The sequence below is a fragment of the Pedobacter sp. PF22-3 genome (assembly GCF_026239555.1).
Lineage (GTDB): Bacteria > Bacteroidota > Bacteroidia > Sphingobacteriales > Sphingobacteriaceae > Pedobacter.
In genome coordinates this window covers 57672-115342 of sequence record NZ_JAPIVP010000017.1, presented here as the reverse complement: position 1 = coordinate 115342, position 57671 = coordinate 57672, and the positions used below count along the sequence as shown (strand labels likewise).

52 protein-coding genes and 1 tRNA gene (2 of these 53 cut by a window edge) are annotated in these 57671 nt (G+C 38.2%); 19 read left to right on the top strand and 34 right to left on the bottom strand.

Features of this window, described 5'->3' with window-relative positions; genetic code table 11:
- From OQX63_RS19180 to OQX63_RS19140, 9 genes are all read right to left on the bottom strand, one after another.
- Positions 1 to 10: the 5' portion of an iron chaperone gene (locus OQX63_RS19180; RefSeq protein ID WP_265852425.1), read on the bottom strand. 365 nt of this gene lie to the left of the window's left edge; only the first 10 of its 375 coding nucleotides appear in the window; the start codon lies at positions 8 to 10; the stop codon falls past the left edge of the window.
- Positions 11 to 43: 33 nt separating this feature from the next.
- Positions 44 to 616 (bottom strand): pentapeptide repeat-containing protein, encoded by a 573-nt coding sequence (locus OQX63_RS19175; protein WP_265852424.1) that lies wholly within the window; start codon positions 614 to 616, stop codon positions 44 to 46.
- Between the two features lie 392 nt (positions 617 to 1008).
- Positions 1009 to 1995: a pyruvate dehydrogenase complex E1 component subunit beta gene (locus tag OQX63_RS19170; RefSeq protein ID WP_265852423.1), complete on the bottom strand. Its 987-nt coding sequence runs from the start codon at positions 1993 to 1995 to the stop codon at positions 1009 to 1011.
- Positions 1996 to 2294: 299 nt separating this feature from the next.
- Positions 2295 to 2852 carry a GNAT family N-acetyltransferase gene (locus tag OQX63_RS19165; RefSeq protein ID WP_265852422.1) on the bottom strand — a complete coding sequence of 186 codons (558 nt, stop codon included), beginning with the start codon at positions 2850 to 2852 and terminating at the stop codon, positions 2295 to 2297.
- A gap of 220 nt (positions 2853 to 3072) precedes the next feature.
- Complete coding sequence (locus OQX63_RS19160; protein WP_265852421.1) at positions 3073 to 5928, bottom strand: PD-(D/E)XK nuclease family protein; 2856 nt, start codon at positions 5926 to 5928, stop codon at positions 3073 to 3075.
- 30 nt (positions 5929 to 5958) lie between these two features.
- The gene (locus tag OQX63_RS19155; RefSeq protein ID WP_265852420.1) at positions 5959 to 6339 is read right to left on the bottom strand and encodes a DUF1016 N-terminal domain-containing protein; all 381 of its coding nucleotides are present in this window, start codon (positions 6337 to 6339) and stop codon (positions 5959 to 5961) included.
- A gap of 1 nt (position 6340) precedes the next feature.
- Complete coding sequence (locus OQX63_RS19150) at positions 6341 to 9559, bottom strand: UvrD-helicase domain-containing protein (RefSeq protein WP_265852419.1); 3219 nt, start codon at positions 9557 to 9559, stop codon at positions 6341 to 6343.
- Positions 9560 to 9637: 78 nt separating this feature from the next.
- Entirely contained in the window at positions 9638 to 10429 is a 792-nt protein-coding gene (locus OQX63_RS19145) for a tRNA threonylcarbamoyladenosine dehydratase (RefSeq protein WP_265852418.1), read from the bottom strand.
- 46 nt (positions 10430 to 10475) lie between these two features.
- On the bottom strand, positions 10476 to 11132 hold the full coding sequence (locus OQX63_RS19140) for a TatD family hydrolase (RefSeq protein WP_265852417.1): 657 nt from the start codon (positions 11130 to 11132) through the stop codon (positions 10476 to 10478).
- Positions 11133 to 11344: 212 nt separating this feature from the next.
- Here OQX63_RS19140 and OQX63_RS19135 point away from each other — a divergent pair, with 212 nt between their 5' ends.
- Positions 11345 to 11878, top strand: a complete 534-nt coding sequence (locus OQX63_RS19135) for a thioredoxin family protein (RefSeq protein WP_265852416.1) — start codon at positions 11345 to 11347, stop codon at positions 11876 to 11878.
- Positions 11879 to 11969: 91 nt separating this feature from the next.
- Here OQX63_RS19135 and OQX63_RS19130 read toward each other — a convergent pair whose 3' ends face one another.
- The 8 genes from OQX63_RS19130 to OQX63_RS19095 all read right to left on the bottom strand — a co-directional run bounded on the left by OQX63_RS19130 (position 11970) and on the right by OQX63_RS19095 (position 17333).
- Positions 11970 to 12179: a hypothetical protein gene (locus tag OQX63_RS19130; RefSeq protein WP_187591990.1), complete on the bottom strand. Its 210-nt coding sequence runs from the start codon at positions 12177 to 12179 to the stop codon at positions 11970 to 11972.
- Positions 12180 to 12304: 125 nt separating this feature from the next.
- Positions 12305 to 14005, bottom strand: a complete 1701-nt coding sequence (locus OQX63_RS19125) for a glycoside hydrolase family 3 protein (protein WP_265852415.1) — start codon at positions 14003 to 14005, stop codon at positions 12305 to 12307.
- Between the two features lie 107 nt (positions 14006 to 14112).
- On the bottom strand, positions 14113 to 14688 hold the full coding sequence (gene nadD, locus OQX63_RS19120; RefSeq protein WP_265852414.1) for a nicotinate (nicotinamide) nucleotide adenylyltransferase: 576 nt from the start codon (positions 14686 to 14688) through the stop codon (positions 14113 to 14115).
- Between the two features lie 144 nt (positions 14689 to 14832).
- A complete protein-coding gene (locus tag OQX63_RS19115) occupies positions 14833 to 15216 on the bottom strand; it encodes a type II toxin-antitoxin system VapC family toxin (protein WP_265852413.1) in 384 nt (127 codons plus the stop codon).
- Complete coding sequence (locus OQX63_RS19110; RefSeq protein ID WP_265852412.1) at positions 15216 to 15419, bottom strand: DUF2281 domain-containing protein; 204 nt, start codon at positions 15417 to 15419, stop codon at positions 15216 to 15218. The genes OQX63_RS19115 and OQX63_RS19110 overlap by 1 nt, the downstream gene beginning before the upstream one ends.
- 36 nt (positions 15420 to 15455) lie before the next feature.
- On the bottom strand, positions 15456 to 16022 hold the full coding sequence (gene gmk / locus OQX63_RS19105) for a guanylate kinase (protein ID WP_265852411.1): 567 nt from the start codon (positions 16020 to 16022) through the stop codon (positions 15456 to 15458).
- 60 nt (positions 16023 to 16082) lie between these two features.
- Positions 16083 to 16946: a YicC/YloC family endoribonuclease gene (locus OQX63_RS19100; RefSeq protein WP_265852436.1), complete on the bottom strand. Its 864-nt coding sequence runs from the start codon at positions 16944 to 16946 to the stop codon at positions 16083 to 16085.
- 192 nt (positions 16947 to 17138) lie between these two features.
- A complete protein-coding gene (locus tag OQX63_RS19095) occupies positions 17139 to 17333 on the bottom strand; it encodes a hypothetical protein (RefSeq protein ID WP_265852410.1) in 195 nt (64 codons plus the stop codon).
- Between the two features lie 169 nt (positions 17334 to 17502).
- Between OQX63_RS19095 and OQX63_RS19090 the strand changes: the two genes are divergently transcribed.
- The 3 genes from OQX63_RS19090 to OQX63_RS19080 are packed head-to-tail and all read left to right on the top strand — an operon-like array spanning position 17503 to position 19654.
- A complete protein-coding gene (locus tag OQX63_RS19090; protein WP_265852409.1) occupies positions 17503 to 18216 on the top strand; it encodes a hypothetical protein in 714 nt (237 codons plus the stop codon).
- Between the two features lie 4 nt (positions 18217 to 18220).
- The gene (locus OQX63_RS19085) at positions 18221 to 18937 is read left to right on the top strand and encodes a hypothetical protein (protein ID WP_265852408.1); all 717 of its coding nucleotides are present in this window, start codon (positions 18221 to 18223) and stop codon (positions 18935 to 18937) included.
- 6 nt (positions 18938 to 18943) lie between these two features.
- Positions 18944 to 19654 (top strand): hypothetical protein, encoded by a 711-nt coding sequence (locus OQX63_RS19080; protein WP_265852407.1) that lies wholly within the window; start codon positions 18944 to 18946, stop codon positions 19652 to 19654.
- Between the two features lie 289 nt (positions 19655 to 19943).
- On the opposite strand, the gene rnc is transcribed toward OQX63_RS19080, so the two are convergent.
- The 3 genes from rnc to OQX63_RS19065 all read right to left on the bottom strand — a co-directional run bounded on the left by rnc (position 19944) and on the right by OQX63_RS19065 (position 22278).
- On the bottom strand, positions 19944 to 20672 hold the full coding sequence (gene rnc, locus OQX63_RS19075; RefSeq protein ID WP_265852406.1) for a ribonuclease III: 729 nt from the start codon (positions 20670 to 20672) through the stop codon (positions 19944 to 19946).
- Between the two features lie 94 nt (positions 20673 to 20766).
- The gene (fabF, locus tag OQX63_RS19070) at positions 20767 to 22020 is read right to left on the bottom strand and encodes a beta-ketoacyl-ACP synthase II (RefSeq protein WP_090498150.1); all 1254 of its coding nucleotides are present in this window, start codon (positions 22018 to 22020) and stop codon (positions 20767 to 20769) included.
- Positions 22021 to 22041: 21 nt separating this feature from the next.
- Positions 22042 to 22278, bottom strand: coding sequence for an acyl carrier protein (locus OQX63_RS19065; RefSeq protein ID WP_008508386.1), 237 nt, complete (start codon positions 22276 to 22278; stop codon positions 22042 to 22044).
- Between the two features lie 158 nt (positions 22279 to 22436).
- Here OQX63_RS19065 and OQX63_RS19060 point away from each other — a divergent pair, with 158 nt between their 5' ends.
- The 4 genes from OQX63_RS19060 (at position 22437) to OQX63_RS19045 (ending at position 26348) form a co-directional block, all read left to right on the top strand.
- The gene (locus OQX63_RS19060) at positions 22437 to 22856 is read left to right on the top strand and encodes an IPExxxVDY family protein (RefSeq protein WP_265852405.1); all 420 of its coding nucleotides are present in this window, start codon (positions 22437 to 22439) and stop codon (positions 22854 to 22856) included.
- 149 nt (positions 22857 to 23005) lie between these two features.
- On the top strand, positions 23006 to 24436 hold the full coding sequence (pyk, locus tag OQX63_RS19055) for a pyruvate kinase (RefSeq protein ID WP_265852404.1): 1431 nt from the start codon (positions 23006 to 23008) through the stop codon (positions 24434 to 24436).
- A gap of 189 nt (positions 24437 to 24625) precedes the next feature.
- Positions 24626 to 24710 (top strand) — tRNA-Ser (locus OQX63_RS19050).
- 267 nt (positions 24711 to 24977) lie between these two features.
- On the top strand, positions 24978 to 26348 hold the full coding sequence (locus OQX63_RS19045) for a hypothetical protein (protein WP_265852403.1): 1371 nt from the start codon (positions 24978 to 24980) through the stop codon (positions 26346 to 26348).
- A 164-nt stretch (positions 26349 to 26512) separates the two neighbouring features.
- Here the strand turns inward: OQX63_RS19045 and OQX63_RS19040 are convergent, their stop codons facing one another.
- Positions 26513 to 27646 carry an FAD-dependent oxidoreductase gene (locus OQX63_RS19040; protein WP_265852402.1) on the bottom strand — a complete coding sequence of 378 codons (1134 nt, stop codon included), beginning with the start codon at positions 27644 to 27646 and terminating at the stop codon, positions 26513 to 26515.
- Positions 27647 to 27699: 53 nt separating this feature from the next.
- Here OQX63_RS19040 and OQX63_RS19035 point away from each other — a divergent pair, with 53 nt between their 5' ends.
- Entirely contained in the window at positions 27700 to 28692 is a 993-nt protein-coding gene (locus OQX63_RS19035; RefSeq protein ID WP_265852401.1) for a helix-turn-helix transcriptional regulator, read from the top strand.
- A gap of 82 nt (positions 28693 to 28774) precedes the next feature.
- On the opposite strand, the gene OQX63_RS19030 is transcribed toward OQX63_RS19035, so the two are convergent.
- Complete coding sequence (locus tag OQX63_RS19030; RefSeq protein ID WP_265852400.1) at positions 28775 to 29662, bottom strand: helix-turn-helix domain-containing protein; 888 nt, start codon at positions 29660 to 29662, stop codon at positions 28775 to 28777.
- Between the two features lie 8 nt (positions 29663 to 29670).
- Positions 29671 to 30675: an aldo/keto reductase gene (locus OQX63_RS19025; RefSeq protein WP_265852399.1), complete on the bottom strand. Its 1005-nt coding sequence runs from the start codon at positions 30673 to 30675 to the stop codon at positions 29671 to 29673.
- A gap of 277 nt (positions 30676 to 30952) precedes the next feature.
- Between OQX63_RS19025 and OQX63_RS19020 the strand changes: the two genes are divergently transcribed.
- The 4 genes from OQX63_RS19020 (at position 30953) to OQX63_RS19005 (ending at position 38433) form a co-directional block, all read left to right on the top strand.
- A complete protein-coding gene (locus OQX63_RS19020; protein ID WP_265852398.1) occupies positions 30953 to 33088 on the top strand; it encodes a S9 family peptidase in 2136 nt (711 codons plus the stop codon).
- Positions 33089 to 33529: 441 nt separating this feature from the next.
- Positions 33530 to 33751, top strand: coding sequence for a hypothetical protein (locus OQX63_RS19015; protein WP_265852397.1), 222 nt, complete (start codon positions 33530 to 33532; stop codon positions 33749 to 33751).
- A gap of 129 nt (positions 33752 to 33880) precedes the next feature.
- Positions 33881 to 36907 (top strand): SusC/RagA family TonB-linked outer membrane protein, encoded by a 3027-nt coding sequence (locus OQX63_RS19010; protein ID WP_265852396.1) that lies wholly within the window; start codon positions 33881 to 33883, stop codon positions 36905 to 36907.
- A gap of 17 nt (positions 36908 to 36924) precedes the next feature.
- Positions 36925 to 38433 carry a RagB/SusD family nutrient uptake outer membrane protein gene (locus OQX63_RS19005; RefSeq protein ID WP_265852395.1) on the top strand — a complete coding sequence of 503 codons (1509 nt, stop codon included), beginning with the start codon at positions 36925 to 36927 and terminating at the stop codon, positions 38431 to 38433.
- A 106-nt stretch (positions 38434 to 38539) separates the two neighbouring features.
- Here OQX63_RS19005 and treF read toward each other — a convergent pair whose 3' ends face one another.
- Positions 38540 to 40114 (bottom strand): alpha,alpha-trehalase TreF, encoded by a 1575-nt coding sequence (treF, locus tag OQX63_RS19000; RefSeq protein WP_265852394.1) that lies wholly within the window; start codon positions 40112 to 40114, stop codon positions 38540 to 38542.
- A gap of 125 nt (positions 40115 to 40239) precedes the next feature.
- Between treF and OQX63_RS18995 the strand changes: the two genes are divergently transcribed.
- Positions 40240 to 40911 carry an NAD-dependent epimerase/dehydratase family protein gene (locus OQX63_RS18995; protein WP_265852393.1) on the top strand — a complete coding sequence of 224 codons (672 nt, stop codon included), beginning with the start codon at positions 40240 to 40242 and terminating at the stop codon, positions 40909 to 40911.
- 78 nt (positions 40912 to 40989) lie between these two features.
- Here OQX63_RS18995 and OQX63_RS18990 read toward each other — a convergent pair whose 3' ends face one another.
- A complete protein-coding gene (locus OQX63_RS18990; protein ID WP_265852392.1) occupies positions 40990 to 41751 on the bottom strand; it encodes a M57 family metalloprotease in 762 nt (253 codons plus the stop codon).
- Positions 41752 to 42043: 292 nt separating this feature from the next.
- Here OQX63_RS18990 and OQX63_RS18985 point away from each other — a divergent pair, with 292 nt between their 5' ends.
- A complete protein-coding gene (locus OQX63_RS18985) occupies positions 42044 to 42283 on the top strand; it encodes a phage tail protein (RefSeq protein WP_265852391.1) in 240 nt (79 codons plus the stop codon).
- A 58-nt stretch (positions 42284 to 42341) separates the two neighbouring features.
- Here the strand turns inward: OQX63_RS18985 and OQX63_RS18980 are convergent, their stop codons facing one another.
- A complete protein-coding gene (locus OQX63_RS18980; RefSeq protein WP_265852390.1) occupies positions 42342 to 42521 on the bottom strand; it encodes a hypothetical protein in 180 nt (59 codons plus the stop codon).
- Between the two features lie 255 nt (positions 42522 to 42776).
- Positions 42777 to 43478 carry an SAM-dependent methyltransferase gene (locus tag OQX63_RS18975; RefSeq protein ID WP_265852389.1) on the bottom strand — a complete coding sequence of 234 codons (702 nt, stop codon included), beginning with the start codon at positions 43476 to 43478 and terminating at the stop codon, positions 42777 to 42779.
- 278 nt (positions 43479 to 43756) lie between these two features.
- Here OQX63_RS18975 and OQX63_RS18970 point away from each other — a divergent pair, with 278 nt between their 5' ends.
- Positions 43757 to 45427: a DUF6600 domain-containing protein gene (locus OQX63_RS18970; protein ID WP_265852388.1), complete on the top strand. Its 1671-nt coding sequence runs from the start codon at positions 43757 to 43759 to the stop codon at positions 45425 to 45427.
- A 178-nt stretch (positions 45428 to 45605) separates the two neighbouring features.
- Here OQX63_RS18970 and OQX63_RS18965 read toward each other — a convergent pair whose 3' ends face one another.
- Positions 45606 to 46229 carry an HAD family hydrolase gene (locus OQX63_RS18965; protein ID WP_265852387.1) on the bottom strand — a complete coding sequence of 208 codons (624 nt, stop codon included), beginning with the start codon at positions 46227 to 46229 and terminating at the stop codon, positions 45606 to 45608.
- A 79-nt stretch (positions 46230 to 46308) separates the two neighbouring features.
- Here OQX63_RS18965 and OQX63_RS18960 point away from each other — a divergent pair, with 79 nt between their 5' ends.
- The 3 genes from OQX63_RS18960 (at position 46309) to OQX63_RS18950 (ending at position 48999) form a co-directional block, all read left to right on the top strand.
- On the top strand, positions 46309 to 46536 hold the full coding sequence (locus OQX63_RS18960) for a YtxH domain-containing protein (protein WP_134204220.1): 228 nt from the start codon (positions 46309 to 46311) through the stop codon (positions 46534 to 46536).
- 63 nt (positions 46537 to 46599) lie between these two features.
- Positions 46600 to 48000 (top strand): MBL fold metallo-hydrolase RNA specificity domain-containing protein, encoded by a 1401-nt coding sequence (locus OQX63_RS18955; protein WP_265852386.1) that lies wholly within the window; start codon positions 46600 to 46602, stop codon positions 47998 to 48000.
- A gap of 312 nt (positions 48001 to 48312) precedes the next feature.
- Positions 48313 to 48999, top strand: a complete 687-nt coding sequence (locus tag OQX63_RS18950; protein WP_265852385.1) for a class I SAM-dependent methyltransferase — start codon at positions 48313 to 48315, stop codon at positions 48997 to 48999.
- Between the two features lie 116 nt (positions 49000 to 49115).
- Here the strand turns inward: OQX63_RS18950 and OQX63_RS18945 are convergent, their stop codons facing one another.
- From OQX63_RS18945 to OQX63_RS18920, 6 genes are all read right to left on the bottom strand, one after another.
- A complete protein-coding gene (locus tag OQX63_RS18945) occupies positions 49116 to 51890 on the bottom strand; it encodes an outer membrane beta-barrel protein (protein ID WP_265852384.1) in 2775 nt (924 codons plus the stop codon).
- Between the two features lie 274 nt (positions 51891 to 52164).
- Complete coding sequence (locus tag OQX63_RS18940) at positions 52165 to 53244, bottom strand: DUF5694 domain-containing protein (protein WP_265852383.1); 1080 nt, start codon at positions 53242 to 53244, stop codon at positions 52165 to 52167.
- 170 nt (positions 53245 to 53414) lie between these two features.
- On the bottom strand, positions 53415 to 54554 hold the full coding sequence (locus tag OQX63_RS18935; RefSeq protein WP_265852382.1) for a M28 family metallopeptidase: 1140 nt from the start codon (positions 54552 to 54554) through the stop codon (positions 53415 to 53417).
- A gap of 200 nt (positions 54555 to 54754) precedes the next feature.
- Entirely contained in the window at positions 54755 to 55693 is a 939-nt protein-coding gene (locus OQX63_RS18930; protein ID WP_265852381.1) for a DUF6607 family protein, read from the bottom strand.
- A 23-nt stretch (positions 55694 to 55716) separates the two neighbouring features.
- Positions 55717 to 56919, bottom strand: coding sequence for a PepSY-associated TM helix domain-containing protein (locus OQX63_RS18925; RefSeq protein ID WP_265852380.1), 1203 nt, complete (start codon positions 56917 to 56919; stop codon positions 55717 to 55719).
- 73 nt (positions 56920 to 56992) lie between these two features.
- A protein-coding gene (locus OQX63_RS18920; RefSeq protein ID WP_265852379.1) for a DUF4198 domain-containing protein crosses the window boundary here: on the bottom strand, positions 56993 to 57671 show its 3' portion. The gene runs 32 nt beyond the window's last position; only the last 679 of its 711 coding nucleotides appear in the window; its start codon lies beyond the right edge, outside the window — the gene reads right to left on this strand; its stop codon occupies positions 56993 to 56995.

Sequence of the window (57671 nt, the reverse complement as noted above, 5' to 3'; positions counted from 1 at the left end):
GCTGTTCCATGCTCGGTGATTTTTCAAGCTCAATTTATAGAATTCATTCGCTGATTTGGATATCGTATTTATGCAATAAGCCCGCAAGTCCGGATTTTGAAAATCTTGCTTTTTTGATCCTGTTGTTATCCGGATCTATGGAATAATTGTAAGCCGTTCTGAAATCTGCTTTTTCGAGGATGGTTCTGTCGAAACTGGCCTTTAATAAATCGCAGTTATCGAAGGTTGAATTGGTCAGATCACTTTCTGAAAAATCCACTTCGTGCAATTGTGAAGTTTTAAATGCCATTTTCTTCAGTTTTAATTTATAAAAGGATGAATGATCCAGTTTACAGTTGTTAAAACTAAATGCCAAACCGAAATCGTTACAGTTTTCGAACCTCAATCCCAACATTTTGCAATCGTAGAAATTTACTTCATTAAATACTGTTTTGGTAATGCTGACCAGGCTTAGGTTGCAAAAAGTGAACTGACAATCCAGAAATTTAACACCACTTAAATCTGAACTGGAAAAATCGCAGTTGATGAATTTGCAGTTTTCGTATGCTGCTTTTGGCAATGGACGTAAGGTGAAATCGGCTTTTTCGAATGTTTGGTCGGATATGTATTCTGGCATGGATAGAAAGTTAACTGGTATAGCGAAGATAAAAATATTAGTTTGGAAATCTGCGGGGTTTAATCTAATCGTCACCCTGATCCGATAGCTATCGGATTTATTTCAGGGTCTTTTCCTGCTATTAAAATTCATAAACATTCCTTAGGCGGTCAATATTTTGAAAAGCAGGGTTTGGTGTGCTTTGGTTGCGAAAGCCCCGCTATCCGCTTCAAAGCCTCGGTTCGTTCCTCACCTTCGGGTTTTACGCTACTATCGGGTTTATTTAACCTGAGCATTTCGTTCTTGGGATACAAAACCTTCGAGGTTTAATACAATTGTAAAAAAAAATCCCCCAAATTGCTTTGGAGGATATTATCTTTTTTGGTCTTTGACTAGACTTAGACCAGCAAATTTTATTTTTTAACGTACATCACTTCTTTTACCGCTTTAACTACACGTTCAGCATTTGGTAAGCTGGCTGCAATTAAAGTTGGTGAATATGGAAGTGGAACATCTGCACAGGTAATGCGTAAAACCGGTGCATCTAAATAATCGAATGCATGTTTTTGTACCATGAAAGCGATCTCGCCAGAAAGCGAAGCCAATGGCCAGGCCTCTTCTACAACAACCAAACGATTAGTTTTCTTTACAGAAGCAATAATGGTGTCATAATCAATAGGACGTACAGTACGTAAATCAATTACCTCTACGTTGATTCCTTCTTTAGTTAATTCTTCTACAGCAGGGTTTACAACACGTGTTAACATTTTACCAAAGGTTACGATGGTTACATCAGTACCTTCTTTAGTTACCTTAGCTTTACCAAGTTCGATATAGTATTCTTCTGCAGGAACATCACCTTTATCACCGTACATTACTTCCGATTCCATGAAAATAACCGGATCCGGATCAAGGATAGATTGTTTTAATAAACCTTTTGCATCATAAGGGGTAGCCGGAACCACCACTTTTAAACCAGGTGTATTTGCAAACCAATTTTCGAAGTTTTGAGAGTGCTGTGCGCCTAACTGACCTGCGTTACCTGTTGGGCCACGGAAAACCATTGGACATGAGAACTGACCGCCACTCATTGATAAGATTTTAGCTGCTCCGTTGATAATCTGATCGATTGCAACTAAAGAGAAGTTAAATGTCATGAACTCTACAATTGGAACAAGGCCAGCTGTTGCGGCACCAGTTGCAATACCTGCGAAACCTAATTCTGCAATCGGGGTATCGATAATTCGTTTTGCACCAAATTCATCAAGCATACCCTGACTTACTTTGTACGCACCGTTATATTCTGCTACTTCTTCACCTAATAAAAAAACGCGGTCATCTTTACGCATTTCTTCGCTCATGGCTTCGCGTAGTGCTTCTCTAAATTGGATTTCTCTCATTGTAAATTTTTATAACGGGGGCAAATATAATTATTAATCGCTTTGAAACCAAAGGCTAAAATGCCTATGTTTTGTAATAATTATAAGTGTTTTGTTTGATTATTTTACGCTTTTTAAGTTCTATTGGTTGCTCTTTTCGTTAAAGAAGAAATAATATTGGGTAATTGTGTTTTTGTTGAGCTTTTTGTATCAAAGTTTATGCATTTTCCGAAATATCTTCTCCAAAAGCGATAATATGGTCATAGTTGTTTGAAAAGAGAGCTAACCCGCTTCCGGTTAACATTTTTAACTTTATTGATTTAATGATTTGGATTTAACAAACCATAAATCTCACTATCCAAAAACTGACCTCTAAAATAATAATCCTGTTTAAAAAGTGCTTCTTTTACAAAGCCATGTTTAATCAGCATCTGCCTCGAAGCATCGTTTCCCACATTGATGTTTGCACTGATGGTATGCAAATTAACCTCGTTAAAGCCAAAATCAATTGATTTTTTTAGGGCTTCAGAGATAATTCCCTTTCTCCAATAATCAGGGTGGAGCATATAACCTATTTCTGCACGGTGGTTGGCAAAATCGGTTCGCCAATAACCTACAGAGCCAATCATCTGGTTGGGGTTTTCTTTTAAAGCAATTACCCAGGCCAGGTTGTCGCCATTTTCATAACCATTTCTGAAACGGGAAATAAAATCTTTGACTTCAAAAATATCTTTCGGCCTTTCCCTATCGATATATTTCATTACCGTTTCGTTAGTGCGCATGGCAAAAAGGGTTTCGGCATCGGCCAGATCGTGTTCACGGAGGATTAATCGCTCGGTTTCGAGTACGGGGAAATTTGTAAAATTTAAGGTTAGCATTTTTAAATTTAAGAGATTTAACCGCAAAGCACACAAAGTTTTTCGCAAAGCACACAAAGTTTTGTTTTACCACAGAGCGCACGGAGATTTTCACGGAGAACACAAAGTTGATATTTTTCAATCCAGCGCTGAGTACTCTGCGGCTTGCTTTGTGCACTGTGGTTATTTTACTAGGCAGCTAGCGCTATTTATCATTGACGTTATTTCTTTGCGGTTGAAACTATTTCCCAAATAAAGTTTTATAAATAGAATATTTGTAGTTATCCTCTACTTTGCTGGCCACAAAATAGGGGGCTTCGAAAAGTTCGGTCAGTTTTTTTCTTAATTCGGAAAGGAATTCTGGTTTGATTTCTTCCAGATAGGCTCCTGATAGATTTTGCCTACCCGATTTAAACCAAACGCCATCTGCACTCATGGTTTTTACTACATAAAGATTTGGTTCTACAAAATTTTTGCCAGAAAACTGTTCGTAAGCATAAGTGTATAATAAGGTCTGGATTAACGCTTTATTAATGTGTTTGCCGTCAGAATTGAATAGCTCGGGAACATCTTTAAAAGTTAGCTTGTCGCTACCTGTTTTATAATCAATAATTTTAGTAACGTCATCTTTAACATCAACACGATCGATAAAGCCAAAAATTTTAACACTGGCTTCTTTTCCCCTTAGCGGGAAACTGATCTCGGCCTCTACCTTTTGCTCGAGACTAATAATTGTAAAAGGGGTTTGCGCTTCATCCTGATTTAAGATGATATTCACATAAGCATCCACAATCGATAAAATAACCTTTTGCATGCCTTTGTATTCCATTATCATATCTGGATTTTTGAACATGACGGCGTTAAAGGCTTTTTGTATCAGTGTGGGGATCTGTTTACGTTTTTCTTTAATCAGGGTAGCAGTAATTTCAGCAGACCTTAAATCTTCGTAAAAATACTCCATCACTTTGTGCAGAATGGAACCGATTTCATTGGCTTCTACCACTGCACTGATTTCTTTAGGCTCTTTAATCCCTGCAATGTAATTGAAAAAGAAATCTATCGGATTGGAAATGTATTGGGTTAGTGCTGAAGGTGAAAGCACCTTTTTTTTATCAAGGTATTTTTGAAGTGTTTCCTGGATAAAGGCATTATTGGTTTTCTCGATTTTTACTTCTTTAAAGGGTTCGGTTTTTACTTCCAGATTAAGTTCATTATAGGTGAATTCGAAGCCACTTTCGTACTCCAGTTGCTTTAAGATTCTGCTGGCTTCGCCCGAGGTAGATTCATCGGTTAAGCTGTTATAGACAAAATTGATATTCTTTGCCCGCTGTAATAGACGGTAGACCATATAAGCAGAAATGGCATCAAGATTTTCCAAAACAGGTAACCCATAAACGCGGCGTATAGAATCTGGAATAAAGCTATTGCCAATGGATGATTTGGGGATAATACCTTCATTGAAACCCAAAATTACCACTTTATCGAAATTTAGGTTCCGGGTTTCAAGTAATCCCATTACCTGTATGCCATTCAAAGGATCGCCAGAAAGTGGTACTGCAATAGCTTGCAATGATTTTTGAACGAGGTAAATTACAAAAGGAATTTCTTCTTTGCCGATATGGTTGCTAAACGTATCGTGCAGCCTGTTTAATTCTTGTATGGTTTTTACAAATAGTTCTGCATCGATTTTTTTGAGTGTTTTTGCATTTGATAGCCGGGTGAGCACATAATCCAGAACATCTAAAAGATTGGTAACCACGTGCTGTGGATTGTCGATTTTTTTATAAAATGCTTCAAAAAGTCCGCTTTGCCGTAAAAGGCGTTTATGATCAATCTCTACCTGGTTTTCTTCCAATAATGCGGTTAAGATTTTATCCCGCATTTTTTGGGTAAGACCCGTTAAAGGATGGGTTAAAAAAGCTTCTACATTTTTGTAACTTACTTTGTCCCGCTGTAAAATCTCCAGCTGACTCGCCAACCACAAATCAACCAAACCAAAAATACTGGAGGTTGATAAAGCAAAGCCCATGGTTACGTTAAGGTCAATCTCCTTTGCATGCAGGTGAGTGGGTATCGTTTGCAGTGTGGGAATTAACAGGCTCTCATCTGCCAAAACTACTACTGTTTTCCCAACAGTTTCGTCTTCGGTATAATCTTCTGCTAAAATATTGTTCAGAATTTTAGCCTGTGCAGATTGCCCCTGAACCTTAAAAACATTTACCTGGTGTGGGGCAGATTTCATTAAACTTTCCTGGTCGGCAAATTCATTTTTCAAACCAAGTAGGTTGATGTTTTTGCGCAGAAATAAGCCTGCTTCCTGTGAAATATCATCTAAATAATACGTATCGGCATCGAAATAAAATAATGCTTTACCTGCTTCCTGCAACTGGGTAAATATTTTGGCTTCGGCACTGCTCAAAGCATTAAACCCAACAAAAATAATCTTGCCCTTGTCAAAATTCGAAATGAATTCCTGGTGATTGGTGATATCATCAGCCAGGTACCGATAAACAGAACCATTCGTTAAATAACCTTGCTCTTTAAGTTTCGCGTGGTATTTATGGTAAAGTTTGGGCATCCTGCGCCACATCTTGATAAAAAGTTCCTGCTGTTTTTTATGTTTTCCTTCCGAATAAGAAGTCCAGAATTGAGAAAGAAACTCATATTGCTCTGGGCTTAAATAATCAAAATCTTTATTAATGACCGATATATCTTCCAGATCGCGATACAGTTTCTCTGCATCTACCAAGTCGGCATCAATCTGATTAAAATCGCTTAAGATAATTTTTGCTAATGGGAAAAACTTATGACTGGAAATAGTCTCTAATTTTTCTTCTACAAGCAGTTGATTATAAATGCGATGTAAAGTGAAAAACTGCAGGTAAAAATCGGCTATTTTATAACTGGTAGAACTGGCAAAGAACTCCTGTATGGTAAAAAATGACGGGCTGAAAAATGGTTTCCCAATAATATCTGCAAAGTGTTTCTGCAAATAAGCCGATGGTCGTTTATTATTGAAAACAATGGCGCAGTTTTCGAGCTGATTTCCAAACCGGGCAACTAAATCTTCGGCAACTTCCTGTAAAAATGGTTTCATGTAGATCTTTTTAATCGTTCCCTCGGTTTTTTAATTGTAATTCGATAATTGCTTTATCGTTTTCGATCCAAGCAGTGCGTATGATGTTTCATTATCAGCATTTTGAGAAATGCTACGCACTGCGTAGCAAATTTGCTCTTTAGGGTAAGTCAAATAAAATAGACGAAAATTTCTTAAGTTAGAATATGAAAAACCTTTACCAAAATCTGATTTTAGTTTTTTGGATAATGATTGTAAAATTTCGTCCCCATACGATGCCTTTATATTTCCTCCCTGCTCGTTTTCAACTATTTCTTTACCGATTTGCCAATAAGAAATTACCATAGCCGTGTTAACTGCTTTGTAAGCATCGGCCCTATATCTTTTCAGTATATTTAGGATGTTGCCATATAAATCGTTTACTTTTTCCATATTATACTAATTTCAATTTGCCTTTAACTGCGTAGAAAAGATAGGTTTTAATATTCTGATAACCCATTTCAGTAAGTAAGATTTTGTAATTATTTACCTGTTCGATGTGTTTATCGCTTTCTTCGATGGTAAATTTATAGTCAAGTATAATCACTTCATCGGCGTTAATCAAAACCCGATCAGGACGATGCAGTTTTCCATTGGTATCGATAATATTCTTTTCTACAATGCTTTCGCTTGCATTACCTAAAATCTCTTTGAGCTCGGGGTGTTCCAATACTTCAAGTGCGGATGAGATTAATTTTTGCTTTTCTTCTTCCTTGATAATTCCCTGCAAAACAAGGTTGGAGGTATAATCATCAACTTCTTTCGGTGTGCTGGCGCTGGCCAGGATATCGTGCAGTAAAGAGCCTTTTCTCCCTGATTTTTCAATGTTCACCAGATGTTTTAAATGTTTTTCTGCAGAGGGAACATAAAGTTCCGACAAACGGGTTGTAGTTGGATAACTATTTAAATTTATGAAATTCGATTCTTCAGATTTACTTTCAACAATTACAGGTTCTACAATTTCGTACACACCGTTTTCATCAAACTGCTCATCAAAAGTGAAATTGATTACATCGCCCATATTGGATAATTTCAATTCCTTTTTAGCCATTGTAGCTATGTAGAGGTAATCCTTAGATCGTGTAGTAGCCACATAGAGCATATTTAGTGCATCCATATTGTTATAAAGCAACTCTTCATAATAGGCCTTTGCAATTGCCGAGTCGGCTAATGCTTCATTATATTTTAAAGGAATTCCTTTCAGTTCTTTATAAACTGTTTCTTCTGAAGATACCCAGAAAGTGCCATTTGGTTTACCTTTGATTTCCCAATTGCAAAAAGGCACAAAAACAGCCCTAAAAGCTAAACCTTTCGATTTATGAATCGTAATAATCTGTATGGCATCAGCACCTTCTGGTGAAGGCAGTGATTTTTTAATGCCATCTTCTTCCCACCAGGTTAAAAATGAAATGATCCCTTTTTCACCTAGTTTTGCGGCAGATGCTGTCAAATCTCTAAAAGCAAGTAGGTAAGGTAAGTTTGCGGTAAGATTTTTTAAGCCATAACTTTCAATTAATATCTCTACCATCTCTGGCAGGGGAAGCTGCAGCCAACTTTGCCAGTTTTCGCACAAAGCAACCGGTAGAACTGTGGTAAGGGCGCTTAAAGGTTTATTGTTAAGGTTAAAATAATCATTGGCATCAATCTGTTTTTCATGGAGCGAATGGTAAAGTGCGATACAATTGGCTTTGTAAAGAGCCGTTTGCGTTTCTAAGCCGATCAGCACTTTTAATGTATTAATGATGAGCTGTATGGCCGAGTTGTTGGAGATCAATAAGGCATCACCAGACAAAACAGGTAAGTTATGCTCCATTAATTTTTTAACAGTGAGTAGTGCTTCGCTGTTCGACCGAACCAAAATGGCAATATCTTTTAGTGCATATTGCTGTTCATTTTTGAGATCATTTATTTCTTCAACAATTTCATCTAATGCAATATCCCTAAAAACAGTTTCGGTAAAACGTGCTTCATTCGGTGCATGGTCTTTACCAAACTTTTTGATCTTAATCGTTCCACCTTTTAAGGTGTTAGTTGCAAAGTTCTGGGTAGAGCCACTGTAAATATCGGTTATAATCTGCTGGTAATTTTGTTCTTGCCACCATCTGGAAATACTTTCGGGTTTAGTTGCCAGATTTTCGTTCAGTTCATTCTGCAGGGTGAGGGGAATGGCCCTGTAAAGGAAATTATTGAACGTGATGATATTTTCGGCACTCCGATAATTTTCTGCTAAACTTTCTTCCAATACATTTTCTGCACCAACATCTAATTTGGCGTGTTTATGCAATATGTTCCAATCGCCATTACGCCAACGGTAAATGGATTGTTTAGTGTCGCCAACAATCAGGTGGTCAATCAGATCCTGGCTGGGTGTGGCCATGGCATTGGTCAGCAGGGATTTAAAGCTCCCCCACTGACTGGTTGAAGTATCCTGAAATTCATCGAACAAAAAATTGCGGTAACGGTTGCCTACTTTTTCCCAGATAAAGGACGGGTTGTCGCCGGCATCTTCTGTAATTCCCGAAATCAGCTTTTGTGCATCACTGATCAGCAGGTTATCGTTTTCGGCCCTGTACTCTTTCAAAAGCATGGCGATTTCCTGCATTAACCTTAAATAATAAAGGTTTTTATTAAAGGCAATAGCCAAACTATAGTTTGGTAAATGTGTTAAATAGTGCGATTTTAAATTTTTTAGTATCGGATTTACCGTATTATAAGCTTCAGGAAAGTTTGCATTTTTCTGAAACCATTCATCAGGCTCGTCAATCAGATTAAAAAGAGGCTCGATCTTTGAAAAATCGCCCCTGGCCACGAGAATAATTTTAGCCAGCGGACTTCTCGATTTCCCTTTCAGGTGTTCTGTTTCCACACCGATTACATTCAAAGCTTCGTTTGCTTCTGTTGCGAGCGAAACCAGTTCTTCTTCAAAGTTCTTGATCTCTGCCTTGGTAATACTGATGTATTTTTTAAATAGTTCATCAATGTTTTCTAAACCAAGCGTGTTTACCGCATCTTCAAAAATCTGGAAGCGTTCGGAGAAAATTTCGCCAATCAGATTGTAAAGTTCGAATTTATAGTTCCAGCTTTTGTTATCGCTGATGCGCTCAATGGCCAGATCAATAATCCATTGTAAAAGTTGTTTGTTATGATCTAATGCTTCGTCCAGTTTGTTTACAAGATCATCTTTCACCTTGTCATAATTCATCTCTAAATTATAATCGGCGTTTAGGCCCAGCTCAAAAGCAAAACCCCTGATTACTTTTTGGACAAAACCATCAATAGTGCTTACAGAAAAACGGCTGTAGTCGTGCAGAATTTTACGATATATTTTATCTGCTTTAAACTGTAATTCCTGTGGGCTTAATATCGGATAGGCTTGCAGGATAAGTTTCCGATAATCATCTATTTTTTTTGATGGATTTCCCTTTGCCAGTCCTAACAATACCTCCAAAATCCTGGTTTTCATTTCCTCCGTGGCCTTATTGGTGAAGGTTACTGCTAAAATTTCGCGGTATTTATTATCGCCACTAAACAGCAGGGTAAGATAATGTGCGGTTAAACTGAACGTTTTACCGGAACCTGCAGAGGCTTGAAGAATTTTGAGGGGCTGGGGCATAATGTAATATCTCTCGGAAATTTAAACTTACAACAATTTAAAATTTTTCCGAAATCATGATATCAACAACGCGCCCATTTACGGTTTTTTCTTCTTTTTGGCTAATGTTTTGTGGCTGATCCTTGCTGGCCGTTCGGCCATTTCAATAGGAAGGCCGAGCAGATCGCGGATAACCACCGATGCACATGCACCACCAAATGCAGCAGGCAAATAAGAGACTGTACCATAAGCAGAGCGTTTAAAGTTGCTCCCATCAGTCATAATCATGGAATTTTTATCCATTTCTTCGGTGGAGAAAACAGCTTTTATTTTTGCCGCATTGGCAAGCTTATTCAGCCTTTTACGCACATAACTGGCAAAAACACATTGATAAGTATCAGGCAGTAGCGTAATTCTTAAACGAGTAGGATCCATTTTACCACCAGCACCCATTGAACTTACAATTGGAATATTTTTTTCTAATGCCGTTCCTAACAAAGTAATTTTAGGCATTACACTATCAATGCAATCCATAATGTAATCGAAATCAGCTTCTAAAATTTCCCTGCATTTCTCTGGCGTAAGAAAGGTATTTACTACGTGCAGTTTTAATTCGGGATTTATAGATAATAAACGTTCTTGCATAATTGCAGCTTTGCTAACACCATGATTGGTTGCCAAAGCAGGTAGCTGCCTGTTCCGGTTGGTTGGGTCAACTACATCGCCATCAACAATGGTCATTTCTCCAATTCCTGAACGGCAAATAAATTCGGCAGCAAAAGAACCCACGCCACCCAAACCGATCACGAGAACATGTTTCGATTGGAGTTTTTCTATTCCATCATTACCTACAAGCAGGGCAGAGCGCGAAAGCCAGCTAAAATCAGACATATTTTTGTATTTAGCTGTATTCTTCGACAGGCTCAGAATGACAGCGCTATATTAAATTTAGTTTATTCCAGTCGGTAAAAATACGTGCTTTAAGTTCATCTACAGTACATTTTTTTAAAATGGCTGCTGCCCGGTAAATTTCCTCAATCGAAATATCAGCATCATCCGTTTCCAGGAAAAAGTTATTGGTACTTTGAATCAGTTTTGCTGCACCGGAGTTTTCCTTTAAAGCGGTTAGACCGAAAGAAAGCAAAAATCCTTTATCCAACAGCTGGTTACCCAGTTCTTCATTTTTATTAAAGCCATGGATGATCATCGGTACTTCAACTTTTAACCGGTCTTTAACCGCTATTAATTCAGCAAAACATTTAACGCAATGCAAAATCAAAGGTTTATTGATTCTTTCTGCTAATTCGATCTGTTTTTCTAAAATTATAAGTTGATTATCCAGATTTTCGCCCCTCAGGCGATCTAAACCGCATTCACCAATCTGTTTTACATTTGTTTGATTGGCTACCACACTAAGATATTTCATCTGCAGATCGAGATGATCAATTTTGGCAAACCAGGGATGCAAGCCAACAGAAATGGGCTTGGTTTTAGGCATTGCCAAAAAGATATCATGGGTTAACGACAGACTCTGAATGCTGATAACCCCATTTTGGGTGGCAACTTTATGGGTATGTATATCTAAGAAATCCATTTCTATACAAAGATAGTTAAATGTAAAATGGGCGATGTAAAAGGGACAATGGAAAAATGCAAATGAATTTAAACCTTTCGATAAAAACAAGTTCTATTAATGACCAATGACCAATGACCAATGACCAATGAATGTTTCTAATCTGTAAAGAATTTGCGAATAATCTACAATAATACTAGACTTTACTACATTTGAATATTATTTTAAAACAGATGAAAAAATTAGTCATTTTATTAACTGCTTTATTGATTTCTACTGCGGCTTTTAGCCAGGCAAAAAAAGAAGCCGTTCATATTTATAATCCACAGGCAGATGCTAAAGCAGATATCGCTGCTGCGGTTGCAAAAGCAGCCAAAGAAAATAAACATGTGCTGTTACAGGTTGGCGGTAACTGGTGCACCTGGTGTATTGCTTTCCATAATTTGGTTGATAGTACGGCTACCTTAAAAAAATACATCAACGATAATTTCGAAACTGTTTTGGTTAATTATAGTCCTGAAAATAAAAACGAAAGTGTTCTGGCTGGTTTAGGCTATCCTCAACGCTTTGGCTTTCCTGTGTTTTTAGTTTTGGATGGAAAAGGGAAAGTATTGCACATTGAAAATTCTTCTTATTTAGAAACAGAAGAAGTTGGCGCTAACGGTAAAAAGAAAGTTGGACATGATGTAAAGAAGATTACCTCATTTTTAAAAGGGTGGACAAAAGCGGCTGTTGATCCTGAGACTTATAAAACGAAAGCTAAATAGAGGCTTAAGGTAGAGGGCGTGAGGTTTAAGGCCGAACCGCAAAATCTAATTAAGAAAGCCTTTCGATTTTTAAATCTGAAAGGCTTTCTTTTTAATCGTCTAATTCGTCTTCGTCTACCTCATCATCAAGGTTTAACTCATAAGAAGCTCTTGAAGCTTCATCGGCTTGCTCCAGCAGATCTTTATCGTGTTCGATACTGGTATCATCACCACTAATTTCATTGATATTTTCTACATCATCCTCTCTGCGTAAAGCATCGTTAGGATCGTTCGAATAATTGTCGTCTTCTGGATCTATCATAACTTTAAGATTTTATATTAGATAATCGTTTTGGTAGTGAAATTGTTTTGGGAAAAGCTTAAAGGTGAAAAGACTGAGGCTTCCAAAGATTCTTCGCTGCGCTCAGAATGACAAATCGGAAAGGGCTAAAGACCATCCCCAAATTTATAAAACGGAGCCACGCTCACTGGTAACTTACCTGTAGGTACCAGGCGGTTGTTAATTACAGCAGCAGCCGAAATCTGCATAAAATCTTCTTTTTGATAGGCTACCAATAAACCTTTGCTATTTTCTAATCCCGATAAGGTTGCCAGGTTATATGGATTTGCAAACAAGGCAAAAACAGCATTCTTAGTTGATAATTCTTTAATAAAATTCTTCACACCTGCATTCAGTGGCATGTTATTAGCCGGTCTTGATCTGCTATCATGAATGCCTACAATTACCTGATCAAATGCGCTGATTTCACGTGCTATGTTTGAAATTTGTGTGGCACTTGCATCTTTATCCAACACATAATAAACAGAGTTGTAATAACCTTTCGAGATTTCTTTTTGGAAAGTAGTTACGGAAGATACGCCAATACTGATTATCGCTGTTCTTCTGATCGGTATAAGACGTTTAATATGATCTTTACCCTTGAGCAAAGTTACCGATGCATTGGCCAACTCCTGCACTAATGCATTGCTGTTGTTGCGGTTAACACCCGCAATAATACCTTTGGTAACAATGGTATCGCGCTTGGCCAGCCCGGCCCAATACTTTGCGGTTAATATTTTACGCACGCTTTGGTCAATCTCGCCCATACTTACACGATTATTTCTTACCGCTTTACGCACCAATTTAATGGCTCTGTCGCTGTTTTCTGAAAGTTCGATAATATCGTTACCTGCAATAATTCCCATCAAATCAGCTTCGCCATTTTTAAAGTATTTTACCACACCTTTCATATCCATTGCATCCGAAATAATCAGGCCTTTAAAGCCTAATTTTTGCTTTAAAATGCCGGTTACAATTGGCTTGGAAAGCGTTGAAGGTAAATTTGGGGTATTATCCAAAGAAGGAATGTTCATATGTGCAATCATCACCCCAGATGCGCCTTGTTTAATCAATTCTTTGAATGGATACATTTCTAAAGTGTCCAAACGTGCAGCAGAGAAAGTAAGCTGCGGCAAATCGTAATGCGAATCTACATCTGTATCGCCATGACCAGGAAAGTGTTTCAGCGTAGTTAATAAACCTCCGTCTTGCATGCCCTTCATATAGGATGCGACTTTACTTGCCACATTATATTTATTTTCGCCGAACGAACGATAGTTAATTACCGGGTTTTTCGGATTATTGTTAATATCTGCATCAGGAGCCAGGTTCATCTGCATCCCCATCCGTTTGTAATCTTTAGCCACTTCCAAACCCATTTTGTATAATAACTCCTTGTTTTGGATGGCGCCCAAAGTCATTTGATAGGGATAAGATATAGTACTGTCTAAACGCATGCCCAAACCCCATTCCCCATCATTAGCCACAATAAGTGGTATTCTGCTCAGTTTTTGATAGGCATTGGTGGCTACAACCTGTCGGCCAGGGCCACCCTGAAAAAAAATTACTCCGCCCAATTGTTCTTTTTTAATCACCTCGCCAACCGAATCGGTATATTTTTTACCCAGATTGGTATGTGCCCTAACGAAGAACATCTGCGCAATACGCTCTCTACGGTTTAGTTTATTAAAAACAGAATCGACCCATTTGGGTTGATTGGCTAACATTTCTAAATAGGATTTTTGTTGTGCGCTGCCCGAAAATGCAGCTCCACATAGGGCAATGAGTATAAAAAGATTTTTTTTCACTTGTTTTTATTGTATCAGGTCCGCTAAATTAATAAACCAAAGCCGTATTGAACAAAAACCCGTCCAAGTAATCGATTTAATACCCTAAGTTTTAAAAATATTGCAAATTAAGATCGGTACATCCCTTTGCCTTCAATAAAGTCAATTACATTATCGGGCAGGAAAAACTGAACATTTTTTTTCTCTTTAATAGCCTTCCGTATAAAAGTGGAGGATATTTCCATTAAAGGTGTATTGGTAAAGGTAATGGAGGGATGATTTTCCCAATCGCTCACATTTGCTCCGGGACGAGGATACACATAAATCTGATAGTTTTTTAACAGCACCTCGTAGTTCTTCCATTTTTTAAAAGAAACGAGGTTATCAGCACCCATGATCAGTACAAATTCCTTTTCAGGATATTTTTCGTGGAGATAGGTTAAGGTATCAATGGTATATGAAGGCTGTGGCAATGCAAATTCGATATTACTCACGCGGATATGCGCTGCATTTTCGGTAGCCAATTTGGCCATTTCCAAACGATCATACATATTGGTTAAACCACTTTTATCCTTTAAAGGATTATGTGGAGAAACCACCAGCCATACTTCATCCAGTTCGGTATGGTTAGCCATATAATTTGCAATAATTAAATGTCCGGTATGGATTGGATTATACGAACCGAAGAAAAGACCGGTTTTCATGTTTATGGTTTTCAGTATTTGTAATCGTCATTGCGAGGCTGATTCAGTGAGCCGAAGCAATCTAATCACTGATTAGATTGCTTCACCCTTGTCCTCTTTTTCCGCTGCTATGGTTCGCAATGACGGATTTATTAGATGATTAGTTTACCAATATATTTTAGTCTCATAAAAGCTAAAGTTTTGGTCCTTTGTTAAAATAGTTAAATTTTCCGAGATGCCTTGAGCAATTAGAATTCGATCAAAAGGGTCGCGATGATGGAAATCTAATTCATTCAGTTTAATAATATGGTTGAATGAGATTGGTAATATTTCTATTTGATTCTGATCTAAAAAGTCTAAAATTTTATCAAAGTCTGCATTTAAAGAAAGCTTGTTTAATTTACATTTTATCGCAATTTCCCAAATGCTTGCAATACTGATAAAACATTCATTTTTTAGGTTTTTGATTTCATCAATTATCTTCTTTGGCAAAGATGAATCTCCATTTATGAACCAGATAAATGTATGCGTATCTAACAGAAGCTGCATTACATGTAATCTTTAAAGTCTTCTAATGGCTTATCAAAATCGGCAGACATTTTAAAAAAATCTTTGGCATAACCAAATTGCCTTTCTTTCAGTTTTTTACTCGCTTTCGATTTTTTCTTCAGAGATGAGACAAAATCAGACACTTGCTTCTTCAAATCTGAAGGCAATGAAGATATTTGGCTATATAATTGAATATCAGTCATCAATCAAATATAGAAATTTCTGCGCGCCTAATAAAACTATTTTTTCAAAAAATCCCCTACCAACTGCTCTGCTTCTGCACAAGCAGTAGCCAGATCATAATTTTTTAAGATCACATCAAACTTATCTGCATAAAGCAATTCTTTTTCAGCTTTAATAAAACGTTCTTGTAATTTTTCCTGACTATCTGTTCCACGACCGCTTAAACGTTCCTTTAAAACATCTAATGAGGGTGGTTGAACAAAAATAGCCAATGCATCTTCCTCGTATTTTCTTTTTAAACGGATGCCGCCTTCAACATCGATATCGAAAATAACGTGTTTACCTTCATTCCAGATGCGTTCTATTTCTGAGCGCAAAGTGCCATAAAAGGTGCCGTTATAAACTTCTTCAAACTCTACAAACTCCTGACGGGCAACTTTGTGTAAAAATTCTTCCTTTGTAATAAAATAGTAATCGTTTTCATGCGTTTCATCTCCTCTCAATTCGCGGGTAGTTGCAGAAATAGAAAAGCTCAGATCAGGGAACTTCTTTAATAAATGATGTACTATGGTGGTTTTACCTGCTCCTGATGGTGCTGAAAATATGATTAATTTGCCTTGCATGCTTTTAAAAGTTTTGCGATTGGCGTCTGGCGTTAAGCGCTTATCGCTTTCCGCCTAACGCTACAACACATTCAGTAACTGTTCTTTTATTTTTTCTAATTCTTCTTTCATTCCTACCACAAATTGCTGCATCTGCGCATCGTTCGCTTTTGCACCCATGGTATTAATTTCTCTTCCTATTTCCTGCGAAATGAAACCCATTTTTTTACCGTTTGCTTCTTTGCTTGCTAAAGTTTGTAAGAAATAATCGCAATGGCTTTTTAAACGTGTTTTTTCTTCAGTAATATCAATTTTATCGATGTAGTAGATCAATTCCTGCTCAAAACGGTTTTGGTCAATATTTACCTTACCCACCGCATCTTCTAAAAACTGGTTAAATTTATCGCGGATGGCCGAAATTCTTTTAGGTTCCAGTTCTTCTACCGATTTAAAGTACGACAGGATATTTTTAATCCGCAGTTCTAAATCCGCCTTTAAAACAGCGCCTTCATCTTCCCTAAATTGGTTAAAGTTGGCCAGGGCTTCAGTAAAAATCTGGTAAAGGTGATTCCATTCATCTTCGCTAACACTTTCTTCCTTATAACTAATTACATCCGGAAAGGTTAAGGCTGTTTGGAGTAAATTACTGCTGTCTGCACCTAGTTCGTTGTTAACAGCAACAAGCTGCTGGTAGTAATGACTCAATAAAGCGGTATTAATGGTGGCACCTGTAATTTCGCCATTGGTGCGTTCTATATTGATGCTTAAACTTACCTTTCCGCGTTCGATATCTTTGCTACAGATGTTGCGCAGAATCAATTCTTTATCAGAAAAAGCTTTAGGATATTTTAAATTCAGCTCCAGGAATTTACTGTTGAGCGATTTGATTTCGACACTATACTTTGCGTTTGCATAATCGGCTGTTGCTAAGCCGTATCCTGTCATGGATTTTATCATGCGCAAAGATAGGGTTTTAAGCCGAAAGGAGAAATAATAATGGGCAGTGCCTCAGAATTCTAGATAGTTGAAAATAAAATACGACATCGCAGATATTTTGAAAACCAACGTTCAGTTTTTCATCGCAGAAGTAGTCCCGCTTTTCATTACAAGTCCGCGTTGCGCTGTGGGCTTTTCATTTCAATCGGGTTTAGGTACATCGTAAGATTGCTTTTGGCTTGGGCCTGTTACCTGCAAGGTGCCTACCGAAGTATTTAAACCTGATGGGAGTGGACATTCCCGATTTTTCATCGGGGTAAAACGTTCAGCAGGACTGATTGAGCCAAAAGGATAGGAGCGTTCATTTCCTAATAAATACGATGTTAATTTCAGCATCACCAAAAGATGCAGCCGTATCTAAAAAAGAACTTTCGTTGCTCTGGTAGAAAACTACTATTACTGCATAAAATAATAGCTGTCTGTTAGTTTCCTCATGGGTATTAACGTTTTATTAACAATTTGAATGTGCAACAAATGTTAATTTTACAAAAAATCTCTTAGAGATATGAAAGCATTTTTTACGCTCATTTTTCTTTCGCTCGGCTTTCTAGTTGCTTCAATAAGCGTTAAAGCACAGGTTAAGGTTTCTAAAGGAGTTGTTTTTGAAAAAGGAACAGATATCAGAATTGCCCTGGCAGTAGTTACCAATATGCGCACCAGACAGGGAGTTGGTACCAACGACATGGGGTTTTTCCAAATTGCCGCAAAAATTGGCGATACCTTATTGGTGCAAAAAAGAAAGTTTGATAATCAGCTGTTGATTGTTAAAAGTGATGATGACTTTATCGTAAATATTGTTCGGGCAGACATGCTGCTGGAGGATGTAACAATCAGGGCAGAAAACAAACAAGAAAACCTATCGGTTGTTAGGTTTGCGCACAGAAAGAAAACGTATTTTTACGGACATAACAGAAACCCGCTTCATTATATCCGTTATCCTTTGTCGGCCATAATGGAATTGTTTAGTGCAGAGCGTAAAAGTGCCAGGCGGTTTGACCGCTATTATGATAACGAGACAAAAGAATTAGAAATAGACCGTTTTTTCAATGTCAGCCTGGTTAAAAATAATACCAGTTTAACAGGAAAGCAACTTGAAAAATTTATGTTGGATTACAGACCAAAGCATAAACAGATTAAAAACTGGAATACTTATGACGGGGTTGATTACATCAAAAAATCGTCTAAACAGTACTTAGATACTTTAAACACCTCATTATGATAAAATGAAACTTTTAAAAGCTGTTCTGTTACTCATCATCTTAGTGCAAGGCTTGAAAATTAAAGCTCAAGATTTCGTAATGAAAGGGGTGGTGATTGAGAAAGGTTCTAACGTGCGTGTTGCTTTAGCTGCGATAACCAATTTACGCAGTAAAATGGGCACAACCAGTAACGATATTGGAATGTTTCAGTTAAATGCCCGTATTGGCGATACGCTTTTCATTCAGAAGAAAAACTTAAATGATCAAAAAGTCGTTGTTAACACAGATGGTGACCTGGTTGTTTTTTTGGTAAGGGGAAGTACTATGTTAGCAGAAGTAACGGTTAAAGGGCAAACCAAAAAGCAAGAGATGGAAGATATTAAGCGGGATTTGAGGCACAACGGTTCTTTTTTTGCGGGTAAACCGCCATTAATTTTATTAAATCCGCTTGGCGGCAATCCAATAACATTTTTTTATGAGCTTTTTGGGAAAACACCAGCAAGAGCACGTAAATTTAACCGTTATTATAAAAAGGAACTAAGTTTGATCGAGGTTGACAAGTTTTTTAATAAAAGCTTGGTCTTGAAAAATACTACATTAACGGGGAAAGATCTCGACAAATTTCTGCTCGATTATTATCCAACACGCAGCATGACCATAAATTGGAGTAATTATGATGCGGTTAAATACATTAAAGAGTCGGCTAAAAAATACACCGATACTTTGAAACACACAAATTAGTACAGCATGAGAAACTTTAAATTTGCCTTCATACTCTTTATTTTTACCTTAATTGGCTTTGTGGCCAAGGCACAAGACTTTATTCTGAAGGGGGTAGTTATTGAGAGGGGCTCAAACGTTAGAATTGCATTGTCAGAAATTACAAATTTGCGTACCGGAATCGGAGTGGGCAGTAATGATATTGGATTGTTCCAGTTAAAAGCCAGATTGGGCGACACGCTTCTGGTAACCAAGAGAGACCTGATTGATCAGCGTGTTGTGGTGAATAGCGAAAAGGATCTTGTGGTTTACCTGGTGAGGGGAAGTACTACGCTAGCTGATGTAACCATTAGGGGAAACACCAAAAAAGAAGATTTAGATGAAATTAAGCGCGATTTTAAAAACAAGGGTGTATATAATGGGGGTAAAACAACGGTTTTGTCTGCCATATTTAGTCCTTTAAATGCGCTGTATAATCTGTTTGGTAGCGATCCTAAAAATGCACGAAGATTTGGAAGGTATGCTGATAATGAAATTAAACAATCGCAGATTGATGTGTACTTTAATCAGAGTATTATTAAAAACAATACCGAATTAAGAGGTGATACTTTAGAGAAATACATGCTGAATTGTCGTCCTGATTTTGATAAAGCACAGTACTGGAACAGTTACGATTACATCAAGTATATTAAAGAATCTTCTAAGAAATTTACAGATACACTGGGAAAGGGGAAGTAGGTTTTAGTATTCAGTCTGGAGTCCTGAGTCAATAGATCAGTTTGGAGTTGAGAATCAGTTAATCAGTTTACAGTTGGCAATTAGCAGTTGCTCATGATCGAATCTGAGTTTGGGTTTTAGTTAACCAGTTTACACAATTAGCCGATTAAACAAGATGCAGTTTGCAGTTGATGGTTTACAGTTGCTCATGATCGAATCTGGAGTTTGGATTCCGTTAACCAATTTCAACAATTAACCGATTAAACAAAATACATTAGGTAGTTTGCAGTTACTAATGACCAGTGAACTTTTAGATACTCAATGCTTCGCAAGCTTTCTCTGCAGCAAGTTTTTCTGCATTTTTCTTATTATAATCTCTGCCTGTTCCCACTTTTTCGCCTTCTACCATTGCACTAATGGTGAATAATTTAGTGCTTTCGCCTTCGCCATTTTCAGCAAGTTCGAATAATACATCCTTACCATGGCGCTGGCACCATTCAATTAATTTACTCTTAAAATTGGTTTCAGTAAGTTCAAGGGTATGGATATCGATATGCGGTTTTACAATTCTGCGCATTAAAAACTCTTTGGTAAAGTTGTACCCTTTATCCATATAAATGGCACCAATAATAGCTTCAAAAGCATCGCCCAACATCGAATTGTGCTTGGTTTGGATACTAACGGAACGCTGATCAAACTGGATAAGCTTATCGAAACCAATTTTTTTTGCCAACTGGTTTAAATTAGCGCGGTTTACAATCTTCGAACGCATTTCGGTTAAAAACCCTTCTTCTTTGTAAGGATAGTGTTTAAAAAGCAACTCTGCTATTACCGAACCTAAAACGGCATCACCTAAAAATTCTAAACGTTCGTTACTGCTCCTGCTGCCATTTTTTAAAATTTTTGCTACAGAACGGTGCCTGAACGCCATTTTATAGAGCGTAACATTGCCTGGAACAAAGCCCAAAATATTTTTCAGCTGTTTAACAAACTCCTTTTCAGGAGAGAGATAAAGTTTATATAATTTTAATATCGGCATTAAATAAATAACACAATTAGCGGCTAACTAGCATATTTAACTAAGTTATCTATTTTTAATTAGCATACAAAATTATATACCTGTGCTGTTCTAATTAATCTTCGTATTTCTTGAAAATAACAGAAGCATTATGGCCACCAAAACCGAATGTATTGCTTAAGGCAGCTCTAACAGTACGTTTTTGTGCTTTGTTAAAAGTAAAATTCAATTTAGGATCAAATGCAGGATCATCTGTAAAATGATTGATTGTTGGAGGAACAATATCATTTTTAACAGCAAGAATTGCTGCAATAGCCTCAATAGCACCAGCTGCACCTAACAGGTGGCCGGTCATCGATTTGGTTGAGCTAATGTTTAAACGATAAGCATCTTCACCAAATAATGTACCAATGGCTTTGGTTTCACTAATATCACCAAGCGGTGTAGAAGTACCGTGTACATTGATATAATCTATATCAGCAGTTGTTAAACCAGCATCTTTCAGTGCGTTGGTCATTACCATTCTAGCGCCTAAACCTTCAGGATGTGGTGCAGTGATGTGATTGGCATCAGCACTCATTCCACCGCCCACAAGTTCTGCATAAATTTTTGCACCTCTTGCCTTAGCGTGTTCAAGTTCTTCTAAAATAATAGTTCCTGCACCTTCACCAGCTACGAAGCCATCGCGATCTTTATCAAAAGGGCGTGATGCTGTTGCCGGATCTTCATTACGTGTTGATAATGCATGCATGGCATTAAAACCACCCATACCTGCCTCATTGATGATTGCTTCAGAACCACCACTGATAATTACATCAGCCATACCCAAACGGATATAGTTAAATGCATCAATCATTGCATTTGTTGAAGAAGCACATGCCGAAACAGTTGCAAAATTTGGCCCACGCAGGCCGTATTTGATAGAAATATGCCCTGGGGCGATATCCACGATCATTTTAGGGATAAAGAATGGATTGTATCTTGGCGTACCATCTCCCTTGGCGAAATTCGAAATCTCATCCAGGAAAGTTTTCAATCCACCTATGCCCGCGCCCCAGATTACGCCGATGCGGTTGGTGTCTAATTTTTCAAAATCAAAACCACCATCCTTTACAGCCTCATCTGTTGCTACAAGAGCATATTGTACAAACGGATCTAATTTACGGGCTTCTTTTTTCTCCAAAAAATCTTCTGGATTAAAGTTTTTTACCTCGCAAGCGAATTTGGTCTTGAACTTTTCAGTATCAAAACCCTTAATAGGAGCAGCGCCACTCACCCCGTTAGTCAATCCTTCCCAAAAATCAGGAACATTATTGCCTATAGGAGTGAGCGCACCCAACCCTGTTACTACTACTCTTTTTAATTCCATTTATACTGAAAAAGCGTAATTCTATTTAACGTTTTTTTCCAAATAAGCAATTGCCTGGCCAACGGTACCGATGGTTTCAGCCTGATCATCAGGAATAGCTACATTGAATTCTTTTTCAAATTCCATAATCAATTCTACGGTATCTAAAGAATCTGCACCTAAATCGTTGGTGAATGAAGCCTCTGGCGTAACTTCGCTTTCGTCAACACCTAGTTTTTCTACGATAATAGCCTTAACTCTTGAAGCAATATCAGACATAATTTTATAATTTAATGGTTAAATAATTCTGTGCAAAGAAAAATAAATTCTTACAATTTTCAAATGTTTTTATTTCGATATGTAATTTTGGTACCTCAATAACACAGCGAATATAGAATTAGTTTTTTAATTTCGTTCTGTAAATAATTTATTTCGCTTTGAATAAGACCTACCTAAAACTTACCTTAGACCTTGATTTTATACTAATTGCGATCACAGCACCCCTAAAAGACTATGTGCTTTGCCACAAAATTAATACCCGGCTAAATACTGAATTTGAAAAAATAGAGGACCATGAAATATTTTTTAATATTGATGAACCAGCCTGGTCTTTCTCTAAATATTACTTTTTTGTAGAGCAGGGCGAGGTTGAATACTACTTAATCTGCAATAAAAGTAGCGATGGTTTTCTAATTCCGGAGATGAGCAAAGTAGATTTTTTTATTATCATTAAAGAATTTATTGACAAGGAGGATTTGGATTATTTAATCAACGGATTGAATAAACTGCCTGATATACAGGTGGCTGCAAAAATAGACCCCACTAAATTAAAGAGCCGTGAAAATTTGGTAATATAAAAATTATATACATGGTGTATTAAATACACTATATTTGGCAGTTACAAACAAAGAACAAAAAAACAAAATATATAAAATTTAATGCAGTTTGATTATTTTAGATAATAATTAGTGCTTTCTTAAACTGCATTCCTAAAATCAATAAATAAATGAAACCTTTTCATTCGAGAACTAAAATTGTTGCCACGCTTGGGCCTGCATCAGCAAAACCAGAAGTATTATACAGTATGTTTAACGCAGGTTTAGATGTTTGCCGTCTAAATTTTTCACACGGATCACAAGCAGATCATCAAGCGGTTTTGGATACCATCCGCGATTTAAACAAAAAATACGAATATAATGTAGGTATTCTTGCCGATTTACAAGGTCCTAAAATTCGTATTGGTTTAGTAAAAGAAGGTGGTATTAACCTGATTAACGGAAAAACTACCGTAATTACTACGAATGAATGTATTGGTAACGAAGAGCGTATTTATATTACTTACCAAAACTTTCCTCAGGATGTTCAGGCTGGCGAAATTATACTTCTGGATGATGGAAAGCTTCAGATGAAAGTGATTTCTACCAATTTAAAAGATGAAGTCGTTTGTGAGATTGTTCACGGTGGAATTTTAACTTCGAGAAAAGGTGTTAACCTTCCAAATACTAAGGTTTCTATTCCTTCTTTAACTCCGGAAGACCGAGAAAACTTAGAATTTGTTTTAGAAAATGATGTAGAATGGATCGGTTTGTCTTTCGTGCGTAAGGCAGAAGACATTATCGAACTTAAAAAAATTATTGCCGAGCGTGGTAAAACTGCCCGCGTAATTGCCAAAATAGAAAAACCAGAGGCTATTGCAAATATAGACGAAATTATTGCTGTAACTGATGGTATTATGGTTGCCCGTGGCGATTTAGGTGTTGAATGTCCGATGGAAGAAGTTCCATTGTTACAGAAAATGATTGTTGCTAAGTGTAGAGCGGCTTCTAAACCCGTAATTGTGGCTACCCAAATGTTAGAAAGTATGATCACAACGCCTCGCCCAACACGTGCAGAGGTGAATGATGTGGCTAACTCTGTTTTGGATGGTGCCGATGCGGTAATGTTAAGTGGCGAAACCTCAGTTGGAGAATTTCCGCTGATTGTTATCGAAACCATGCAGAAAATTATTCAGAACATCGAAGAGAACAATTATCCTTTCCATCCTGATAAGTTTTTAAAACCAAAATCACCTTCTTTCTTAAGTGATGCCATTTGTGATTCTGCTTGTTTCTTAGCGAAACAAACCAACGCAGTAGGTATTGTATCGATGACTTTGAGTGGTTATACTGCTTTCGAAATTTCAAGTCACCGTCCGGAAGCCCTTACCTTTATTTTTACCAGTAACAGGGCATTATTAAACGCGGTAAGTTTACTTTGGGGCGTAAGAGGTTTCTACTACGATAAATGGGAAAGTACCGATAATACCATTATTGAAGTGAACGAATTCTTAAAAAGCAAAAAATTGGTTAAACAAGGTGATATCATCATCAATACAGCTGCTATTCCGATGGAAGCAAAAGGTAAAACCAATATGTTAAAAATTACGGTTATTGATTAATTTCTGATCTTGTATATAGAAATGCTCCCGATTTTAACCGGGAGCATTTTTTTTATCAATAAAAAATATATTTTTGCAATCCAATGCGAAGAGGTATCAGTCCAAAGAAACCTTTGGAGGTATCGATTGGGTAAGTTTGGAAACTGTATATTGCTACATTTATTTGAAACAAAATACAATGATATAATCGGAGAGGTGTCAGAGTGGTCGATCGAGCACGCTTGGAAAGCGTGTGTACTGCAAGGTACCGCGGGTTCGAATCCCGCCCTCTCCGCTGAGCGGGGGAATTGAAAAATTCTCCCGCTTTTTTGTATCGTCCAAGAGTGTAAATCCCTCGTTATGTCGGATATTCCATCGACCTGAACCGAGTAAGTTTTATTGTTTAAAGGGGCTGTTGCGGATTAAAATCATTACTCCATTAAGAATACGCTTATATGCCTGTTCTTATCATCTGGTTTAACAACTTGATTTGCTACTGATGTACTTTTACGGGTTACCAAATTGCATTATCGGTATCAATAGCAGATGTAAATGCTAAAATATGAATAACCGCCTAAAAAATCTTCTTTCGCCACTTTTCATTTTTTTTCTTGTCCTGTTAATTATCAACGACTTCTTTATGAAGCCAGCTTTCCATAACTGGTTTACCGGAAAACTTTCTGATTTTTGTGGGCTTTTTATATTTCCTATATTTTGGTCGGCTATATTCCCCAAACAAAAAATATGGGTTTTTATATCTACAGCGATCCTATTTACTTTTTGGAAAAGCGAATATGCCTCAGTTATTATTCAATTCATAACGCCATATTTCAGTATTGGAAGAACTGTTGATCTTTCTGATCTGATGGCACTACCCATGATCTTATTGGCCTGGATGTACCAAAAAAACGATTTGCAACAAGCCATAGGTAAATCCATGGGTAAAGCGCTAATTTCTCGATTGAGCGCCTACTTTGTTGGAGTTGTTGCGATTTTCTCTTTTTGTGCTACCACCCAACAAAAATATATCCAATCTTTCGATCAACCACAGTATGTCCTTTTAAAAAATCCAATAATACAAGACCTGAGTTCGCATAGTGAATTTGAATTTTACAATAGAGATTCATTGCTTGTTATTAAAATAAATTCTTTAAGTATTAGCAAGCCTGTGAGATATGACGATTACAATAAAAACCTCTTCCTCAAAAACCTTGACAAGGATGTTTTATATGATATCGCAGATAGCGCCAGCCTGGTTTCCCCAGGAAAAATAACAATTTTAACGGTAGATACGGAGGAAGGAATTGATTCCTTAAGATTTAATGGCGGGCGACTTGACGGAAGGTTTGTAAGAATGAAAAATGGTAAACCGATCATTGAGGGTCTTTATAAGATGGGATTTGAAGACTCAACCTGGATTATTAGAGATACTATTGGTAGCGATAAGGTTATAAAGACATTTGTTAACGGAGAAACAACCAGTATCAAGCACTATAACCATGATAAGCTCAAGTCTTCTTCAAAAATCAATACTCGTTCTGATACCATTTTTAACACCTATATTCAGCTGGCAATTCTGATCGTGTGCATGGGAGGCATAGTCTTTTGGCTATATAAAAATTATCTCAATACAGTTCCTGAACACCTTAAGCTTAAGTTATTATGGAAATTGTTAATATGCTTTCTCGCGCCATTGTTCGTCTGGTTGCTTTACTTCGGGATCAGGCTGTTGCTCATGAATTATGATCAGGATATTTTCGAGACCCTGGCAACAATTATCTTTATTTTTATAGCAATTTTCCCATTGATGTTTATCATTGTTTTTTGGATCAAGCTTAGAAAAGAAATAGATATTCTTTTATACTGTATATTGTTCGCTCTTGCATGCAGCACGTGGGCAACTTATGTTACACTTGAAGCAATATCAAAGTGAACAAATTAACAGGCGACTTCAACAGGAAATCTTTCAGCGTAAGGTAGCAATACTTTAAGATTTGTTTGCTATTCTGAACGGACCTGCTTATGGACTGTATTGCATTAAATATCCGCTCATAATCGTATTCGACAGGGCCTTTGATGACGGTGGGGTACTGAAGCTTAGTGGATAAACTTTTCGAAAGTGAAATTTGGCTGATGCATTTCTATTTCGTTTCTCACTGATGACAGTTGTGCTTCGTTGGCATAAATGAACATTTGTTCTTCATAATCATTTATAGCATTTTCTAAGGTTTCAAATTTTCCATCAGTTAAATTACCCGCTAAAATTAGTGCATCCATTAGCCCGGTATTTACACCCTGACCTGCAAAAGGTGGCATTAAATGAGCTGCATCTCCGATGAGCGTAATCGGTAGGGGGCGGCCTTTCTTCCAGGGTTTATCCAGTGATAATTTTCTTGTCGGCAGTCCCCAAAAAGAGGAGGTTGAACGGAATAATTGTTTGTAATGTTCATTCCAATCTATAAATCTATCTGAAAGAAACGTTCGGATACTATCCTGATTCTGAAAGTTTAACCCATTGTGAGCATCATCCCAATTTTCTGGCTTTTTAAAAATTACACCATAGGTTAACACGCCACTATTATTTGGGTTTGCAACCAATAAATTGCCTTGGTAGGCAGCCATTAATCTTTTACCATTGCATAGTTGGAAAAATTCGGGACAATTTATTTCAGGTTGAGGTACATCTCCCTGTATGATAAAAGTTCCGGTGCTTTCAGCGACTGTATCGGTAATGTATGTTCTTATTTTAGACATTCCACCATTGGCTATGATAATCAAGTCAGCAGTTGCCACTGTTTCATTCTCAAATCGTAAGTGCCACTTTTCATCACAAACTTCGAGTTCTCTACATTTGCTGTCCCAGATTACTGTGCCCTGTTTCAAACTATTTAGCAATACTTTTCTGAGGTCATTTCTGTTTATTTCAGGATTATCGTATTGATTTTCAGGTGTAATCTGTTTGGTGAATAATATTTTTCCTTTTTCATCAGTCATTATTATTCCCATGGGCCTTGCTATGGCGTAGTAACTTTCCAGTAAACCAGCTTTTTTCATCACTTCCTGTCCCGAATCTTTGTGCAAATCAAGCGTACCGCCCCAAATCCTGGCTTGTGGATTTTTATCTCTTTCGTAAACAGTTACATCAATTCCTTTTTGCTGTAATAATATCGCCATAGTCAGGCCAACTGGTCCTGCACCGATAATAGCCACTTTTTTTTCTTTCAGTATCATTGCCTTTAATTGATATGCAAAGTTATCAGTCACTTTAGTATAAAATATCTATATTGGACATAAAAACAGTCGTTAAAGACTTTATGGAAACGGCAGATCAAACGGTTCCCCATGTGCTGAAAAGATTAGCTCACCTATTGGGAACACAACTCATAGATAGAAGATTAGAAATACCACAACAGTTTGGTAGTGGATATTGTATTGGATTTGTTTTTAATGAACACTTACGTATGCTCATTAGTAACTATGAGCTTAATGAAGATGTACTTGTTCAAAATCCTGATGTCGATAAAGCTAAGAGGATGATATTTTTCAAGTTTCAAAACATATTCTCCAGAGCAGAAACTTCGTCAACCCACAAGTATACAATACCCTCGGTGTTAATAGGCACCAGTCGTATCAATACAGATGATGTTATTGCGATCCATACCAATTCAGCAACCATTAATATAGAAGTTGATGCGGATTATTTAAACGGCCTGTTTATTGCCTCGCAAGAATCATCAGTTTTAAAAGGCCTTCTGCAAAATAAACGTCCTCTTTTGTTCGAACAGATCATGTATCCTTCTTTACAAAAAATTGTGGATGAAATCATATCTGAACCGGCTAATGAAACGTTTAAACTTTTCTTTTTAAGGATAAAGGCCGAAGAACTTATTTGCAGGCTATTGATGGAACTGGAAAACCGCGATGAAAAGCAATTGCATGCTTTAAACATTTATGATATACAAGCCGTTTACCGCGTTAAACAGCAGATACTTGAACATTTGGAAACGCCTCCAGTGATTAAAGAACTCGCACTTGGTGCTCATATGAGCCCAACTAAACTGAAACGTTTATTCAGGCAAATTTTTGGCGACAGCATTTTTAGTTATTATCAGGAGTTTAGAATGCAAGAAGCAGCCCTTTTGTTGAGCGCCGAAAAGCTATCTGTATCAGCTGTTGGATACCGGATGGGGTTTACAAACCTCAGCCATTTTTCAAGAATATTTAAAGCGCATATCGGTATGAACCCTAAGCATTACGCATTAAATGGACCAAAATAAAGTGCATTTTAAAACTTCATCGTCAGTTTGCTGCTAAACCTAAACAGTCAAAAAAGAACGAAATTCTGTTTCTCACCCTTGCTCAGTTAAAAGCCTGACGAAATTCGAGCGGCGATAAACTTGTTTTCTTTTTGAAAAGTGTACTGAATGATTGCGCATGTTCAAAACCCAGGGCATAGGCGATCTCGCTGACGGAAAGATTAGTGGTGGAAAGTTTTTCTTTTGCTCTTGCAATCAGCTTTTCATGAATGTGCTGCTTTGTGTTTTGCCCGGTATGAATCCGAAGCAGGTCACTCAGGTAGTTTGGCGACAAGTTCATCTGCCCTGCAATATAGTTTACCGTGAGTAAGCTGTTTACATCGCTGTTAAAGTAGTCATCTATCAATTGCTCAAACCTGGTCAAAAGGGCCAGATTATTATTCTTGCGGGTCAAAAACTGGCGCTCGTAAAAACGGTTGGAATATTTTAGGAGGCTCTCGATCTGTGTGAGAATGATCTCCTGGGTATGTTTATCGATATGCTGGCACTCCTTATCAATTTTATGGAGGATCGAGATCAGATCGTCCTCTTCCGCTGCCGATAGGTGTAATGCTTCATTAACCGCGTAATCGAAAAAACCGTATTGATGAATGCTATTCGCCAGAGGATGTTGTAAAAGGAAGTCTGGGTGAAAGATCAGGAGATAACCAGACCCGCATTCCATATTTTGCAGGTCTAGTTGTTGCACCTGGTTGGGCGCGGTAAAACTCAATACCCCTTTATCGTAATCATAATGTTGCTGCCCGTACCTGATCTTACCTTTGGCTTCGCGTTTAAGCGCTACGCAATAAAAGCGGTTAACGAAACCTTTCCAGATTTCATCTTCCAAAAAAATACTTTCTGCCAGGTTGATCACGCTTACCAGCGGATGGCGGGGTTCTGGCAACGACAGTAAACGGTGAAATTCAGATATGGAGTTAATGGCGTTCATAAACAAATTTAATCAATTAAACCCATACTAAACTCATCATATGGAGCGCCGGTATCTGTACCTAATGGTATGATGCTTTCCAGTTGTGAAAGATCCTCCCTCGTCAATTCAATGTTAGTTGATGCTATGTTTTGTTCCAGGTATTTTCTGCGTTTTGTGCCCGGAATCGGTAAAATTCCGTTGCTCATGATCCAGGCTAAAGCCAGTTGCGAAGAAGTGACGTTTTTTGCTTCGGCCATGGCTTCAATCGCTTTAACCAATTCAATATTCTTGTTAAACATTTCCCCCTGGAAACGCGGAATCGCCTTGCGAAAATCGTTTTCCGGCAGGTCGTCGATGCTTTTGATCTGCCCAGATAAAAACCCACGGCCTAGTGGCGAGTAAGCCACGAAGCCAATGCCCAGTTCATTTAAGGTGGCTAAAACCCCGCGTTCTTCTACGGTCCGTTCAAATAAAGAATATTCGCTTTGTACAGCGGTAATCGGATGCACAGCATGTGCCCGCCTAACCGTTTCCGACGATACTTCCGACAGACCGATATAACCTATCTTACCTTCCTTAACCAGCTCAGCCATGGCTTCAACTGTTTCTTCAATCGGCGTATTTTTATCCAGGCGGTGCAGGTAATACAGATCAATGTAATCGGTATTAAGGTTCTTTAACGAACGCTCTAAAGATTTCTTTACATAATCTTTTTTTCCGTTAATAGCCCAGGTTACTTTATTGTTATCATCTATTTCCCAGCCAAACTTGGTGGCCAGAATATACTGATCGCGTTTACCACTGATGGCCTTCGCAATGAGCTGTTCATTTTTCAGCGGCCCGTACAGATCGGCAGTATCCAAAAAATTACCACCCAACTCGAGTGAACGGTGTATGGTTGCGATGGCCTCCTGCTCATCCGCAGGGCCATACATATGTCCTTCTTCAAAGCCCGTCATACCCATACAGCCTAATCCGATCATTGGTACAACCAAACCCTGGTTACCCAATGCCATTTGTTTTATTTCCATAATTCAAAGATCAGCAAGCTAAATTGCACTGATGTATGCAAATCCCTGAAGTTTGTAAGCAAATCAAGGAATGATTTAATGGCTATAAGTTTTAAGACTAGCGGCATTGCTTTAGCCATATTGAGCTAAGATGAAGTCGTTCAAAAAAGATTGTTCGGTTTTGCATACCTTTTCGCTTCTCAACATAACGCAGGAGGTAAAAGCCTGCCATTTTGTATCACGATTAATACCAATCATTTGCCAAAACAGTCTTATTTTTATCGCAAGATTAACTAACATGATGAATAAATATTGGTTTACTGTAACGGCTTGTACTTTGGCCATTACAGCAAATGCTCAACAGAAAGCTTTAACCGTTAAAGATTACGAAAGGGCAGAAAGTTTGATGGGTTACAATACCGTAAAGTACATCGATCATGCCAGTGCGCAACCAAACTGGCTCGAGGGAGATAAATTTTGGTACAGCACGAAAGTAAATGGCACTGAACAGACTTTTTTGGTAGATCCGGTAAAGAAAACTAAAACTTTAACTACCGATTATAAAGGCAGTTTAAGCGCTTCACGTCGCGGACTTAGCTGGAATGAAGTGCTGTCTCCTGATGGAAAAAAGACCATATTAATTAAAGATTACAATCTTTTTGTTAAAGATGTAGCCTCGGGGAAATTAACCCAGCTAACTACTGATGGCATAAAGGATTATGGGTATGCAACCGATAATGCAGGTTGGAAGCATAGTGATGCGCCAATTTTGCGTTGGTCGCCTGATTCGAAAAAAATAGCCACTTTTCAGCAAGATCAGCGGAATTCGAAAGATATGTATCTGGTAACCACGAATGTTGGGGCACCGACATTAAAAGCCTGGAAATATCCTTTGCCTGGCGATAAACAGATTGCAACAATTAGAAGAGTGGTGATTGATGTTGAAAACGGGAAGATGGTTGCACTGAACATTCCTGCAGACCCACATCGTGCTACCTTAAGTGATGATATTTCGAGCAGTGGCACTTTTGATGATATTGATTGGAAAGCTGATGGTACAGAAGTGGCATTTGTGTCTACTTCCCGCGATCATAAAAATGAAAAATTCCGTATTGCGAATGCCGCAACAGGTTCCGTTCGCGAAGTTTTCGAAGAAACCGTAAAAACACAGTTTGAATCTGGTCAGGGTGCCATCAACTGGCGGTATCTTCCTGCCTCAAAAGAAATTATCTGGTATTCGGAAAGGGATAACTGGGGACATCTGTATTTATATGATTCTGGTAATGGAAAATTAAAAAATCAGATTACCAAAGGTGATTTCGTGGTTACACGGTTAATTAAGGTTGATGAAAAGGCACGTTCAATTTATTTCTTGGCCAGTGGCCGAGAAAAAGGTAATCCTTATTTCAGTTACCTGTATAAAGTTGGTTTCGATGGTAAAAACTTGACCCTTTTAACGCCAGAAACTGGTAATCACCAGGTTGTATTTTCGCCATCTTTCGAATATTTTGTAGATAGTTACTCGCAGCCTGATGTTCCTGCAGTTACTGTTTTAAGAAGTATCAGTGGTAAACTGATCAATACTTTAGAAAAAACAGATGTTTCTCGGTTAACCGCTACAGGATGGAAAGCACCAACTCCGGTTTCGGTGAAAGCCAAAGATGGTAAAACCGATATTTATGGTCTGGTTTTTACACCAACAAAAATGGATGCCAGTCAAAAGTATCCGGTTATCGATTATATTTATCCAGGTCCACAAGGCGGTAGTGTAGGCAGCTGGGCCTTTGTTGCTTCGCGTGGCGATCATCAGGCTTTGGCCGAGTTGGGCTTTATTGTGGTAGTAATAGAAGGAACCAGTAATCCTGGCCGTTCTAAAAGTTTCCATGATATGAGTTATGGCAATATGGCCGAGAATACCTTGCCTGATCAGATTGCAGCCATCAGACAGCTTTCTGCAAAGTATCCCATTGATACGACAAAGGTAGGTATCTGGGGCCACTCGGGCGGAGGTTTTGCTACTGCTGCGGCAATGTTCCGTTACCCGGATTTCTTTAAAGTAGGTATTTCTGAATCAGGTAATCATGAAAATAGAAACTACGAGGATGATTGGGGTGAGCGTTACAATGGTTTGGTAGAAAATTCGGATTATGAAGCACAGGCCAATCAGAATTATGCTAAAAACCTAAAAGGAAAATTAATGTTGGTACACGGTATGATGGATGATAATGTACCACCTTACAATACACTTTTAGTTGTAGAAGCATTAGAAAAAGCAAATAAATCTTTCGACCTGGTTATTTTTCCAAACAGTGCACATGGTTACGGTTCTTACTCGCCTTACATGATGCGCCGCCGCTGGGATTACTTTGTTCAACATCTTTTAGGGGCAGAGCCACCTAAAGACTACCAAATGAAAGGCCCTTCGGCAAGATAATTTTCTAGAAACTGTATTTTTGAATTGAACCCCAAATGTTTTTAAAACTTTTGGGATTTATTATTTACATCAAGGTTGTCGCAATTCCACGTATTCGTAGCGATGGCAATCAAATTTAAATTCTTCAATCAATAGGCTAATGTGATAGCTTTTTTTGTGCTAAATGTATTTGCTGTTTTTCATTTACTAGCTGGGCAAGCCCGCTTTATCATTAGCTCTAATCGCATGCAGCTCATATACCATAAGTTTTTGAAATAAATAATGATCCTTTTTATGGTTTTATATAATTTATAAGCTATATTCATATTATAAAATGGATAAGATTTGTAGGCTTAACGGCTCAGCGGATACACTTAACCATTACATTAACTAGATACTAAACTAAATCACAATAGGTCAGGGTTCTCTATTCTTGGAATTCGATTTATTGTACCGAAAATTATGAGACAAGTACAAATGTTTATCATTTTATCTCAACTGTTTTCTCTCCTTACCGGCTATGTGCAGCCTATAACCAACAATTTTCAAATTAAAAGAAACGAACCAAGCGATCCGGATGCGCTAAAAATATGCTTATTGCAGGATAAATATGGGTTAAAAACACTCCAGAATTTTGATATCATAAATATCGGGAACGATCCCAGAGATTTTGAATTTTCTTAATTGCATAGGCTTAAAGGTATAATCAACTAATCCAAAACTAAAATAGAAGCTATGAAATACAACCCGCCTTAAATCCGAATTTCCTAAATCGTTAAATGCCCTATTTTCTAACCAATTATTAAATCCATTATGAACATTACTTTACCAGGCAATTACGCTGTTTTGTCCTTAAAACAGAAATTGTATTCATTAAAGAAATTTATAGGCTTAAATCTCCTGATGCTCTTATTTAGCACAGTAGCTTTTGCCCAAATTACTGTAAAAGGTATAATATATGATAGCGATAAAACGCCCTTAGCAGGCGCAACTATACAGGTAACAGGGACCAATACAAGAACCCAAAGCGATGTTGAGGGTAAATACCAAATTACCGCTCCCACCGGAACATCTCGGTTAACAGTGAGTTTTGTGGGCTATGAATCGCAAACGGTAAACATCAATAACCAAACGCTGCTAAACATTACCTTAAGTTCGCTGAATAATTTAGAGGCGGTTGTGGTTGTTGGCTATGCATCAGTAAGAAAAAACGATTTAACGGGTGCTGCAACAACAGTATCGGCTAAAGATTTTAACAAAGGCCCGTTAAATGCCCCCGATCAGCTCATACAGGGCAAGGTTGCGGGTGTACAGATGATCAATAACAGTGGTCAGCCAGGAGGTGCATCTACTGTGCGCATCAGGGGTAACTCAGCCATTACCGGAACCGGCCAGCCCCTTTATGTGGTGGATGGGGTAGCGCTTGATGGACGATCGGCAAGACCCTCAACCAGTGCAGGTATCGGAACAGCGCCAGATGGTAACCCTTTAAACTTTATCAATCCGGCCGATATAGAATCGATGGAAATATTAAAAGATGCATCGGCAACAGCAATTTATGGTTCGCGTGCTGCTTACGGTGTGGTTTTGATTACCACTAAAAGAGGGAAATCGGGAGAAACCAAAATTGATGTAAGTGCCTCGGCAGGGGTAAGCAATATTGCCAAAAAAGTAGAGGTATTAACCGGCGATGAGTACCGGGCGGCATTATCGAAGTACAATCTTAATACCGGTAATTTCGGCACCAGTGTTGATGCATTAGATGCAATTACCAGAACAGCTTATAACCAAAATTATTCTATTGGTATAAGTGGTGGTACTAATGGCAATACCTTTCGCGCGTCCATTGGTTATCAAGACCAGCAGGGGATTATCAAAACAACCGATTTTAAAAAATACAGTGCAGGTTTTAACGGTAATTTCAAATTCCTCGAAAGCAAAAAGCTGGGTTTGGATGTGAATATGATCAGTAATCAATACCTCGAAAGCGTAGCGCCGATTACCACCGATGCGGGTTTTACAGGAAGTTTGATTTCGCAGGCACTATCCTGGAACCCTACCCAATCTTTTTATAATCCCGATGGAAGTTTATTTATAGATTATGGTTCGACTACGATCAATCCTTTGGCTGCTTTAGCTGCAAATAGCGATAAATCGAAAGTATCAACCATTTTGGGAAGCATTTCGCCTTATTACAAAATTACACCCTGGTTGGAGTATCGCATGCTGGCCAGTGTAAATTATAGTACAGGTATAAGAAGGGCTTCTACCAGGAGCACCTTAAATCTGCAGGGTATTCAGCCGTCAGGAACTTTTCTGGGTGGTTATGCAAGCTATTCTAATAACGAGCTGATTACGCAACAGTTTACCAATACCTTAAACTTTAATAAGGAAATTGTAAGCAAACTAAACCTGAATGCTATTTTAGGTTACGAATATTCCAACTTCGTTAATAAAGGCGTAACCAATACGGCAACTGGTTTTGGCGATATAGCTGCCGATTATACTGATGCCTTTCAAACAACGGCTCCGGCCAACCGTACATTTTCTACCTTCAACAATCCTACAACACAATTGCAATCGTATTTTGCAAGGGCAATTTTTAATTACGATAATAGGTATATCTTAACCGCTACATTTAGGGCCGATGGTTCCACTAAATTCGGTAAATCAAACCGTTACGGTTATTTTCCATCTTTTGCCGCTGCCTGGGATATCAGAAAAGAAAGTTTCATGTCTGATATCCAATGGCTAGATCTACTTAAATTACGCGTTGGTTATGGTAAAACCGGTAACCAGGATTTTCCTTCAGGTTCTGCGCAGCTTCGTTACGATTTTGGAAATGCGAACGGTTCGCCAATTTTAACACCGATCAACAATGAAAATGCCGATTTAAAATGGCAGTCAGACAAACAGGCCAATGTAGGTATCGATTTCGGCTTGTTTAAAAACAGGTTAACCGGATCGATTGATTATTTCAATAAAACAACAAAAGACCTATTGTTTCCACAGATTGCGTTTTCACCGGCAGTTGGAGGCAATGTGCCTACTTGGGTAAATTTACCGGGCCAGATCATCAATAAAGGGCTTGAGCTGACCTTAAATGGTATAATTATCGATCAGGATAATTTTTCATGGTCTTTAGGAGGTAACGCTACTTTTATCAACAATAAAGTGCAGAATATTAATGGCATTATTAAAACAGGCTCGTTAAACGGGCAGGGATTGAGCGGTGTAACCACCGAAGTGATCCAAAATGGACTACCACTTTTCGCCATGGTAACCCGCCAATATAATGGTTTGGATGCCAGTGGTTTTTCTAAGTATACCGACGATGGTTTTACTGCTTATTACGTAGGCAATCCCAATCCGAAAGTAATTTTGGGTTTAAGTACAAATTTAAGGTATAAGAAATTCTCTTTAACAGCCAACTTTAATGGTGCGTTTGGTCAGGATGTTTATAACAATACCGCAAACTCGGTACTTGCGATATCCAACCTGGGTGCACAGCGTAATATCTCTGCCGCTTTGATCAATTCATCTATACAAGAGTCGCTGGCCAATCCAATTGCTGCCTCATCAAGGTACATCGAAAAAGGCGACTACCTAAAATTAGCCAACGCTACGCTTAACTATAATATTGGCAATATTGGTAAATCGATAAAGTCGCTTAATATTTATGTTAATGGCCAAAACCTATTCGTAATTACGAAATATACAGGTTTTGATCCGGAGGTAAATGTAAACAAAAGTGTAAGCGGGGTTCCATCTGCAGGTATAGATTATACGGCTTATCCAACGGCAAGAACCTTCAATTTTGGTGTTAATTTTTCTCTTTAATCTTTAATTATAATCACATGAAAAATAAATATATTTTCACTTTCGCTGTATTGGCCTTGAGTTTTTCGGGCTGTACCAAGCTGAATGAAGACCTGAATGGCCAGGTTGGCAGTGGCGCAGTATCATCAAATAATGTTGCGGGGGTATTAGGTGCCACTTACGCCGCCATGATTGGCCCTTACCAGGCACCTTGGAATTGGGCTGCGCTGCAGGAAGTAACGTCAGATGAAATTATTGTGCCTACGCGTGCAGGCGATTGGGACGATAATGGTGCCTGGCGGGCACTGCATCTACATAAATGGGCGCCCGATCATACCCGTATTTCGGATGTGTTCAGGGATTTGAACAGTATCTCTTATGTGGCTACAAGTGTTTTAAATGCCAGTCCGAATGCAGTTCAGGCAGCGCAGGCACGTTTTTTACGTGCATTTGCACAGTTTTCGGTTTTAGATGGCTGGGGGCAGGTTCCGTACCGGGATCCCGGAGAAGGTGTTACCAAACCATCTCGTGTTCGAAATGCTGCTGATGAAATTACCTATTTAATCAGCGAATTAAATGCTATTATCCCTGATTTGCCGGTTGGACCTGCAAATCTTGCCAATAAAAATGCGGCGAGAACACTTTTAATGAAAGTTTATCTTAACAAGGGTGCTTTCCTAAACCGGAGCACGCCAACTTTCGACGCTGCTGACATGGCCAAGGTAATTTCGCTAGCTGATGAAATAGCCGCTGGCGGTTATGTGCTTACGCCAAATTATTTCGACAATTTTGCCCCAACAAATGATAAGCTTTCTACCGAAAATATTTTTACCGCGCAAAATTTAGGCGGCGTAAGTGGGAGCGATTTAGATGGGCAATGGAAATGTACCACACACTATAACCAAGACCCCAGTGGTTATAACGGTTTTTCAACCCTATCAAACTTTTATGCAAAATTTGAGACTACCGATTTGCGAAGAGGAGGATCTTATGCAGGGCAAACCAATGTTGCAGGCGTTAGGGTTGGTTTTTTGGTTGGGCAACAGGTAAACCAGAATGGTGTAGCCTTAAAAGACCGCAAAGGTAACCCATTGGCTTTTACGTCAGAGGTAAGCATTATCGAAAGAGATCCTAACCATTTGGAAGTGGCAGGTATCCGTGTGATTAAGTATCCGATTGATTATGCCAACGCTGGATCTAAAAAACCTGATAACGACTGGGTTTATTTCCGTTACGCTGATGTATTGTTGATGAAAGCCGAGGCCCAATTAAGAACCTCGCAAACGGCGCCTGCCTTAACCATTGTAAATTCGATCAGGACGGTAAGGGGTGCTTCCATTTTACCAAGCTTAACATTAGATATCCTGCTTGATGAGCGCGGCCGTGAGCTGTATTGGGAAAGTTTTAGAAGGCAAGATTTAATCCGTTTTGGAAAATTTCTCGCTGCATGGCAGGAAAAACCTGCAAGTGAAGCTAAATACCTTCTTTTCCCTATCCCGGATAATCAATTAGGTAACCCCAATCTGATACAAAATCCTGGGTATTAATATTTAATACTCATTAATAGAGGCTGCAACCATTAGCATATTTCATGTCTTTTTTTGGTTCAGCCTCTGTTTTTTTCCTAAGGATTACAAATGAACGTATAATCAATTATTTTTCCATCAGCTTTAAAAGTACACCGTTGGTCCAGCCAAATCCATCTTGTAGCGGATATTCCCCACCACCACCTTTACTGTTCGGTTGTACTACATTATATTTCTCCATCAATTTCCCGGTTTCCTTAAATACCGAAATGTTAAGATTTATCCATCTGGCACTAATCCTATTGGCAAGTTTATTATATCTGTAATTGTGCAACCCCGCAATGCTGATGTATTGCAGTGGTGCCCATGCGTTTGGTGCATCCCATTGCTCTTTTGTAGTGGTTAAAGTTGTAATTAAGCCACCTGTTTTAAGAAAGTTTCTTTCCAGTTTTTCTTTAACAGCTTTGGCCTGTACCGTAGTTGCCAGTTTAAAATATAGCGGAAATGCAGCTGCAAGCGTAAACTGATTAGAAGATGATCGGTTTTTCCAATTATAATCGGTAAAAAAGCCCTGTTTTTTGTTCCAGAAATATTTCAGGATGGCTGTTTTACGCAACCTTGCTTTTTGGATAAATGAAATAGCTTTTGTTTTATTGCCTGCTTCATTGTTTGCCGTGGCAATAGCCATTTCGAGATTGTACAATAAAGTATTTAAATCAACCGGAAGCAGATCTGTAGTAATAATTTGGTTATAACTTTTACCGTCGGCAAACCACCTGCTGCTAAAATCCCAACCTGATTCTGCCGCAGCGCGTACATTTCTGAGAAAAGTGGACGGAGCCTGTTTAGTTAATTTAGCCGCTTCAAAATCTTCCCTGTACGATTCTTCCCGTGGCTGATCGCTGGCATCATAGTATCGGTTTAAAATGGTGCCGTCAGTAAGCTTTACCACATGGTTTATGGCTTCACCATTACTTAATTGGCTGGCTCCTTTCATCCAGAATCGATATTCTTTTTCAAGGACATCTTTATAATCTGCAAGTTTAACATCCTTATTATGCTTAACAAGCAGCTGCACCATAGCTGCAAAAAATGGCGGCTGCGAACGTGTTAGGTAGTATGTGCGGTTTCCATTGGGGATAAAACCATACTTATTGATGAGGAAAGCGAAATTATCAACCATATCTTTTATGGTTTCTGTTTTGCCTGCCTTTTGCAATCCAAGCATTGTAAAATAGGAATCCCAATAATAAATTTCCCTGAACCTGCCGCCCGGAACAATGTAGGATTTCGGTAATGGTAGGAGTGATGTTTGATAGGCGGAAGCCGTATCAGGATCTCTTTTTAAAACCGTCCACAAAGTATCCAGGTGTTTTTTTATGCCTGCGTTGATATCAGATTGGTAGGCCGCATGATGACTTTCCGGCATATTAAAATATTCATTTACAAAGGCCTTCAAATCAAAATTTGGCTTGTTTTTTAAAGCATTATAGGCCTTCATGATTTCAAATGGACTCTTTTTGGGAATGGCGTCTGCAAAAGATTTACTATCTGGATAAATTCTTGCCATTTGAACTTTTTCAAATAAATCAGGGTAGGTTTGCCTCGAACTTAATTCGTTTTGTGCAAATAAACGGCTAGAAATAAATAATAGGCAGGTTAACAACATCATTTTAATGATTGGCAAATTTTGACTCCTCATATTACTTTTTATTAAATGTAATTAATTATCGTATTTCTATGTTAAAAAAGCAAAATGAAATCCAGCTGCTTTATTTGGCAAACAAAGATTCACTTATCTTCGTTTTGATTATTAAATAACTTCGAATGGGAAAAACCAGAAATCAGCATAATATCATCATTACCGGTGCAACTGGAATGGTTGGCGAAGGCGTATTGATGCAATGTTTAAACAGTCCTGAAATTGATCATATTTTGGTAATCAACCGTAAGCCCTGCGCTTATATACATCCAAAATTAAAGGAGATTATTTACTCCGATTTTTTTGATTTCTCCGCAATAGAAAGTCAGTTATCGGGCTATAATGCCTGCTTCTTTTGTTTAGGCATTACTTCAGTAGGTGTTGATGAGGAGACCTATTATAAAATGACTTATACGCTTACCATGCATGTTGCGCAAACATTAAGCAAGCTCAATAGCGATATGACATTTTGTTATGTTTCTGGTGGAGGAACCAATGAGAATGGCCGTTTAAAATGGGCACAGGTAAAGGGCAAAACAGAAAATGATTTGACAAAATTACCTTTCCAGCAGGTTTTTAATTTCCGCCCGGGCTTTATTAAGCCTTTGCCAGGGCAAAAATATGCACATCAATTTTATAAATACATCAACTGGTTATTTCCGATCGGTAGGGCCATTTATCCGAATGGTTTCTGCACAATGGCTGAACTTGGCCGGGCAATGATCAATACCTTGAGCCACCATGATGAAAGACGGACTTTGAATGGGAAAGACATTATTGCTTTAGCAAAAGAATAAGCTCAGGTACTGCTTAAGTACCCGAGCTTATTTCAACTGTTTAAGGATTTAGTTTAGGTTAATTGATTGTTTTGGGTTTTAATATAATACTGCAGTTGCGTCTTTATCTTTTTGAGATAATACTGTTGCACCCGAGCCACATTGGCCACCGTTCATCAGCGATGAAGCATCTGTTCCAGTAACTCCAGGAACATTTGTAGCTGTAGATTCACCCTGTGCAGCCCAATTGGTATGTCTGAAAGAAATGCAATGTCCAAACTCATGGCATATGGTTCTTGCACGTTGCGCAAAAGAGTTGCCCGCAATATAACTTTTGTTAATTTTAATTAAGGCACCTGCGCTTCCGCCTGATGGGAACTGGCCCTGGCCGCAAACACCATTACCTAAATTTTCATCTTTAATTAGAATATCATAAGGTGCTGCGGTTACAACGTTAAAGCGCAATGTAGAACCCGATACACCATTCCATTGCGCAAGTGCATTATTAATTTCGCTGCTCATTGACGTCATGGATGCATCTACGAAGACCCTGATGTTTAGCTTTTTAGTGCTGTTAACAATACTTCCGGTATAATATTGTTCTGTTTTTGGCCCTGCGCTGCTAGCGGTGATCTCCATGTTTTTAGGAAATATGATATCTTCTTCAACGATATATTCATTTCCATTATCTACAATGCTCGACTCGGGGAAGCCGAGGTTTTTAATGTGCTGTAAAACCTTATCGGCATTTTTTACAGTTTCTTGCGGTTCTGCTGTTAATGTTTCTTGTTTTTTTTTACATGCAGCAATTACTACTGCAACCATCGCTACGATTGCGATTTTTTTTAGATTTTTTTTCATGGTGAAAAGCGGTTAGTTGATCCTTAAATAGCTGATGAAACAAATGTAACAGAACCTGTTACATAAATTTTAGGTCAAGGGCGAATTTTACACGAAAACTGAAACTGTATTGATTGTAATTGTATAAATCTATTTTTGTATTTAAAAATTTACACAAACACCTGTTTTGGCAGATGAAATCGTTGTTGAATAGAATTGTTTGCGCTTATGTAGATATATTGCATTTTTAGACAGTTGATATAAAAATCATTTTATTTTTTTTAGTAGTATTGAACAACTAAATAAACATGCTATGAATTCAATGCTAGGGGCAATAACCCTTTTTGCTGGTGACTATGCACCAGAAGGATTTGCGATATGTGACGGCTCGTTGATATCGGTCAGTAAAAATATAAAGTTGTTTTCTATCCTTAAGACAAGGTATGGTGGCGATGGCATGTCAAATTTCGCGCTGCCTAAGCTCCCATCAGTAGAAGGTGCTATATACATCATTTCTACCGATGGCTATTATCCATCACACCCTAGGGATTAAGGTGGATGATTTAAGCATAAAAAAAGGTGATGATCTTGCTGGATCATCACCTTTTTTATTATTTCTTGTTGTCGTGTTTTCTTTGATTGTCCTTATTTGAGGTCTGGTCTGACCGTTGTCCGCCGCCATTTGTAATGCCCTGGATTTTTTTATCCGTTTTAACATCATGATTAGCCCGATCGGCTATAGAATTACCTTGAACTGTTGGGTTGTTTTTTGGTGTGCTCGTATTTTTCATAACTCAAAGATTTAGTAAATAAATTAAAGAGCGATATGATAACAACCAATGTTAGATTCGATATGTTTTGATTTTTTTGAGTTATTGTACTTCGATTAATCGACATTTCGAACAGAATGCATTGCAATCAAGAAATCTAAGAAGAATAGATCTCTCCATTTCGCTACGCTTCAGTCGAGATGACGACGATTTGAAAGGTATATTTGCCCAATTTCAATCACTAATGAACCAATGGCTACTGAACGAATGGACAACTTAGTACAATAAAAATATTGTCGGCTTTTTATGGAGGTCTATTTCCTCTTTTCGCCAGTTATAAACACTTTGTGTTTTAATAAATTCATCTGCTGCGGTAAGGTTACTGGCCACACAAACCTGCGTGTTGGGTTTACAGCTTTTCAGTACTTCTTCAAAAAGCTGGTTATTGCGGAAAGGCGTTTCGATAAAAATCTGTGTTTGTTTGTAACGGCTTGCAGATAAATCCAGGTCTTTAATCCGCTTGGTGCGCTGCTCTTTATCAATCGGTAAATAACCCCAAAAAGCGAAACTTTGTCCGTTAAAACCCGAAGCCATCAGGGCAAGTAAAATAGCGCTTGGCCCTACCAATGGTACTACCTTAATACCACGTTTATGTGCTTCTGCAACAATATCCGCTCCAGGATCAGCAATACCAGGGCAACCAGCTTCACTCATTAAACCAACGTCTTTTCCGGCAGCAAGCTCAACAAAAAACTGCCCTAAATCTGTTCGGTTATGTTTACCATAATCATGCACAATCAGATCTTTCTGTGGTGTTTTTAAGCCTGCCTCTTTTAAAAAGCGGCGTGCTGTTTTACTGTTTTCTACAATGTAGGTATCAATCTGGTTAATGGTATCAACCAGATAAGGGGTAAACGTTTTATGTGCTACCTCTTCTGCCAATGGTACGGGAATAAGGTATAAAGTGCCTTTTTGCATGTTACAAAAATACGCACAATAAATAGAATTTAAGTTCTAAAGCTTATAGAACTGGCAATATAATCTCTTCCGTAAGCAGATGTGTAGCAAATTTTATTTTTAACTGACTTATTTTCTGCACAATTAAACTGGGCTTAAAACGTTAAATATTAGTTAAATATGCCTTGGATGGCAATATTCTGGGGAAAATCCAAAAACTATGCTTGCATATTAAACCTTTGGTGTTTTTGGTTCTCTAATTGATACACACACATTAGGTTATTAAAATAAACACACAAATGAAAACACTGAAATCTACGGCACTTGTGCTGGGGCTATTTTCGCTCCTTGCCGGAACCACAACCCTTGTCAGGGCACAAGACTACCAAAACGATTACCAGTCTGATGGTTACAGTACCGGCAATATTTCTCTACAGACTTTTTACGATGAACTTTCGCCTTATGGCACCTGGATACAGGATCCACAATACGGTTATGTTTGGCGACCAGATGTAGATCAAAGTGAATTCCGCCCGTATTATACCAACGGACGTTGGGCGATGACCGAATATGGTAATACCTGGGTTTCTAATTACGATTGGGGCTGGGCACCTTTCCACTACGGTCGTTGGGTAATTAACAGTTACAGGCAATGGATCTGGTTACCTGATACCAATTGGGGACCAGCATGGGTAGATTGGAGAAGTGGAGACGGATATTATGGATGGGCACCTATGGCACCAAGTATCAGTATTAATTTAAGCTTTGGCCGCCGTTATGCAGTACCAGAATTTTGCTGGAACTTTATCCCTCAGCGCAATATTTATATTAATACTTTCCCAAGATATGATTACGGCCGCAATAACGTATATATCCGCAATACCACGATTATCAATAATACTTATGTGTATAACAGAAGAACTTATTATGGCGGTCCAAGGGTTGAAGATATCAGGCGCGCAACCAACAGAGATGTAACTGTATATCGTTATGCCGAAAGCTCAAGACCAGGTGCAAGCCGGATTGGTGGTAGGGAGGTAGCGATTTACAGGCCAAGACCCGAACGTAATGCAGTAGTAGATAACCGTAATGCTGCGCCAAGGAGATTTGAGCAAGGTAATGCTGGTATCAGCAGAGGCGGCAGAAACGAAGGCTATACCAACCGCGATCAAAGAGGTAATACGCCAGGCAATAACGACAACCGTTTCGGATCGAGAGATAACCGAAATGCAGGCCGTGATAGTAATAATCAGCCAACTAACAGGGGCGAGGCTTATAATAGGGATGCAAACGGACGTATTAGTCGTGGCGGTACCAATGGAATTGATAATGGGAACAGACAAGATAATGCAAATCGTGGTCAGGATCAACAACGTTTAGATCAGATCAGACAACAGCGTAATCAAGACCGAATGAGCATAGATCAACAACGTAACCAACGTGATATGCAGCCACAACGAGGTCAGGATGATCAACGTGCTCAAATGGAACAACAAAGGGCACAGCGTAATGAGCAGATGCAACAACAACGTGCACAACAAGCCCAACAGCAGCAGCAAGATAGGGCGCAACGCGATGTACAGTTGCAACAACAGCGTAATGAGCAAATGCAGCAACAACGTGCTCAACAAGCCCAACAGCAACAACAGGAAAGGGCGCAACGTAATGAGCAAATGCAACAGCAACGTAATGAGCAGATGCAACAGCAACGTGCACAACAAGCCCAACAGCAACAACAAGAAAGGGCACAACGCGATGCGCAGGTTCAACAGCAACGTAATGAGCAGATGCAACAGCAACGTGCACAACAAGCCCAACAGCAACAGCAAGAAAGGGCACAACGTGATGCTCAAGCTCAGCAACAAAGAGCTCAGCAGCAGCAACAGCGACAAGAACAAAGAAGGTCTGAAGCACCACAACAAAGGGGTGGTGGTGAAGGAGGAAGACCATCAAGAGGTGGTAGAGGATAAAATAGAAAGTCCCGATGAAAATCGGGACTTTTTTATGCGGTAATTCTAATAAAGTTAACGTCATTTCGAGCGAATTGCAACGAAGTCGAGAACTACGTAGTGCTCAGCGAAGCTAAATCTATTAAGATAGATCTCTCCATTCCACTGCGTTCCAGTCGAGATGACGATCTTCATTTTATTACTGCCCTGCTGCTTCATGAAGGTTACTTAAATCACTTCCCCTAAAAGTGCTTTCGGCATTTGGATGCAGGTTTTCAGGGTCGAGTAAAAAAGTGGTTATTCCCAGTTCTAATCCAAATTTAATTTCCGATTCGGCATCATCACCAATAATTAAAATATCATCTTTGTTAAGTTGATGCTGGTCGATCAGCATTTCAAAGGTTTTTTTCTTATTGCTTGTCGAAACATCTACCACATGCACTTCTTCAAAATCATCGGCGATGCCCAGCATTTTTACTTTTGATTGCTGTTGTTTTGGAAAACCTGCTGTTACAATAAATTTTCTGCCGATTAAGCTTTTGATATAGTGGTAATCATCACTCGGTTTTAAAGGCTGGTTTACGGACCTATTTTGGAGGTAAGAAATTACTTCTGGCATTGTTTCTTTCTTAAAATGGTATTTTTCAGCTACTTTTAAAAAAGGTGTCCTCAGCATTTCCTGTTTGGCTAATCGAAAATCTTCTTTGCTGATTCCTAAATCCATACTTTCTAAGAAACGATATAATTCGCCCATCAATTGTTCTTCGTTCTGCTTGGTAAAGTAAATGGTATTGTCTAAGTCTATAAAAAATATTCGCTTCATTATGGATTAGTTTTTGTAAGATGAAAAAAATAAAAACACCTGTGAGTTAAATATGTTTAATAAGTAAATCAATAAGACCATGAAAAAAGAAACGAAAATCATAGTAGGCGTATTAGCCGGAGCAGCATTGGGTGCAACTATTGCGCTAGCATTATCTTCAGATTCGAGCAGCGATCTGAAAAATAAAGTATCAGATTTTTTTGCTGATCTTTTAGATGCCTCAAAAGATAAATTAGCAGGTTTGGCAGATAAAGCCACAAGCGTTGCCGATAAGGTTAAAGATAAAGTAGCAGAGATAAATGCGTAACGAATTGAAAGTGCCGGAAATATCCGGCACTTTTATGCTATATATATTCTAACCAATATCTTGATGAACATTGCTTTTCATGGTGCCGCCCGTACGGTTACGGGGAGTAAGCACCTTATTACTTTAAAAAACGGTACCCAAATTTTATTAGATTGTGGCTTATTTCAGGGGATGGGCCATGTTACCGATAAATTAAACGACTATTTTGGTTTTGATGCCAAAAAAATCACCTATCTCGTTTTATCACACGCACATATTGATCATTGTGGTTTATTGCCCAAATTGGTGGCTGAAGGGTTTGAAGGAAAGATTTTCTGTACTTCGGCTACAATGGACCTTGCCCGAATTTTAATGATGGATTCTGCTAAAATCCAGATGCAGGATGCCGAATACGCAAACCGTAATCTCCACGAAGGTGAAGAGATGGAAGAAGCGCTTTATACCGAGGAAGACGTGACCAAAACAGTTGGCCAGATGAAGATTGTGGAGTATGAAGAAGATTTTGAGATTGAAGACGGAATTCGATTGAAATTTACCGATGCAGGCCACATCTTAGGGAGTGCTGCCGTACATCTTACCATTACAGAAGATGGAAAACCTACGCGCATTACTTTTTCTGGTGATGTTGGTCGTTATGGCGACTTGCTGCTGAAAAGCCCGCAACAATTTGACCAGGCTGATTATATCTTGATGGAATCAACCTATGGCGATTCGCTACATAAAGATCTCGAACCGATCGAAAATATGCTTTTGGAGATCATCAATAATACCTGTAACATAAAAAAAGGTAAGGTAATTATTCCAGCTTTTGCCGTTGGCCGTACACAGGAACTCCTTTATGCTTTAAATGGTTTAGAGTTGAAAGGTAAATTGCCTGATGTTCCCTACTACGTAGACAGTCCTTTATCATCAAAGGCAACTCAAATTCTTAAAAACCATCCTGAAGTATACAATAATGGTGTTAAAGAAATTTTAAAGGTAGATCATGATATCTTTGGCTTTAAAGGATTGCGTTTTATCGAAAGCGTTGAAGAATCGAAAGCTTTAAATGCTGATCCAAGGCCTTGCGTAATTATTTCTGCATCGGGTATGGCAGAGGCTGGCCGGGTAAAACATCATATCAGGAATAATATCAGTAACCAGAAAAATACCATTTTAATGGTGGGTTATTGTGAGCCGAACTCGCTGGGTGGTAAATTAATTGTAGGACAGAAAGTAGTTGAAATTTTCCGCCAGGAATATGAAGTTAAAGCCGAAGTACAATCCATAAAATCGATGAGTGCGCATGGTGATTATGAAGATTTATTACATTTTTTATCAGGCCAGGATCCGGCGAGGGTAAAACAGTTGTTTCTGGTTCATGGAGAGTACGAAGTACAACAACATTTTGCTACGAGACTAAAAGATCATGGTTTTAAACATGTAGCCATACCAGAATACCATCAGGCATTTGATTTGGATTAAAATTGTTACGCAAAAATGTGATGAAAATCGTTGGTTTGGATTTTTAATTAAGCTGGTCTGGATTACAAATCCAGACCGTTGTTCTTTAGATTTCAATCTTATTTTATAAGGGTAATAAATCCCGACCAACTTCATAAGCAATCTTAAAATGACCATTAATGGGGGATAATGAATTAAGATCTCTGCATAGATATTTTGTAATCATTTTTCGCCGCTTTCAGGGGCCTATTACCTCAGCATAAAATTTCCATCTCCCATCTTCCCTTTTCCGTCATCCATTTATACATCTTCCATTTTCCCTATCTTTGCATTATGGATGTTTTTGGTAAAGCGCTAACAGATATTTACAGAACGGGTGAGGCAGATACGCTTTGGTTGCATAATTCTTACGGAGAAGCTGAAGAAATGCCTTTAGAATTTTTCTTCCGTGATGATGAAGATATGCCGGTTTTGGAGCTTCAGGCTTTGCATATGTGTAACGGCAAAGTATTGGATATCGGTGCCGGTGTGGGCAGTCATGCTTTACTTCTGCAAGCCTTTAATATTGATGTTACAGCGATTGATATTTCGGAAGCTGCGGTGAATATTATGAAAGACCGTGGAGTAAAAAAAGCATTTGTACAAGATATTTTTACCTATCAGGAGAAATTCGATACCATTATCATGCTGATGAACGGTATCGGTTTAACAGGAACTTTACCCGGTTTTAAGACTTTTTTGATCAAACTAAAAGACCTCATCAATCCTAACGGGCAGGTAATTTTCGATTCTTCCGATATCGCTTATTTATATGAAGATATGCCTAAACCACAAAATCAATACTATGGTGAGGTATCTTACCAGTATGAGTATAAAGGGGAAAAAGGCAATTGGTTCAACTGGATTTATATAGATGAAGAAACCATTAAACAGATTGCGGCAGAAACGGGATGGAATCCTGAATTGATTTTTGATGATGGTGAAGATCAGTATTTGGTCAAATTAACTTTAGCGCAATAATCTAAAAGTTGCAAAGCCTAAAAACCCATCTGTCATTCTGAACGCAGTGAAGAATCTTTTTGAAAAGCATACTACATCTGTTCTAGGAATTCTTCACTACATTCAGGATAAGGTAGTTAAAAATTAAAAAATGTCTGTCTTCCGCCAACTTTTTGGCCAAAATTTTGAATATTATAAGTAAGGGTAAACATGCCATATCTGCCCAGGTTATTGCTTTGCGCATCAATAACGCTGTTGCCTATAATCTGGATGTTCCTACGTACGTTACTCTGTAAAATATCGTTCACTGAAAATTTTAGTTGGGCCCTGTCGTTTTTCATAAACAGGTAAGTAAGCGCGGCATTCCAGAATTTAATATTATTGTTATAACCTGCAATTTTTTGCTCGTTGATAGTTAAAGCATAACTCGTTTCAAAAACCATTTTTTTAGGATAACGGATAATCAGTTCAGATGTACTTTGATGGGTATTGTAACTAATATTGGTATAATAGCGATCATTATATCTACTGCGGTTTAAATTTACTGAATATGACTGGTTAATTTCTATCTTATCGTTCAGGTTTAATCTTACACTTCCATTTGGCCCTACGTAAAATATATTGGCATCACTCTCAATATTGTTTACGATAACTGGATTACGATCAAAATTAGCCCAGAAACCTAAACCTATTTTTAAAGTTGTCTTATCTTTCCTGAAATCTTTAGAGATATTGGCACCACCACTAAAATTGTAAATGCCGTTCCTGTTTACAGGATTAACCGTTTGTACACCATCTTTAATAGTAATAGCATTGACAATGCCGTTTTTTGTGAAATTACCATAACCGTATAAATTGTAATTAATTAGGTTCTTAGGATCATACTTATACATATTCATGCTTAAACCTTGCATACGGGCAGGTAATAAATTAGGGTTTCCATTCCGGATGTAAAGTGCATTTGTATTGTCGGCCACTGGCTGGAGATAACTCACATTTGGTTCAGTAAAACGGGCCGAATAGTTAAAACGGAATATTTTGTAATTCAATTGAAATGTAGGCCATACAAAGTTATAATGTTGATCGATGCTCGCACCATTAGTAAAGCGGTTGTCTAACGAAATATAATTGTGCACCAATCCGGGTTGAAGGTAGAGATCTTTGGTTACTTTATATCCAAGACTGATATTTGTGTTGGTTTTGAAACCTGCCTGTTTAACCGTTTGCGATAAATTAGGAACTACAATATCGTAAAGTTGGTTAGCCGGATTACGGTAAAATGTATTCAATGCATTTTCATTTTTAATGATATTCCCACTTATGTCAGTTTTAAATTTCAATTTTTTGCTGATCGGTTCGGTATAGTTACTGTAGATGTAGGACTTGAAGTTATTAATGGTATTATTTCTTAACTGGTCGATTTCTGCAGTAGATGGTGTGAGGTAAAAAACACTTCTGCTCCTGTTGTAATTGATAACAGGGTTAGGGCTTGCAGAAATATCGACTCCCATATTGAAAGATCTGCCTGCTTTTTTGAAATCTTTACTAAAATCGGCTCTTAACTGATATTGGTTGCTAGAAGTATTCAGGTCATTCAAATTCTCGAGTTTGTTGATGAGCTGATTATTCGCATTATTATTGCTTGAAAATATTCTGTTTACTGAGTTGTTGGAGCTGAGCACTATTGCCGGCTCAATAGTTAGTTGTGTTAAAGAATCGATCTGCCAGTCTAATTTTCCACCGATATTGTGCTTGAGAATGAGAGACGTAGTATTTTCATTGGTGTTGGTAATTAAACGATCAGTGCCAAGGGTTTGGTTGGTGTTAGAAAGTTTCTCTAAAAGGTTATTAGACTTTCCGAAGAAATACTGCGTATTAAATTTGATCCCTTTTTTATTGATCGTATTAAAATTAAAACCACCGCCCGATGAAGTTTGAACCCCATTATAACTTCCGCCAAAATTAATGCCGTTAAACTCGAAATATCCTCCAGAGGTCATCATCATGGAGTTTACACCGCTTCTGTTAAATCCACCTATACGCTGCACGTCATTGGGGTTAAAGCCCGGCTGATTGATGTTGTTGCCATAGGCCAATACACTTACCTGCGTAGTATCCCTAAAGAAATTCATTAATCCACCGGCTTGATACAGATCTTTTAAGCCTCCGCCAGCGTATAATTTACCGAAAGCACCTTTTTTAATGGCTTTCTTTAGCTTTAAATTGATAATCTGTGGTATTTCTGCAGCAGTTAAATCCGGAGCACGTCTTTTAGCCTGTTTATCTTCAACTACCTGTACCTTATCTATGATATTTGCTGGCAGGTTTTTGGTTGCAATCTGCTGGTCGCCACCAAAAAACTCTTTTCCGTCTACTAAAATTCTACTTACTGTTTTGCCGTTAACCTGTATAGAACCATCAGCCGCAATGGCCACACCCGGAAGCTTTTTTAACAAATCTTCTACTACTGCAGATGGCAGGGTTTTAAAAGATTCTGCATTAAATTCAATGGTATCTTTACGTACAATTACCGGAGGGCGCTCTGCAGAGATTACTACTTCATTTAAATCATTCGCTTTTGTGGAAAGGTAAAGGGTGCCTAGGTTCAAAGCCGGATTGGCTGTGCTTAGTTCTACTTCTTTTCTGAAAGTTCCATATTGCCAGGCTGTTACCACTAATCGGTATTTTACACCCGTTGCCAGACCATTGATTTTAAAAACGCCTTTATCGTCTGACAGTTTATAAGTAGTTAATACGCTGTCGCCAACTTTATAAACCGAAACAGTAGCGTAATTTAAAGTGGTCTTATGGTTAGCGCTATCGGCTAATATACCGGTGATGCTTCCATTTTTTTGTGCAAACAGGCTAAAGATAATTAAACTAAAGGCAAGGGAAAGTATGAGTTTTTTCATGTATGGTTTTGAATAGGCTAGCCTAAAATTATTGGCTATTTTTTTATAGAATCAATAAATGTGATGAACTGGACTAAAAATGTGATGGATAGCGGTTTGTTCAAATACTGACACAATATTCAAATAGAGGTTGCATATAAAACTAAATAACTATTTTTTTAGTTAAAAGTAAACCGATTATCCTGCATTTGCAAATAGCAACGGAAAAATTACAAAATTGAAAACAAAAAAGCCCCATTGCATGGCAAGGAGGCTGATTGAGCGTATTATTGATTTAGTGCAGATCGTTATAATTGATAATTTTTACATTTGGGTTTTTAGCTAAAATTTCTTCCATCCATTTCCGGTGTGATGCGCCAACACCTACCACAACCCTTTTTGCTTTTTTAGCTTTGGCCTGCTCAATGATATTCTTACACATCCCTTCGTTTCTCAAGGTCCATTGTGCAACCATTTCTTTTACCGTTTCAGTTGGGAAACCTGCATATCCATAAAAGTGAGATCCACCATAAAAGTTCCAGGCTTCATCTAAAACACCATATTTTACCGTATTCATGCCAGCGTAGGGATCAGCATTAAATACCTTTGCTTCATCTTTATTGTAAGACCAGTATTTTTCTATGGCTTTAACGGTAGCAGCTTCCAGCGAGCTGCTATCGGTTTTTGCTTTGCCGATTAAAATCTTGTATAATGAGTCTGTTTTACTCCAGGCCTCTCCCCAGGGTTTATCATAGGTTTGGCAATCCATATTATAAATACGATCTTGCTGTAATTGATAAATAAGCGGGAAATAAATTTTGCTGTATTCGCTTCCCGGTCTGTAGAAACCTATCTTTTTTAACGAGTCTGTACTGCCAAACATCTTTGTATAGGTTGCCAGTTCTTCTCTGCCGAAATGCTGTTTCATATAGTTCTCCAGGACAAAAATCTGATAATCAGCATTTCCTCTATCCCAGTTTTTAGCATAATTAACGGCTAAATTCATTCTTGTTTTATGATAGTAAGCAAATTTAGCGAGTGCTTTCTGGTCTTTTTTAATTTGTGCATCAATGTTTTTAGGAGATTCTGGGTTTAATTTTTCCAGATAATCATGTTCTTTTTTAAACAATTCTTTTGCCCAGTTACTTTCTTCCAGTTTACTGTAATCATCCTTTGGCAGGTATTCGCCAAAAACCATATCAGGCTTAAAATTTTTAAGTTTATCAATTATTGCCTGAAAATTTAGGGTCGATTTTGAATTGTTGTGGGCAGAGCCAACTATAACAATTTCGATTTGATTTTGGGCATTCAATTTAATGGTAAATGCCACTAGCAGTATTAATGCAAAGCTAAGTTTTTGTATAGTTCTCATCATTTTGTTTCGTTTTTGTTGATTCAAAGATGAGTATACAGGCTTTACTGCTCAATTTAATTATCCCAAAGGCTCATAATATTATCCCAATCGGAGAAAAGGAGAATTAGTGATTGAGGATCCAAAATGATGTGTTTGAATAGCGGTTTAGGGTTTTCGTACTGGAAATGATGCTATTCCATCAGTTTTTGATTAAAGCCAACGATTAATTTAAACAGATCTTTATACTTGGTAAGTGGTAAGGTTTCGGGTTTATCGAATATATCATGATAGGCAGAGGGACCACCCTGTGTATAAATGAAGAATGCAGGTACACCTTTTTCAGTAAAGAAATAATGATCGCTATTGGCCGCTTTACCTCTCGAATTGATTTTGGAAATGTAATGATGTTCATTATTGATGGCATTTAGCTGTGCAAAGGCTTTTGGGTAAACAGTCGCATTAACCACTGTCATTCCGGTTTCTCCTGTACCCACTAAATCCAGATTGATCAGGAATTTTATATTACCGAAGGATACCAGCGGATTTTCTACAAAATACCTTGATCCCAATAATCCAGCTTCTTCGCCAGCAAAACAGATAAAACCAATAGAGTAGGGTTGGGGATTGGCGGCGTAGTATTTGGCGAGACTTAATAAAGTAGCCACACCAGCCGCATTATCGTTTGCACCTGGGAAATAGGTAGCTGCCCCCATTCCACCCAAGTGATCGTAATGTGCGGTAATGATTAACAATGAATCAGGATATTTAGTTCCTTTTACTAAACCAGAAATGTTGGCTGCCTGAAAATTTGGGATAAACTTGTTTTCAATGTCTACGCTGATTTCTTTCGGGATGGCAGCGAAGCGCTTTTTATTAAGCTGTATGGTGGTAACATCCCCAACCTCAGAAGCTACAGACCAGGTTAATTTATCTTTTAGTAAAACTTGTAGTGATGGTGTAGCGCGGTAGTTAAGGCTGTCAACCGGAGTTAGTTTCGATATTTGTTTAATACCCGGACTTTCATTATTTATAATGAAATCTTCGCCAGGAATGAGTTTTTTGCCATTAATGCTTACCTCCATTTTCCCGGGGAAAGTATTTACAGGAAAATTAAACATTTGTTTATATGCTGTTCCCATTGGCGATAAGCCTATTTTTTGATAGGCATCGACAATATAATCAGCCGCTTTTTTCATCCCATCTTTGGTATAACCCCTGCCCCAGAATGCTTTTGAGGTAAGGGTATTGATTATATTTCTGGTATAAGTAGAATCCTGTGCAAAACTGTTAACGGCACAAAAAAGGAAGATGAAGAAACCGAATCTTTTCATGCCGGAATTTAGCAAAATAAAATAATTGTTGGTCTGGATTTGTAATCCAGATGTAGAGAATTTTTAGAGGGATTACAAATCCACAATTCATGTACTCGTGATTGCAAATCTCCGCCAACATCTCGAGGTTTAAATAAAAATGGTCGATGTTAACAGCTCTTGCCATCAATCATCAACCATTTACCAAAAGTTAGTCTTTTCTATTTTGCCAGATAAGGCTGCAAAGCTGTTTTAATTTTTTCTTTGTTCTGCGCTGCCGTCCATTTTTCTTTGATAGATTGATCGCCCAGGCTAAAAAGTGTTTCATAAAGCAATTTACCATTGGCCATAGTTTTTACTTTAAATGTGCTTTGCGCACCAATAATATCGGCCCAAACACCACGCACATCTGCCCAGTAAGCGCTTTGGCTTGCCCACCACTTTTGTGCATTTACGAAAATTTTCGGGTCTATTTTGGTAAATTCCTCATAACCTTTTTCAATCGCTAATAGTTGATCACCACTGGCTGAGCGTATAATTTTTTTATTATCCTGTTCAAACATCCAGCCGCTTTTGGTGAGGGTAATTCTGCTGCCACGGTTTAGTACATTATAATCTTTACGTACGGTAGATTCTCTTCTCGGTAATGGAGAATCGGTTTCGCTCGACCATGAATCATGCCCGCCAACATGGCTCCACGTGCCATAGCCCTGGTACCGTGGACTATCATCAACCTGATATACTTTTTGTGTCCATTTGCCTTTAACATCGGCTGGCGTTAAATTGCCCTTTTTCCATGCATTACCTTCTGTATAAAGCAAGATGTTGGTATCCTCATAGGTCCAGTCCTGGCGCCAATGTTTAATTACTGTGGTATCATTAATCGCCAACATGTGTTGTATTACAATTCTTTTAGGCTCGTCAACAATAATTTCTGCCCATTCATTGCCATGGCTTTCATAAGGTTTACTGAATTTGTAGTTAGGATCTGGAGCAGTAACCTCGCCATAGTTAAAATTCACTTCATAGAAGCCTGCTAGCGATTTTATTGCTTTTCTGTCTTTCTCTAATTTTTCTTCTGGAGAATCTACTTTTGTTTGTGCATGAGTATTAAGGGCGATTAAACCGGTTAATACGAAGATTAGGTTCAATAACTTCATTTTTATAATTAATTAGATTGTAGTTAATTTACCGCAGTTGCGGGATTTTTCTTCTTTTTCTTTTTGCCCCACCAGATGATAAATCCGGTTATAGGTAAACTTGCTGCAATTAAACTGGCAAAAAATGCCATTATTTTTCCGGGAAGGCCCAAAATTGCGCCAACGTGGATGTCGTAATTCATACCGATAAGCGCCTCACCAGCGTTTTTATCGCTTTGGTTTTTACGGGCCAGCAATTTGCCGGTATACTGATCGAAAAGCAAAACATCAAAATTCCAATAGGTTTCCTTGCCTTTGTAGCCAGTTGCATAAATGGTTGCTGTACCACCTTCGGCTGGTGACATTCCGATGCGTTCTGCATTTTTAAACATCTTTTGCGCGGTTTCAAAAGCGATATCAAATGGAATGGCTTTAATGGTTTTAGTCGAATCTGATTGGGCCAGTATTGCTTTTGGAGGTGAGATACTACCCGATGCCACTACATAAACTGTACGCTGGAACCACTGAAAGGCCCACACCAGACCGGTTAGCGCCAGCATTAAACAAATGATCATCACATAAAAGCCAAGTACATTGTGCATGTCGTAGTTAATGCGTTTAAATTTGGCTTTCCATTTGATTTTGAAACTTTTATCGAAGTTTGATTTCTTGAGGTTTTTAGGCCACCACATCACCATACCGGAGATTAACAGGAAAACAAAAATGATGGTGCTCCAGCCAATAACCTGCTGCCCTATGGGGTGGTTGATGAGAAAACTCCAGTGCAGCATTTTAATGATGCTGAAAAATTCGTATCTATAATCCGATATCAATGTCACCTTGCCAGTGTATGGGTTAATCAGTACGAGATCGTAATAATCTATCGAATCGAAATACCAAAATGCTTTAGGGTTGCCAGGCTTATAAGTACCAAACTCCCATGCGCGATTGGCTTGGGTATAGCTCGATATAAAAGTAACCTTTTTCTTTCCGCCCAAAGCTTTTTCGGCTATTCCTTTTAATGTACTTAAGGGAATTGTTTTTTTGTTCGCAGGTACATCAACAAAAAACTCTTTTTTATGGATAAACTCGGTAATCTCTTTCTGAAAGGCAAAAATACAACCTGTAATGCCCAAGTGAAAAACCACAAGACCAGTAACAATACCCAGCCACAAGTGAAGCCAATCGCTGATTTTTCTAATCCGCGATTTTTTAGTTTTTCTCTGTGTAGGTTTTTTTTGCAACATTAAGCTTTATTGAATAAATGAACCAACAAGTGGGTTTGATTACCAATTGGTCAAAAAAATTGAGTTAATCCGTTTATTGAACTTCGGTAGTGTAGGTTACCAAATGCCATGTTTTTTCGTAATCCTTTCCGTTCAGTTTGCCAGGTGTTTTATCTTCGGTAAAAGCTTCAAGAAAGTAATTTCCTTTTGCAGTTGGTTTGAAGGTAAATTTACCCTGTGCATCGGTTTCGGTAGGTTGGCCTTTCTTATCCGGCCCAACAACGGTTAATTTTTGGTTTGCGAAAGGCATTTTATTATAAATGACCTCATGAACGGCCGATTCACCCAATTTTAGAACGTGTTTATCCGGCCTGATCGTTAAAGCTGCTCCAGCCGGAAAATTAGTGTTGATTTTTGAGGTGCCAACAGCAACATCCGCAAAAGCATAATACTCAATTTTTGCCTTTTCGTAAACAGCAGCGACCTCGTGTACAATAGAAATTTTATAAGTACCGGCTTGATCTGGTGTAAAACTGGCTTTATAAAAAAGTATATCTGGCGAAGCCGTTAAAACTTTTGTATGGCCATCAGGTGCTGTTAAAACCAATTTGAATTCTTTAAGGTTGCTGAACCATTTTGCCGCAGAATCTGGTTCGTTGTTTTCATATTCTCCGAAGAATACTTTTACTTCCTGAGGCTGCCCTTTTTTGCCTGTTGAGGCTGTCTCTATCCATAAGGCATGTGCAAATACATTCGAGATGCTAAAGGCAAGG

Excerpts from the sequence above, each read along its gene's own strand:
- OQX63_RS19175 (WP_265852424.1), bottom strand. The coding sequence starts at position 616 with ATGCCAGAATACATATCCGACCAAACATTCGAAAAAGCCGATTTCACC.
- OQX63_RS19170 (WP_265852423.1), bottom strand. The coding sequence starts at position 1,995 with ATGAGAGAAATCCAATTTAGAGAAGCACTACGCGAAGCCATGAGCGAA.
- OQX63_RS19165 (WP_265852422.1), bottom strand. The coding sequence starts at position 2,852 with ATGCTAACCTTAAATTTTACAAATTTCCCCGTACTCGAAACCGAGCGA.
- OQX63_RS19160 (WP_265852421.1), bottom strand. The coding sequence starts at position 5,928 with ATGAAACCATTTTTACAGGAAGTTGCCGAAGATTTAGTTGCCCGGTTT.
- OQX63_RS19155 (WP_265852420.1), bottom strand. The coding sequence starts at position 6,339 with ATGGAAAAAGTAAACGATTTATATGGCAACATCCTAAATATACTGAAA.
- OQX63_RS19150 (WP_265852419.1), bottom strand. The coding sequence starts at position 9,559 with ATGCCCCAGCCCCTCAAAATTCTTCAAGCCTCTGCAGGTTCCGGTAAA.
- OQX63_RS19145 (WP_265852418.1), bottom strand. The coding sequence starts at position 10,429 with ATGTCTGATTTTAGCTGGCTTTCGCGCTCTGCCCTGCTTGTAGGTAAT.
- OQX63_RS19140 (WP_265852417.1), bottom strand. The coding sequence starts at position 11,132 with ATGGATTTCTTAGATATACATACCCATAAAGTTGCCACCCAAAATGGG.
- OQX63_RS19135 (WP_265852416.1), top strand. The coding sequence starts at position 11,345 with ATGAAAAAATTAGTCATTTTATTAACTGCTTTATTGATTTCTACTGCG.
- OQX63_RS19130 (WP_187591990.1), bottom strand. The coding sequence starts at position 12,179 with ATGATAGATCCAGAAGACGACAATTATTCGAACGATCCTAACGATGCT.
- nadD (WP_265852414.1), bottom strand. The coding sequence starts at position 14,688 with ATGAAAACCGGTCTTTTCTTCGGTTCGTATAATCCAATCCATACCGGA.
- OQX63_RS19115 (WP_265852413.1), bottom strand. The coding sequence starts at position 15,216 with ATGCAGCTTCTGTTAGATACGCATACATTTATCTGGTTCATAAATGGA.
- OQX63_RS19110 (WP_265852412.1), bottom strand. The coding sequence starts at position 15,419 with ATGACTGATATTCAATTATATAGCCAAATATCTTCATTGCCTTCAGAT.
- gmk (WP_265852411.1), bottom strand. The coding sequence starts at position 16,022 with ATGCAAGGCAAATTAATCATATTTTCAGCACCATCAGGAGCAGGTAAA.
- OQX63_RS19100 (WP_265852436.1), bottom strand. The coding sequence starts at position 16,946 with ATGACAGGATACGGCTTAGCAACAGCCGATTATGCAAACGCAAAGTAT.
- OQX63_RS19095 (WP_265852410.1), bottom strand. The coding sequence starts at position 17,333 with ATGCTGAAATTAACATCGTATTTATTAGGAAATGAACGCTCCTATCCT.
- OQX63_RS19090 (WP_265852409.1), top strand. The coding sequence starts at position 17,503 with ATGAAAGCATTTTTTACGCTCATTTTTCTTTCGCTCGGCTTTCTAGTT.
- OQX63_RS19085 (WP_265852408.1), top strand. The coding sequence starts at position 18,221 with ATGAAACTTTTAAAAGCTGTTCTGTTACTCATCATCTTAGTGCAAGGC.
- OQX63_RS19080 (WP_265852407.1), top strand. The coding sequence starts at position 18,944 with ATGAGAAACTTTAAATTTGCCTTCATACTCTTTATTTTTACCTTAATT.
- rnc (WP_265852406.1), bottom strand. The coding sequence starts at position 20,672 with ATGCCGATATTAAAATTATATAAACTTTATCTCTCTCCTGAAAAGGAG.
- fabF (WP_090498150.1), bottom strand. The coding sequence starts at position 22,020 with ATGGAATTAAAAAGAGTAGTAGTAACAGGGTTGGGTGCGCTCACTCCT.
- OQX63_RS19065 (WP_008508386.1), bottom strand. The coding sequence starts at position 22,278 with ATGTCTGATATTGCTTCAAGAGTTAAGGCTATTATCGTAGAAAAACTA.
- pyk (WP_265852404.1), top strand. The coding sequence starts at position 23,006 with ATGAAACCTTTTCATTCGAGAACTAAAATTGTTGCCACGCTTGGGCCT.
- OQX63_RS19045 (WP_265852403.1), top strand. The coding sequence starts at position 24,978 with ATGAATAACCGCCTAAAAAATCTTCTTTCGCCACTTTTCATTTTTTTT.
- OQX63_RS19040 (WP_265852402.1), bottom strand. The coding sequence starts at position 27,646 with ATGATACTGAAAGAAAAAAAAGTGGCTATTATCGGTGCAGGACCAGTT.
- OQX63_RS19030 (WP_265852400.1), bottom strand. The coding sequence starts at position 29,662 with ATGAACGCCATTAACTCCATATCTGAATTTCACCGTTTACTGTCGTTG.
- OQX63_RS19025 (WP_265852399.1), bottom strand. The coding sequence starts at position 30,675 with ATGGAAATAAAACAAATGGCATTGGGTAACCAGGGTTTGGTTGTACCA.
- OQX63_RS19020 (WP_265852398.1), top strand. The coding sequence starts at position 30,953 with ATGATGAATAAATATTGGTTTACTGTAACGGCTTGTACTTTGGCCATT.
- OQX63_RS19015 (WP_265852397.1), top strand. The coding sequence starts at position 33,530 with ATGAGACAAGTACAAATGTTTATCATTTTATCTCAACTGTTTTCTCTC.
- OQX63_RS19010 (WP_265852396.1), top strand. The coding sequence starts at position 33,881 with ATGAACATTACTTTACCAGGCAATTACGCTGTTTTGTCCTTAAAACAG.
- OQX63_RS19005 (WP_265852395.1), top strand. The coding sequence starts at position 36,925 with ATGAAAAATAAATATATTTTCACTTTCGCTGTATTGGCCTTGAGTTTT.
- treF (WP_265852394.1), bottom strand. The coding sequence starts at position 40,114 with ATGAGGAGTCAAAATTTGCCAATCATTAAAATGATGTTGTTAACCTGC.
- OQX63_RS18995 (WP_265852393.1), top strand. The coding sequence starts at position 40,240 with ATGGGAAAAACCAGAAATCAGCATAATATCATCATTACCGGTGCAACT.
- OQX63_RS18990 (WP_265852392.1), bottom strand. The coding sequence starts at position 41,751 with ATGAAAAAAAATCTAAAAAAAATCGCAATCGTAGCGATGGTTGCAGTA.
- OQX63_RS18985 (WP_265852391.1), top strand. The coding sequence starts at position 42,044 with ATGAATTCAATGCTAGGGGCAATAACCCTTTTTGCTGGTGACTATGCA.
- OQX63_RS18980 (WP_265852390.1), bottom strand. The coding sequence starts at position 42,521 with ATGAAAAATACGAGCACACCAAAAAACAACCCAACAGTTCAAGGTAAT.
- OQX63_RS18975 (WP_265852389.1), bottom strand. The coding sequence starts at position 43,478 with ATGCAAAAAGGCACTTTATACCTTATTCCCGTACCATTGGCAGAAGAG.
- OQX63_RS18970 (WP_265852388.1), top strand. The coding sequence starts at position 43,757 with ATGAAAACACTGAAATCTACGGCACTTGTGCTGGGGCTATTTTCGCTC.
- OQX63_RS18965 (WP_265852387.1), bottom strand. The coding sequence starts at position 46,229 with ATGAAGCGAATATTTTTTATAGACTTAGACAATACCATTTACTTTACC.
- OQX63_RS18960 (WP_134204220.1), top strand. The coding sequence starts at position 46,309 with ATGAAAAAAGAAACGAAAATCATAGTAGGCGTATTAGCCGGAGCAGCA.
- OQX63_RS18955 (WP_265852386.1), top strand. The coding sequence starts at position 46,600 with ATGAACATTGCTTTTCATGGTGCCGCCCGTACGGTTACGGGGAGTAAG.
- OQX63_RS18950 (WP_265852385.1), top strand. The coding sequence starts at position 48,313 with ATGGATGTTTTTGGTAAAGCGCTAACAGATATTTACAGAACGGGTGAG.
- OQX63_RS18945 (WP_265852384.1), bottom strand. The coding sequence starts at position 51,890 with ATGAAAAAACTCATACTTTCCCTTGCCTTTAGTTTAATTATCTTTAGC.
- OQX63_RS18940 (WP_265852383.1), bottom strand. The coding sequence starts at position 53,244 with ATGATGAGAACTATACAAAAACTTAGCTTTGCATTAATACTGCTAGTG.
- OQX63_RS18935 (WP_265852382.1), bottom strand. The coding sequence starts at position 54,554 with ATGAAAAGATTCGGTTTCTTCATCTTCCTTTTTTGTGCCGTTAACAGT.
- OQX63_RS18930 (WP_265852381.1), bottom strand. The coding sequence starts at position 55,693 with ATGAAGTTATTGAACCTAATCTTCGTATTAACCGGTTTAATCGCCCTT.
- OQX63_RS18925 (WP_265852380.1), bottom strand. The coding sequence starts at position 56,919 with ATGTTGCAAAAAAAACCTACACAGAGAAAAACTAAAAAATCGCGGATT.